The sequence below is a fragment of the Luteibacter sp. genome, assembly GCF_009912395.1.
Taxonomy (GTDB): Bacteria; Pseudomonadota; Gammaproteobacteria; order Xanthomonadales; family Rhodanobacteraceae; genus Luteibacter.
Genome location: NZ_WNDO01000022.1, coordinates 1 through 55,187, shown reverse-complemented (window position 1 = coordinate 55,187; position 55,187 = coordinate 1). Strand labels below are relative to the sequence as shown.

59 protein-coding genes (1 of these 59 running past the window's edge) are annotated in these 55,187 nt (G+C 65.4%); 30 read left to right on the top strand and 29 right to left on the bottom strand.

Annotated elements, in window-relative coordinates; translation table 11 throughout:
- The 5 genes in view from GAK28_RS18050 to GAK28_RS18030 are tightly spaced (at most 58 nt apart) and all read right to left on the bottom strand, a layout consistent with a single transcriptional unit that may run on beyond the window.
- Positions 1-134 carry the beginning of a tyrosine recombinase XerC gene (locus tag GAK28_RS18050; RefSeq protein ID WP_291782409.1) on the bottom strand. The gene continues 757 nt to the left of window position 1, outside the view, so only the first 134 of its 891 coding nucleotides appear in the window; its start codon is at positions 132-134; its stop codon lies off the left edge, out of view.
- A complete protein-coding gene (locus GAK28_RS18045; RefSeq protein WP_291782406.1) occupies positions 131-817 on the bottom strand; it encodes a DUF484 family protein in 687 nt (228 codons plus the stop codon). Before GAK28_RS18045 ends, GAK28_RS18050 begins: the two co-directional genes overlap by 4 nt.
- A gap of 58 nt (positions 818-875) precedes the next feature.
- Positions 876-1,703: a diaminopimelate epimerase gene (gene dapF / locus GAK28_RS18040; RefSeq protein ID WP_291782403.1), complete on the bottom strand. Its 828-nt coding sequence runs from the start codon at positions 1,701-1,703 to the stop codon at positions 876-878.
- Between the two features lie 6 nt (positions 1,704-1,709).
- A complete protein-coding gene (locus tag GAK28_RS18035) occupies positions 1,710-1,925 on the bottom strand; it encodes a lipoprotein (RefSeq protein WP_291782399.1) in 216 nt (71 codons plus the stop codon).
- Positions 1,926-1,969: 44 nt separating this feature from the next.
- A complete protein-coding gene (locus tag GAK28_RS18030) occupies positions 1,970-2,440 on the bottom strand; it encodes a GNAT family N-acetyltransferase (protein ID WP_291782396.1) in 471 nt (156 codons plus the stop codon).
- Positions 2,441-2,683: 243 nt separating this feature from the next.
- On the opposite strand from GAK28_RS18030, the gene GAK28_RS18025 reads away from it, so the two are divergent.
- A complete protein-coding gene (locus GAK28_RS18025; RefSeq protein WP_291782393.1) occupies positions 2,684-4,168 on the top strand; it encodes a RimK family protein in 1,485 nt (494 codons plus the stop codon).
- A gap of 56 nt (positions 4,169-4,224) precedes the next feature.
- Here GAK28_RS18025 and GAK28_RS18020 read toward each other — a convergent pair whose 3' ends face one another.
- Together GAK28_RS18020 and GAK28_RS18015 are read right to left on the bottom strand one after the other, a co-directional pair.
- Positions 4,225-5,355: an aldose epimerase family protein gene (locus GAK28_RS18020; protein ID WP_291782390.1), complete on the bottom strand. Its 1,131-nt coding sequence runs from the start codon at positions 5,353-5,355 to the stop codon at positions 4,225-4,227.
- 112 nt (positions 5,356-5,467) lie between these two features.
- On the bottom strand, positions 5,468-5,683 hold the full coding sequence (locus tag GAK28_RS18015) for a hypothetical protein (protein ID WP_291782387.1): 216 nt from the start codon (positions 5,681-5,683) through the stop codon (positions 5,468-5,470).
- Positions 5,684-5,817: 134 nt separating this feature from the next.
- On the opposite strand from GAK28_RS18015, the gene aroE reads away from it, so the two are divergent.
- The 4 genes from aroE (at position 5,818) to GAK28_RS17995 (ending at position 7,973) form a co-directional block, all read left to right on the top strand.
- Entirely contained in the window at positions 5,818-6,657 is an 840-nt protein-coding gene (gene aroE, locus GAK28_RS18010) for a shikimate dehydrogenase (RefSeq protein ID WP_291782383.1), read from the top strand.
- Positions 6,654-6,920 (top strand): YkgJ family cysteine cluster protein, encoded by a 267-nt coding sequence (locus GAK28_RS18005; RefSeq protein ID WP_291782581.1) that lies wholly within the window; start codon positions 6,654-6,656, stop codon positions 6,918-6,920. Before aroE ends, GAK28_RS18005 begins: the two co-directional genes overlap by 4 nt.
- An 83-nt stretch (positions 6,921-7,003) precedes the next feature.
- Positions 7,004-7,366, top strand: coding sequence for an energy transducer TonB (locus GAK28_RS18000; protein ID WP_291782380.1), 363 nt, complete (start codon positions 7,004-7,006; stop codon positions 7,364-7,366).
- 118 nt (positions 7,367-7,484) lie between these two features.
- On the top strand, positions 7,485-7,973 hold the full coding sequence (locus GAK28_RS17995; RefSeq protein WP_291782377.1) for a glutathione peroxidase: 489 nt from the start codon (positions 7,485-7,487) through the stop codon (positions 7,971-7,973).
- Positions 7,974-7,980: 7 nt separating this feature from the next.
- On the opposite strand, the gene GAK28_RS17990 is transcribed toward GAK28_RS17995, so the two are convergent.
- Positions 7,981-8,304 carry a hypothetical protein gene (locus GAK28_RS17990; protein WP_291782373.1) on the bottom strand — a complete coding sequence of 108 codons (324 nt, stop codon included), beginning with the start codon at positions 8,302-8,304 and terminating at the stop codon, positions 7,981-7,983.
- An 84-nt stretch (positions 8,305-8,388) separates the two neighbouring features.
- The gene (locus GAK28_RS17985; RefSeq protein ID WP_291782370.1) at positions 8,389-8,718 is read right to left on the bottom strand and encodes a multidrug efflux SMR transporter; all 330 of its coding nucleotides are present in this window, start codon (positions 8,716-8,718) and stop codon (positions 8,389-8,391) included.
- 145 nt (positions 8,719-8,863) lie between these two features.
- Here GAK28_RS17985 and GAK28_RS17980 point away from each other — a divergent pair, with 145 nt between their 5' ends.
- The 12 genes from GAK28_RS17980 (at position 8,864) to GAK28_RS17925 (ending at position 19,565) form a co-directional block, all read left to right on the top strand.
- Positions 8,864-11,182 (top strand): TonB-dependent receptor, encoded by a 2,319-nt coding sequence (locus GAK28_RS17980; protein WP_291782366.1) that lies wholly within the window; start codon positions 8,864-8,866, stop codon positions 11,180-11,182.
- Positions 11,183-11,321: 139 nt separating this feature from the next.
- A complete protein-coding gene (locus tag GAK28_RS17975; protein ID WP_291782363.1) occupies positions 11,322-11,852 on the top strand; it encodes a hypothetical protein in 531 nt (176 codons plus the stop codon).
- A 103-nt stretch (positions 11,853-11,955) separates the two neighbouring features.
- Positions 11,956-12,273: a hypothetical protein gene (locus tag GAK28_RS17970; RefSeq protein ID WP_291782360.1), complete on the top strand. Its 318-nt coding sequence runs from the start codon at positions 11,956-11,958 to the stop codon at positions 12,271-12,273.
- A 36-nt stretch (positions 12,274-12,309) separates the two neighbouring features.
- The gene (locus GAK28_RS17965; RefSeq protein ID WP_291782357.1) at positions 12,310-12,696 is read left to right on the top strand and encodes a hypothetical protein; all 387 of its coding nucleotides are present in this window, start codon (positions 12,310-12,312) and stop codon (positions 12,694-12,696) included.
- Positions 12,697-12,808: 112 nt separating this feature from the next.
- On the top strand, positions 12,809-13,108 hold the full coding sequence (locus GAK28_RS17960) for a hypothetical protein (RefSeq protein ID WP_291782355.1): 300 nt from the start codon (positions 12,809-12,811) through the stop codon (positions 13,106-13,108).
- Between the two features lie 61 nt (positions 13,109-13,169).
- On the top strand, positions 13,170-13,712 hold the full coding sequence (locus GAK28_RS17955) for a gamma carbonic anhydrase family protein (RefSeq protein WP_291782353.1): 543 nt from the start codon (positions 13,170-13,172) through the stop codon (positions 13,710-13,712).
- A gap of 87 nt (positions 13,713-13,799) precedes the next feature.
- A complete protein-coding gene (locus GAK28_RS17950) occupies positions 13,800-15,848 on the top strand; it encodes a M3 family metallopeptidase (protein WP_291782350.1) in 2,049 nt (682 codons plus the stop codon).
- 55 nt (positions 15,849-15,903) lie between these two features.
- A complete protein-coding gene (xth, locus tag GAK28_RS17945; RefSeq protein WP_291782347.1) occupies positions 15,904-16,671 on the top strand; it encodes an exodeoxyribonuclease III in 768 nt (255 codons plus the stop codon).
- Positions 16,668-17,339 carry a YecA family protein gene (locus tag GAK28_RS17940; protein WP_291782344.1) on the top strand — a complete coding sequence of 224 codons (672 nt, stop codon included), beginning with the start codon at positions 16,668-16,670 and terminating at the stop codon, positions 17,337-17,339. Before xth ends, GAK28_RS17940 begins: the two co-directional genes overlap by 4 nt.
- A 174-nt stretch (positions 17,340-17,513) precedes the next feature.
- Positions 17,514-18,350 (top strand): pirin family protein, encoded by an 837-nt coding sequence (locus tag GAK28_RS17935; protein WP_291782341.1) that lies wholly within the window; start codon positions 17,514-17,516, stop codon positions 18,348-18,350.
- Positions 18,351-18,418: 68 nt separating this feature from the next.
- Positions 18,419-19,102: an HAD family hydrolase gene (locus GAK28_RS17930; RefSeq protein ID WP_166945761.1), complete on the top strand. Its 684-nt coding sequence runs from the start codon at positions 18,419-18,421 to the stop codon at positions 19,100-19,102.
- A gap of 94 nt (positions 19,103-19,196) precedes the next feature.
- Positions 19,197-19,565, top strand: a complete 369-nt coding sequence (locus tag GAK28_RS17925) for a hypothetical protein (protein WP_291782337.1) — start codon at positions 19,197-19,199, stop codon at positions 19,563-19,565.
- Positions 19,566-19,618: 53 nt separating this feature from the next.
- Here GAK28_RS17925 and GAK28_RS17920 read toward each other — a convergent pair whose 3' ends face one another.
- The 9 genes from GAK28_RS17920 to GAK28_RS17880 all read right to left on the bottom strand — a co-directional run bounded on the left by GAK28_RS17920 (position 19,619) and on the right by GAK28_RS17880 (position 35,503).
- The gene (locus tag GAK28_RS17920) at positions 19,619-22,366 is read right to left on the bottom strand and encodes a discoidin domain-containing protein (protein WP_291782334.1); all 2,748 of its coding nucleotides are present in this window, start codon (positions 22,364-22,366) and stop codon (positions 19,619-19,621) included.
- 4 nt (positions 22,367-22,370) lie between these two features.
- The gene (locus GAK28_RS17915) at positions 22,371-23,192 is read right to left on the bottom strand and encodes a carbohydrate ABC transporter permease (RefSeq protein ID WP_291782331.1); all 822 of its coding nucleotides are present in this window, start codon (positions 23,190-23,192) and stop codon (positions 22,371-22,373) included.
- A complete protein-coding gene (locus GAK28_RS17910; protein WP_291782328.1) occupies positions 23,189-24,067 on the bottom strand; it encodes a sugar ABC transporter permease in 879 nt (292 codons plus the stop codon). Before GAK28_RS17910 ends, GAK28_RS17915 begins: the two co-directional genes overlap by 4 nt.
- The gene (locus GAK28_RS17905; RefSeq protein ID WP_291782578.1) at positions 24,064-25,293 is read right to left on the bottom strand and encodes a sugar ABC transporter substrate-binding protein; all 1,230 of its coding nucleotides are present in this window, start codon (positions 25,291-25,293) and stop codon (positions 24,064-24,066) included. Before GAK28_RS17905 ends, GAK28_RS17910 begins: the two co-directional genes overlap by 4 nt.
- A gap of 41 nt (positions 25,294-25,334) precedes the next feature.
- Positions 25,335-26,813, bottom strand: a complete 1,479-nt coding sequence (locus GAK28_RS17900) for a glucoamylase family protein (protein ID WP_291782325.1) — start codon at positions 26,811-26,813, stop codon at positions 25,335-25,337.
- A 175-nt stretch (positions 26,814-26,988) separates the two neighbouring features.
- Positions 26,989-29,826 carry a carboxypeptidase regulatory-like domain-containing protein gene (locus tag GAK28_RS17895; protein WP_291782322.1) on the bottom strand — a complete coding sequence of 946 codons (2,838 nt, stop codon included), beginning with the start codon at positions 29,824-29,826 and terminating at the stop codon, positions 26,989-26,991.
- Between the two features lie 117 nt (positions 29,827-29,943).
- Entirely contained in the window at positions 29,944-33,003 is a 3,060-nt protein-coding gene (locus GAK28_RS17890; RefSeq protein ID WP_291782319.1) for a TonB-dependent receptor, read from the bottom strand.
- A 244-nt stretch (positions 33,004-33,247) separates the two neighbouring features.
- Positions 33,248-34,270 carry a LacI family DNA-binding transcriptional regulator gene (locus GAK28_RS17885; RefSeq protein WP_291782316.1) on the bottom strand — a complete coding sequence of 341 codons (1,023 nt, stop codon included), beginning with the start codon at positions 34,268-34,270 and terminating at the stop codon, positions 33,248-33,250.
- Between the two features lie 315 nt (positions 34,271-34,585).
- Positions 34,586-35,503 carry an NADP-dependent oxidoreductase gene (locus tag GAK28_RS17880; RefSeq protein ID WP_291782312.1) on the bottom strand — a complete coding sequence of 306 codons (918 nt, stop codon included), beginning with the start codon at positions 35,501-35,503 and terminating at the stop codon, positions 34,586-34,588.
- A 100-nt stretch (positions 35,504-35,603) separates the two neighbouring features.
- On the opposite strand from GAK28_RS17880, the gene GAK28_RS17875 reads away from it, so the two are divergent.
- Positions 35,604-36,056, top strand: a complete 453-nt coding sequence (locus GAK28_RS17875) for an AraC family ligand binding domain-containing protein (protein ID WP_291782309.1) — start codon at positions 35,604-35,606, stop codon at positions 36,054-36,056.
- Between the two features lie 3 nt (positions 36,057-36,059).
- A complete protein-coding gene (locus GAK28_RS17870; RefSeq protein ID WP_291782306.1) occupies positions 36,060-36,371 on the top strand; it encodes a helix-turn-helix transcriptional regulator in 312 nt (103 codons plus the stop codon).
- A gap of 38 nt (positions 36,372-36,409) precedes the next feature.
- On the opposite strand, the gene GAK28_RS17865 is transcribed toward GAK28_RS17870, so the two are convergent.
- The 3 genes from GAK28_RS17865 to GAK28_RS17855 are packed head-to-tail and all read right to left on the bottom strand — an operon-like array spanning position 36,410 to position 38,542.
- Complete coding sequence (locus GAK28_RS17865; protein WP_291782303.1) at positions 36,410-38,005, bottom strand: PepSY-associated TM helix domain-containing protein; 1,596 nt, start codon at positions 38,003-38,005, stop codon at positions 36,410-36,412.
- A 4-nt stretch (positions 38,006-38,009) separates the two neighbouring features.
- Complete coding sequence (locus GAK28_RS17860) at positions 38,010-38,273, bottom strand: hypothetical protein (RefSeq protein ID WP_291782300.1); 264 nt, start codon at positions 38,271-38,273, stop codon at positions 38,010-38,012.
- Positions 38,273-38,542: a hypothetical protein gene (locus tag GAK28_RS17855; RefSeq protein WP_291782297.1), complete on the bottom strand. Its 270-nt coding sequence runs from the start codon at positions 38,540-38,542 to the stop codon at positions 38,273-38,275. The genes GAK28_RS17860 and GAK28_RS17855 overlap by 1 nt, the downstream gene beginning before the upstream one ends.
- A gap of 282 nt (positions 38,543-38,824) precedes the next feature.
- Here GAK28_RS17855 and GAK28_RS17850 point away from each other — a divergent pair, with 282 nt between their 5' ends.
- Entirely contained in the window at positions 38,825-39,262 is a 438-nt protein-coding gene (locus tag GAK28_RS17850; RefSeq protein WP_291782294.1) for a hypothetical protein, read from the top strand.
- Positions 39,263-39,279: 17 nt separating this feature from the next.
- On the opposite strand, the gene GAK28_RS17845 is transcribed toward GAK28_RS17850, so the two are convergent.
- On the bottom strand, positions 39,280-40,389 hold the full coding sequence (locus GAK28_RS17845; protein WP_291782289.1) for a restriction endonuclease: 1,110 nt from the start codon (positions 40,387-40,389) through the stop codon (positions 39,280-39,282).
- Between the two features lie 96 nt (positions 40,390-40,485).
- Here GAK28_RS17845 and rsmG point away from each other — a divergent pair, with 96 nt between their 5' ends.
- The 6 genes from rsmG (at position 40,486) to GAK28_RS17815 (ending at position 45,025) form a co-directional block, all read left to right on the top strand.
- Positions 40,486-41,115: a 16S rRNA (guanine(527)-N(7))-methyltransferase RsmG gene (rsmG, locus tag GAK28_RS17840; RefSeq protein ID WP_291782287.1), complete on the top strand. Its 630-nt coding sequence runs from the start codon at positions 40,486-40,488 to the stop codon at positions 41,113-41,115.
- Between the two features lie 90 nt (positions 41,116-41,205).
- Entirely contained in the window at positions 41,206-42,054 is an 849-nt protein-coding gene (locus GAK28_RS17835) for a ParA family protein (protein WP_291782284.1), read from the top strand.
- A gap of 9 nt (positions 42,055-42,063) precedes the next feature.
- Entirely contained in the window at positions 42,064-42,936 is an 873-nt protein-coding gene (locus GAK28_RS17830; protein WP_291782281.1) for a ParB/RepB/Spo0J family partition protein, read from the top strand.
- A 25-nt stretch (positions 42,937-42,961) separates the two neighbouring features.
- On the top strand, positions 42,962-43,495 hold the full coding sequence (locus GAK28_RS17825) for a sigma-70 family RNA polymerase sigma factor (protein ID WP_291782278.1): 534 nt from the start codon (positions 42,962-42,964) through the stop codon (positions 43,493-43,495).
- Positions 43,492-44,226, top strand: coding sequence for a DUF3379 family protein (locus tag GAK28_RS17820; RefSeq protein WP_291782276.1), 735 nt, complete (start codon positions 43,492-43,494; stop codon positions 44,224-44,226). The genes GAK28_RS17825 and GAK28_RS17820 overlap by 4 nt, the downstream gene beginning before the upstream one ends.
- An 82-nt stretch (positions 44,227-44,308) precedes the next feature.
- Complete coding sequence (locus tag GAK28_RS17815) at positions 44,309-45,025, top strand: glycosyltransferase family 2 protein (protein WP_291782272.1); 717 nt, start codon at positions 44,309-44,311, stop codon at positions 45,023-45,025.
- A 99-nt stretch (positions 45,026-45,124) separates the two neighbouring features.
- Here GAK28_RS17815 and GAK28_RS17810 read toward each other — a convergent pair whose 3' ends face one another.
- On the bottom strand, positions 45,125-46,069 hold the full coding sequence (locus GAK28_RS17810; RefSeq protein ID WP_291782268.1) for a patatin-like phospholipase family protein: 945 nt from the start codon (positions 46,067-46,069) through the stop codon (positions 45,125-45,127).
- 13 nt (positions 46,070-46,082) lie between these two features.
- Positions 46,083-47,075 (bottom strand): YafY family protein, encoded by a 993-nt coding sequence (locus tag GAK28_RS17805; RefSeq protein WP_291782265.1) that lies wholly within the window; start codon positions 47,073-47,075, stop codon positions 46,083-46,085.
- Between the two features lie 183 nt (positions 47,076-47,258).
- On the opposite strand from GAK28_RS17805, the gene GAK28_RS17800 reads away from it, so the two are divergent.
- Entirely contained in the window at positions 47,259-48,194 is a 936-nt protein-coding gene (locus GAK28_RS17800; protein ID WP_291782261.1) for a hypothetical protein, read from the top strand.
- Positions 48,195-48,278: 84 nt separating this feature from the next.
- Positions 48,279-49,145, top strand: coding sequence for a DUF481 domain-containing protein (locus GAK28_RS17795; RefSeq protein ID WP_291782258.1), 867 nt, complete (start codon positions 48,279-48,281; stop codon positions 49,143-49,145).
- A gap of 98 nt (positions 49,146-49,243) precedes the next feature.
- Here GAK28_RS17795 and hemC read toward each other — a convergent pair whose 3' ends face one another.
- The 4 genes from hemC to GAK28_RS17775 form a co-directional block, all read right to left on the bottom strand.
- A complete protein-coding gene (gene hemC / locus GAK28_RS17790) occupies positions 49,244-50,161 on the bottom strand; it encodes a hydroxymethylbilane synthase (RefSeq protein WP_291782575.1) in 918 nt (305 codons plus the stop codon).
- 77 nt (positions 50,162-50,238) lie between these two features.
- Complete coding sequence (locus GAK28_RS17785; RefSeq protein ID WP_291782256.1) at positions 50,239-50,943, bottom strand: LytTR family DNA-binding domain-containing protein; 705 nt, start codon at positions 50,941-50,943, stop codon at positions 50,239-50,241.
- The gene (locus tag GAK28_RS17780; protein ID WP_291782253.1) at positions 50,921-52,039 is read right to left on the bottom strand and encodes a histidine kinase; all 1,119 of its coding nucleotides are present in this window, start codon (positions 52,037-52,039) and stop codon (positions 50,921-50,923) included. The genes GAK28_RS17785 and GAK28_RS17780 overlap by 23 nt, the downstream gene beginning before the upstream one ends.
- A complete protein-coding gene (locus GAK28_RS17775) occupies positions 52,009-52,677 on the bottom strand; it encodes a carboxylesterase (protein ID WP_291782250.1) in 669 nt (222 codons plus the stop codon). The genes GAK28_RS17780 and GAK28_RS17775 overlap by 31 nt, the downstream gene beginning before the upstream one ends.
- Before the next feature lie 589 nt (positions 52,678-53,266).
- On the opposite strand from GAK28_RS17775, the gene GAK28_RS17770 reads away from it, so the two are divergent.
- On the top strand, positions 53,267-54,400 hold the full coding sequence (locus GAK28_RS17770) for an RHS repeat-associated core domain-containing protein (RefSeq protein ID WP_291782247.1): 1,134 nt from the start codon (positions 53,267-53,269) through the stop codon (positions 54,398-54,400).
- Positions 54,376-54,816 (top strand): hypothetical protein, encoded by a 441-nt coding sequence (locus tag GAK28_RS17765; RefSeq protein ID WP_291782244.1) that lies wholly within the window; start codon positions 54,376-54,378, stop codon positions 54,814-54,816. Before GAK28_RS17770 ends, GAK28_RS17765 begins: the two co-directional genes overlap by 25 nt.
- Positions 54,817-54,999: 183 nt before the next feature.
- Here the strand turns inward: GAK28_RS17765 and GAK28_RS17760 are convergent.
- The coding region (locus GAK28_RS17760; protein ID WP_291782240.1) for a hypothetical protein at positions 55,000-55,187 on the bottom strand (188 nt) is incomplete at its 5' end.

The following is a 55,187-nucleotide window of genomic DNA, read 5'->3' as shown; positions in this document are numbered from 1 at the left end:
GTCAGGCCCTCGTGCTCCATGAAGTCGAGCAGCTTGCCGAGGTCGCGACGGTAGGCGGCCATCGTGTGGGCGGAAGGCACCCGCTCCGCCGAGAAGTGGCGGAGGAAGGCCTCGACGGTCTCCCGCGGTGTCACGCGACCTTCCGGGCCCGCTCGATCGCCGAACCCACCGTGGTGGAGATCATGTCGAGGAACAGCGTGCCCATGCCGGGGTGGAAGCGATCGGCATCGGCGCTGCCGATGGCGAGCATGGCGTCGCGCCCGACGCGCATGAGCGCCGCCGAACGTACATCGGTCGCCTCATCGCCGAACAGGCGATGCAATTTTTCCTGGGCGAGACGGCCCGCGACGGGATCGCCGTGCTCCAGGAACGAAGCGAACTCCGGCAATCCGGCGCTGCCGCGCGATTCACGCAGCAACCAGGGCTCGTCGGGCAATCCGGCGAGGTCGCCGAAGAACACCAGGCGGACACGTTCGGAGTTGAAATCCTCGGTAAGGCGGCGGACCACGCTACGTACCGTTTCCTCGATGTCGCCGGCGCCGAGGAGGGCGAGCATCAGGCCGTGGACGCGACGCATCAGGGCCTCGTTTTCGCCGGCGATGGTGGAGAGTTCGCGCAGGCGCGTCTCCAGCTCGACGTTCTTCTCGCGCAACCCGCGCATCTGGTGCACGGCAAGCGAGGTGGCCGGCCCGTTGCGCGCGGGTAGCACGAGCAGGTCGGCGAGCTCGGGATGGTCGGCCAGGAAGTCCGGATGCCGGCTCAGGTAGGACGCCACGGCAGCTGGTTCGATGTTGCCTTCGATCGCGGTCTCGCTCATGGGGGTGTCCTTCATTCGCTACATGCTGACCGCAGTGTGCCGCGTTCGGACGCCGCCGTCACACTTCGCCTTCAAAGACGAAGGCGGCCGGGCCGGTCATCCACAGGGTGTGCCCTGGGCCGTGCCAGGCGATGGTGAGCGTGCCGCCGGGAAGATCGACGTGTACCTCGTCACCCGCCAGGCCAAGCGCGCGGGCCACGGCGGCGGCGGCACAGGCGCCCGTGCCGCAGGCCTGGGTCCAGCCGCTGCCACGTTCGTGTACACGCAGGCGCAGATGGCCGGGACCGAGCCGCTGGGCGAAACCGACATTGGCACCTTCGCGGAACACGGCATGCGTCGTAAGCAGGGGGCCGAGACGATCCACGCGCGGGTCGGTCACGTCGTCCACGAACAGCACGGCATGGGGGTTGCCCATGGACACCGCGCCAAAGCTGGCCTCGTCGCCCTCCACGTCGAGCGTGTAGGTGGCGTGGGCTGGCCGGTCGAGGGGGATGCTGGTCGGTGAGAAGTCGGGTTCGCCCATGTCCACCGTGACCAGGTCGGCGCCGAGTACGCGCACGGTGACCGGACCTGACGGGCTTTCCAGCCGCACCGGCACGTCACGCTCGATGGCGCCGTCGCGATACAGCCACGCCGCTACGCAGCGCACGCCGTTGCCGCACTGCCCGGCCGGTGAGCCATCGGCGTTCCACAGGCCGTAATAGAAGGCACAGGACGGATCGCGCGCCGGCTCGATGCTGATCAGCTGGTCGAAGCCAATGCCCGTGTGGCGATGGGCCAGGGCCGCGATGCGGGCGGCGTCGGGTACGCGGCCGGCGTCCTCGCGCCAGTCCACGATGACGAAATCGTTGCCGATCCCATGCATCTTGGTGAAGCGGGAAGGCATGGCGGCTTACTGGTGGATGACGGAGTTGAACGGCGACATCGTGGTGCTCGTCGGTGCAGGTCCGGGCACGGTCGATGCGGCGGCCGGATGCGGCACGGCCTTGGGCGCGGTCGTGGTGCCCGGTGCGGGCGGCGGCGGCATGAACAGCGGGCCCTTGTTGCCGCAGCCCGCGAGGGCGAGCGTGGCGAGGACGAGGGCGCATGGGAGGATCGATCGGCGCATGGTCGGTTCCCTGGAAACGACGGCCAGTATAGCCCTGCGGCCGCTCAGAGCTGCTTCTCGAAACGGAGCGCGTCCGTGCCGTCGGCGTAGTACCCCGGGTATTCGCCGATTTTCCCGTAGCCGAGCCGTTCGTACAGGCGGATGGCCACGGCGTTGTCCTTGCGCACTTCCAGGCGCAGGGACCGACAGCCCTTCTGGCGGGCGGCGGTCTCGGAGGCCTCGATCAGCGCCGAGCCCACGCCCTTGCCCTGTGCGGCGGGCTTGGTGGCGATGGAATACAGCCGGGCCACGGTCGTGCCCTTCCTGAAGAAGACCACGGCGGTGCCGAGGAAACGGCGATGATTGGCGCTGGCCACGAGGACCAGGGCGGTTTCGCTGTCGAGATGCTTGCGGTACTGGGCGCGGCTCAGGCGGTCCTGGGCGAAACTCGATTCCTCGAGCGCGACCAGGTCGTCGAGATCGCTGACTTCGGCGCGACGAACGCGTACCGCGGCGGTGACCGGGGGTGGACGCATGCGGGATGGAACTCCGGCGCGGGTGGGACAGGACGGCTGCGGAGCCGACGGGGGTATTCGGCAAGCGCGGCACTGTAGACCCCTCGTCCCCAGCGATCAATGACTTTTTCATGAACCCGTTCAATCGGGCTTCAGCGCCCCGGCTTGTGCGTCGTGGCAGTGGAGAACACACTGCCCGCACCGGCGAAACGCGGTGGCCCGATGTCGGGCCCTGGACACGGAATCGTCGTCTGCTGAGGTCTCATGAGCCGGCTCGTCATCGTCGTGGAGAAAGCCTCGGACTGGGGCTCGTACTACCCGTCCGCCGACGTCGTCAGCGCCATGGATTACCTCCGCGAGCCGATCGGCGGCGACGACGAACGCACCCACGTCATCAACCTCTGCCGCAGCTACAAGTACCTGGGCACCGGTTACTACGTCTCGCTGCTGGCCGAGGCGCGCGGCCACAAGGTGATCCCCTCGGTGCGCACGGTGAACGATCTGCGCCGCCGTTCGCTCTACGGCCTGAACATCGACGACCTCAACCAGAAGCTGTCGAAGTTCCTCCCTGCCGGCGGGCGCGACACCACCGATTTCGGCGTGCTGGTCTACTTCGGCGAGACCTCCGTCCCCGATCTCCAGGACCTCGCCCGCCAGGTCTTCGACATGTTCCCCTGCCCGCTCATGCGCATCGAGTTCGAGCGCGACCGGATCTGGCAGGTGTCTGCCGTGAAGCCGGTGGGCTTGCACACTCTCGACGACGCCCAGGAAGACGCCTTCGCGGCGGCCCTGGAAAAGTTCTCCCGCAAGATCTGGCGAAAGCCGCGCACCCGTCGCCGCTATCGCTACGACATCGCGATGCTGGTCGACCCCAACGAGGCGATGCCGCCCTCGAACCGCAAGGCGCTCAAGCACTTCGTCGAAGCGGGCAAGCACCTGGGCATCGAGGTCGATCCGATCGGCAAGAACGACTACCAGCGCCTGGCCGAGTACGACGGCCTGTTCATCCGCGAGACCACGGCCAGCGACAACCACACCTATCGCTTCGCGCACCGCGCGGAGAAGGAAGGCATGGTAGTGATGGATGACCCCACGTCGATCCTGCGCTGCACGAACAAGATCTTCCTGAACGACCTGATGGTGTCGCGCAAGCTGGCGGTGCCCAACACCGAGATCCTCTATCGCGACGATCCGAAACAGCTGCGCGACCTGCCGGAGCGACTCGGCCTGCCGATCGTGCTGAAGATTCCCGACGGGTCGTTCTCGCGCGGCGTGGTGAAGGTGGAAACCCGCGAAGCGTTGGAGAAGGCAGCCAGCGAGCTGTTCTCGCACAGCGCGCTGCTGCTCGCCCAGGAATACCTCTACACGGAATTTGACTGGCGCATCGGCGTGCTCAACCATGAGCCGCTCTACGCATGCCAGTACTTCATGTCGCGCGGCCACTGGCAGATCTACAACCACGGTGCGAAGGGTACGGCGAAATCCGGCGGCTTCCGCACGGTGCCGGTTCGCGACGCGCCCAGTGAAGTGGTGAAGCTGGCGCTCAAGGCCACACAGACCATCGGCGACGGCATCTATGGTGTCGACCTCAAGCAGGTGGGCGACCGTCCGGTGGTGATCGAGGTCAACGACAATCCGTCGATCGACGCGGGCGTGGAAGATGCCTACCTCGGCGAAGATCTCTATCTGCGGATCATGCAGGAATTCCTGCGCCGCCTCGAACTGAAGCGCCTGGGTATCCAGACCTGATCGTTGTTGTAGGAGCGCGCTTGCGCGCGATCGCGCGCAAGCGCGCTCCTACACCGTTATTTGGTACCGAACTCGAACACGATCGTATGCCGATACGTTTCGCCGGGCGCCAAACGCGCCGATCCGAACGACGGCTGGTTCGGTGTATCCGGATGGAACTGCGGTTCCAGCACGAACGCATCGTCTTCGCGATACATGTGGCCACCGGTGCCGACGCTTGTCGCATCGAGGAAATTGCCCGAATAGAACTGCACGCCCGGCATCGTCGATTTCAGCGTCATCGTACGACCGGACGCCGGATCTTCCACCTTGGCCACCACGCGTGGCGTCTTCGCGATATCGCGTGCGACGACGAAGTCGTGATCGAAACCGCGGCCGTTCACCAACTGCGGATCGGACAGGCGCACATCGCGACCGATAGGCTTGCCCTTGCGAAAATCGAATGGCGTGCCCGCGACCGGCGCGATCTTTCCCAGGGGAATGGCGGTCGCATCGACCGGCACATAGGAATCCGCCGGAATGGTCAGCACCTGGTCCATCACCGAACCCGAGCCTTCGCCCGAGAGGTTCCAATAAGCGTGATTGGTGAGGTTGACGACGGTCGGCTTGTCCGTGGTGGCGTCGTACTGGATGGTGAGGTGGTTCTGCGCGTCGAGCGTGTACGTGGCCGTCGCAGTGAGCTTGCCCGGATAACCCATGTCACCATCGGGACTCACATAGGTGAGCGTGACGCTCGCGCTGTCCGCACCGCTTTTCACGTCACCGATGGTCCACAGCACCTTGTCGAAACCCTTGGTACCGCCGTGCAGCGAATTGGGACCGTCGTTGGTCGGCACCTGGTAGGCATGGCCGTCGAGCGTGAAGCGACCCTTGGCGATGCGGTTGGCGTAACGCCCCACCGTCGCGCCGAAGTACTGCGGTTTCTTCAGGTAATCGTCGAACTTCGCATAGCCGAGCAGGATGTTGGCGGGCTTGCCGTGGCGATCGGGTGTGATCACCTCCTGCAATCCCGCGCCGTAGGCCATCACGCGTACCTGCACGCCGTGACCGCTATCGAGCAGCACCGCATCGACCTTCGTGCCATCGGCGAGCGCGCCGAAGGTTTCGCGTTTCGCATCCGCCGCATATACCGTCATGCCTGCCGTCATTGCGATCAGCAGCGAAGCCATGAACACCGTACGTCGCATTTCGTATCCCCGTTGCGACCCGTCGTGGGCTTCGGCATGCAAGCATATTGTAGGATTAATGCGCAAGCCGCCCTGCGGCAAAGCGCGAGCCGCTCGACGTAAACGGCATCGCTCAGCGATGGAACAGCGCGGCCAGCAGGTCCAGTGGCAAGCGGGGGCGCATCGCCAGCAGCACGCTCGCCGGCGCGGCGAGCAGCCAGAAGGCCGGCGTCCAACCCAGTGACTCGCTGTGACCCGACAGTGGGGTAAGCAGGAGCAACAGGGCCCCGGCGACCAGCCAGGCCATGGCGATGAGGGCGCGAAGGCGGTTCGGCGAGAGCGTGTTCATGGCGGCACTCCGTGGGTAGGTGTCGGGGCGCACGTTAGGAGGCCTCCGTCTCACGGGTCGCGACCGCCCTTCATGACGGCATTGCTAGAATCGGCCCGCTGGGCGCGGTGCCCGGCCAAGAGCCAGGAGAGTTCATGAGCGTCGAAGCTCGCCGTTTCGCCATTTTCGGTCATCCGATCGCGCACTCGCTGTCCCCCGAGATCCACTCGGCGTTCGCCAAACAGGTCGGTATCGCCGTCGATTACCGCACCATCGACGCCAAACCGGAGGTCTTTGAGGCCGAGGTCCGCCGCTTCTTCGCCGAGGGCGGCCATGGCGCCAACGTGACCATGCCGCACAAGCTGGCGGCCCTGGCGATGGCCGACGTGAAGACCGAGGCCGCCGAGCGAGCGGGTGCCGCCAACACCCTGACCCGCTTGCCCGACGGCCGCATCGAGGCCCACAACACCGACGGCAGCGGCTTCGTCCGCGACATCACCGAACGCCACGGCTTCGACCTGCGCGGCCACGATGCCCTCCTCCTGGGTGCCGGCGGCGCCGCCAAGGCCGTGGCCTGGGCGCTCATGGACGCGGGCGTGAAGACGCTCACCATCGTCAATCGCACGCCCGAGAAGGCCGACGAGATCGCCGACGCCATCGGCGAACCCGCCCGTTGCCACACGCGCTACTGGGACGGCCTGGACGGCGAGTGCTTCGACCTGGTGGTGAATGCCACCTCCATCGGCTTCCATGGCGGCCAGTTCCACCTGCCGATGTCGATCGTGCAGGAGGACCGCTCCACCGCCTACGACATCTGCTACGGCACCGCCGCCGCCGACTTCAAGGGCTGGGTCATCGGCGCCGGTCTGCGTCCGGACTGGTTCCGCGACGGCCTGGGCATGCTGATCGAACAGGCCGCCGACGGCTTCGAGCGCTGGCACGGCCAGCGCCCGGACACCGACCCGGTCTACCGCGAACTGCGTCAGCGTTTCTGAGCGTGCCCCTCGCCTGCCGTCCGGGTTGTGGCGCGCGCTGCATCGCTCCGTCGATCAGCTCGCCTATCCCGGGCATGCCGCAGGGCAAGCCGGCAGGCGTCCGCTGCGTCCAGCTCACCGACGACAACCGCTGCGCCATCTTCGGCCGCCCCGAGCGACCGAAGGTGTGTGGTGGGCTGAAACCCGATGCATCGATGTGCGGTCCCGACGATCTCTACGCGCTCAGATGGCTTCGCGAACTGGAGCAGGCGACGGCGCCGTAGTGGTGCCAGACGTGCTTGCCTCTTTCGCACGACGCGCTCACGCTACGCCATCGACCATGAAGGTCTTCCGGGAGCGCCTCACGATGTCGGCAAGATATTACGCGTTGGCCTGTGCGTCGTTGCTATGCATGCAAGGTGCCCAGGCGGCGCCACAGGTCGGCACGCCCACACCGGCTCCGGCAGCGGTCCCGTCGTCCCATCCACCGGCCGCCATCGCGGCAAAGCGCGACGCCATGGTGATCGTGAAAACGTTCGTGGGCACCGACGGAACCGCATCGCAGGCACGGGTCGAGACATCGTCCGGCTATCCGGATCTGGACGAGAAGGCGGTCAAGGCGGTGTCGCAATATCACTTCAATCCCCACATCGGGAAAAATGGCAAACCCGATTCGGGTTACGCGATCATCCCCGTGAAGTTCGTGCTACCGACCTCGAAGTCGTCCTGATGGGAACGTGATCGCGGCTTCCATATAGTCGTTATCTATGGCCGGTGTTGAATCAATCGATTGGTCTTGTTTGCGGATGAGATGGAGACTTCCCCGATCACGAACAGGGAGCTCCACCATGTCATCCATCTACGAACACCAGCTACGCACCATCGACGGCGACACGATCTCGATGGAGGCGTATCGCGGGAAGACGTTGCTTATCGTCAACGTGGCATCGCGCTGCCAGTTCACGCCGCAGTACCAGGGCCTGGAGGCCATGTACCAGCGGATGCGCGGCCAGGGGGTCGAGATCCTCGGGTTTCCCTGCGACCAGTTCGGGCAGCAGGAGCCGGGCGCGGACGCCGACATCAAGTCGTTCTGTGACCTTACTTATGGCGTGACCTTCCCGATGTTCTCCAAGGTGGAGGTCAACGGCGACGGCACGCATCCGCTGTACGCGGCGCTGAAGCATGCCGCGCCGGGCCTGCTCGGCGCGGAGGACATCAAGTGGAACTTCACCAAGTTCCTCGTCGATCGCTCCGGCAAGGTGGTCAAGCGCTATGGGCCTGCGTTCACGCCGGACTTCATCGAACGCGAACTGGCCGGCGCCTCGCTGGCGCACTGAGCCAAGGTCACTTCGGGGCGAGCGCCGTCACGTTGTGCGGGCAGGTGTAGGTGGCCCGATACTGGTAGCTCGCCTTCGTGTGCTGCTCGACGCCGAGCGTGACCGGCGTCGCCAGCACCAGGTGGATCGTGTCCACGGCAGGCGACGCGCACGACTCGCGGGCCTGCGCGATGCACGGCTCCTCAGTCATGGCGTCGGTGGTGCAGGAGACGGCGATGGGCGCCACGGTGGGCCGGGTTACGGCCACCTCGGGCGGAGACGTCGCCGCGCATGCCGCCAGCAAGGTCGGCGCGACAACGATACCCAGGAAACGCAACGCGGAACGACGCATCCGATCCTCCTGACAGGCCCTGTTCGGGGCTAGGCTGACCGGTTTGGCTACCGGTTTCAGCGAACGGGTTGGCGATTTATATCGTCAATGCGACACCGATTTCGAGAAGACGTTCACGACCACCACCCCGGCGACGATCAGGCCCAACCCGATCAGGGCGGCCAGGTCCAGCGCCTGCCGATACCAGACCCAGCTCACCGCCGAGATCAGCACGATGCCCACCCCCGACCAGATCGCGTAGGCGATGCCGGTAGGGATGCTGCGCAGGCACAGGGAGAGGAACCAGAAAGCCACGCCGTAGCCGACCACCACCAGCACGGTGGGTAACGGGCGGCTGAACGAATCCGAGGCTTTGAGGGCCGATGTGGCGATCACCTCGGCCACGATGGCGATCGCCAAGTACAGGTAAGGCATGGGGTTCTGCTCAGTTTTGGACGAATCACGCATGACGATAGCAGCCCGTGCGGACAGTGGGCCGTAAAACGTCCGTCATATGGAAGTAAGCGCCGTTACATGGACGACCGCGACGCTTTCGCGAATGCCCAGGAAGGATCTCCCGATGACGTTCGCCCGTACTGCTCTTCGTCGTACCGCCCTCGCCACCGCTCTTGCCCTCAGCCTTCATGCGGGCCTCGTCCACGCGGACGACGACAAGCCGGCGCCGACCGCCGCCGCCACGGATGCGGACACCACAAATAACCGCAACAGCGCCCGTCAGCTCGACGCGGTGTCCGTGATCGCGCCGGGCGAGACCCGCCAGGTCCAGAGCATCGGCACCGACGAGATCGTGCGCCAGCAGGTGCCCGGCACCAGCGCGCTCAAGGCGCTGGAAAAGCTGCCTGGCGTGCAGTTCCAGGCGGCCGATCCGTTCGGCGCCTATGAATGGTCCACCCAGATCAACCTGCACGGCTTCGACCAGTCGCGCCTGGGCTTCACCCTCGACGGCATCCCGCTCGGCACGATGGGCTACGGCGTCACCGACGGCCTGCAGGTGACCCGCGCGATCACCACCGAGAACCTCGCCACGGTCGAACTGGCCCAGGGCGCCGGCGCACTCGGCACCGCCTCGAACACCAACCTCGGTGGCACGGTGCAGTTCTATTCCGCCGATCCGGACATGAAGCCGGGCGTGCGCTTCAGCCAGGTGATCGGCTCGGATTCCACCAAGCGCACCTTCGCGCGCGTGGATACCGGCGACCACGGTGGCTTCTCGGCCTATGTGTCCTTCGTGCACGCCGACACCGACAAGTGGAAGGGCTTCGGCGACCAGAAGACCAACCAGGCCAACCTCAAGGCCGTGTACCAGTGGGGCGACGGCAACCGCATCAGCTTGTTCGCCGACAGCAGCAAGCGCAAGGAATACGACTACATGGATCTGTCCCTGACCAGCCAGCGCGTGCTGGGCTGGAACTGGGACTACCTGCAGCCGGACTGGAACAGCGCCGTGCAGATGGCGAACGCGCTCAACGGCAAGGGCGCCTACCCCGCCGCGCTCAACGGCCTGCCGGCCGATTACGACAAGGGCGACGCCACGTACTATGCCGGTGGCGGCATCCGCCAGGACGGCCTTGCTGGCCTGTCCGGTTCGTTCAACCTCGGCGGCGGCGTCACGCTCGACAGCACCGGCTACTACCACACCGATCGCGGTGAAGGTCAGTGGGCCACGCCGTACCAGGCCTCGTCGCCGACGGTGCCGATCTCCATGCGCACCACCGACTACGGCCTGGATCGTTACGGTCTCACCTCGGCGTTGAAGGCCAGCATCGGCAACAACGACATCGAAGTGGGCGTGTGGGGCGAAGAGTCCAACACCAACCAGGAACGCAACTTCTTCCCGCTGAGCGGCCAGTACACCGCGTTGTATCGCGTGTACAACGACCAGACGCCGTTCATGCGCGCCTTCCTGCAGCACTACGAAACCAAGACGCGCATGGCCTACGCGGAGGACACGATCCACCTCCTCGACGACCAGCTCACCATCAACTTCGGCGCCAAGTCGCTGCACGTGACCACCGACGCGACCTCGCGCGTGCCTACCACGTCCTTCGCCCAGGGCAGCATGAAGGCCAGCAAGGGCTTCCTGCCGCAGGCCGGTATCGACTACAAGCTGGACGCGAACCAGGACATCTACGCCTCGTACGCGAAGAACATCTCGGCCTACGGCATCACGCCGTTCAGCACCTCGCAGGCGGCGTTCGACACGGCCAAGACCCACCTGAAGCCCGAAGAGTCGCAGACTTGGCAGGCCGGCTACCGCGCGCACGGGGACACCTTCGAAGCGTCGGTCGGCGTGTTCTACACCCGCTTCGAAAACCGTCTGCTGGTGGTCACGCCCTGTCCGGCGGTGGTCACCTGCGCGTCCTCGCTCAACAACGTCGGCGACGTGAAGAGCACCGGCGCCGACCTGGCCTTCCTGTGGAAGCCGGTGCAGGGCCTGAGCTGGCTCAACTCGTTCTCGTACAACAAGTCGCAATACCAGGACAACTACGTGACCGGCGGCAACACGGTCGCCACCGCCGACAAGTACGTGGTGGGCGTGCCCAAGACCATGTTCTCCAGCTCCATCAGCTATGAGATCGCCGGCTGGCGCGCCAACCTCGAAGGCAAGTACACGAGCAAGCGCTACATCACGTACACCAACGATTCGGCGGTGCCGTCGTACTGGATCTTCAACGCGGGCGTCTCCTATGACTTCGGCGACCTCGATGTGCTCAAGGGCCTGAGCGTCGGCCTGAACGTCACCAACCTGCTCGACAAGCGCTACTTCGCGTCCACCGGTACCAACGGCTATGTGGCCTCCGATCCGCAGGGCTACAACCAGACGCTGATGGCCGGCGCACCGCGCCAGTACTTCGTCAACGTCAGCGCGAAGTTCTGATGCGTCGGTGGGCGGGACGTGATCCACGTCCCGCCCACCGCCACGGGACTGCAACATCCCGGCGATACCGTGTCGCGTCCGCCGGGGCCGTCCGACAGGGGGACGGCCTGGTCGCGGATGCCCCACGCGAGTCGTCCCCATGCTCCACCCCTCATCAGCCGCGGTGCCCCGCCGCGCGATCCTCGTCATCGCCGCCGGCCTCGTGGTGGTCGCGGCCATCGCCGCCACGGTATTCCTGCGCGGCCATTGCGCCGATCCCGGCATCGCGACCGGCAGCACCCTGAGCGAGAGCGCGCCGTCCGTCGGTAACTCGAACGAGATCGACATCCTCCTGGGCCTTGCCCGCCAGGCCACCAAGGAAGGCCGGCTCGTGGCGCCGCAGGGCAACAACGCGTACGAGTACTACCTCAGCGTGATCCAGCTCGATTCGGCCAATGCCAGTGCGCTCGATGCCTTGCGCGAGACGTTGCCTTTCGCCTCCCAGGAGATCGAGCAGCTGATCAACCGCCGTCAGCTGGACGAGGCGCGTCGCGAGATCGCGCTGCTGCGCGATTTCGATCCCACCAACTACACGCTGATCATCCTCGGCGCCAAGCTCGACGCGCAGCAGCAGGTAGTGACGGCCGAAGACGAGGCGAAGGCTGACGCGATGCGTCGGCGTGGCGGTTAGGCGAATTCAGGGGGCGGTCGGGCCCGGATGCCCATAGTGCGCGTCCGTTCTCCGCCACGTCGGGGGACGGGCGATCACTTCCACAGGAAAAGGACCCTCCTTCATGAACAACGTCATGCGCAAGGCGCTCGTCGCCCTTTTCGTCGCCGTTCCGGCCATCGCCAGCGTCGAGGCCTCTCCGGTCGCCGTCGATGTTCCCGCCGTCCAGCCGGTGCCGGCACGTTGCGGCGTCACCGATCTCAACGAGTTTGCCGCGTTCATCGCCGGCAAGCCTACGCCGGCCGAATTCCGCGCGTTCTATTCGTGCGTCAGCCTCGTGCTGCCGGGTGACATCACCACCCTGGAAATGCGCTACGACAACAGCCGCTACCACGCGAAGCTCGACCAGCACGGCCGCATCGTCGGCGGCAGCTTCCGCTGATCCATCGATCCTACGCATCCAGGCAAGGAGCCACCCATGCACCGTTTCCTTCTTTCCGCCCTGCTCGTCGCCGCCCCGCTGGCAGCCTCCGCGCAGATCCATTTCGATAGCCCGGTGCCGCCGGCCGGCCCGAAGGACACCAGCGGTCCGGTCGTGCCGTCGGCCGGTCCCAAGCAGACCGGCGGTCCTATCGCGGGCTTCAGCGGCAGCAATGACGTGCGCCGTTGCGGCATCACCGATCTGGCGCCCTTCAATGCCTACATTGCCACCCGGCCGACCCCGGTCGAGTTTCGCGCCCGTTATTCGTGCCTGACCCTGGTCCTGCCGGGCGACATGTCGACCCGCGAACTGCGCATGGACAACAGCCGTTACTTCGCCGATCTGGACGCGCATGGCCGCATCCAGGGGGGCGCGTTCCGCTAAGGAACGGGGCAGGAAGGGGAAATCTTTCTCTTTCCTGCCGAATTCGTTCATGGTTGGCATCCCCCATTCGGGGGATAATCGCCCTTCCCCCAAGGCAAGGAGCCTGCCCCCCATGCACCGTCTCGCTACGCTTTTCTTCATGGCCGTCCTCGGCGTCGCCATCCTCAGCGCCTGCCGCACGGCCCCGGCCGCCGACCAGCCCAAGCCCGTTGCCGGCTTCGTCACTGACACGAAGGCCTTCGATACCTTCATCGCCACCCATCCCACGGCGGCGCAGTTCCACGCGGCCTACCCCGATGTCCTCCTGGTGATGCCCAACACGCCCACCACGATGGAAATCCGCATGAACAACAGCCGGTACTTCCCGCAGTTCGACGCGGAAGGGCGCATCACGGGCGGCAAGTTCCAGTAATCGGAGCCAGGGCGTCGAATGAGGCGTTATCCTGCGCGTTCACGTTTTCGGTAAGCGCCCCATGCCCACCTCCATCCGTCCCTTCCGTGGCATCCACCCGCGCCTCGGCACCCGTGTCTACGTCGATCCGGCCGCCACGGTCATCGGTGATGTGGAGCTGGGCGACGACGTGTCGATCTGGCCCGGTGCCGTGGCCCGCGGTGATGTTCATCACATCCGTATCGGCGCCCGCAGCAATCTCCAGGACGGGGCGGTGATCCATGTCACCCACGACGGTCCGTACACGCCGGGCGGTTTCCCCACCCTGATCGGCGCCGACGTCACCATCGGCCACGGCGCCGTCATCCACGCCTGCACCATCGAGGATGGCTGTCTGATCGGCATGCACGCCACCGTCCTGGACGGCGCCGTGGTGAAGAAGAACGCCTTCGTCGCGGCGGGCGCGCTGATACCGCCGGGTAAGGTGGTGGGCGAACGCGAGCTCTGGGTCGGCAACCCGGCCAAGATGGTCCGGGTGCTGAGCGACACCCAGGTCGAGCAGTTGTTCTACTCCGCCGCCAACTACGTGCGCCTGAAGGACGATTACCTCGCCGAAGCCGTGTAGGAGCGCGCTTGCGCGCGACAGGCCGCTTATACCCGGCTTGATTTGGCGCCCCGCTAGCTCCACGCTGGGAATCCGAGAGGAGATCCCATGGACAGCACCACCAACCCCCTTCTTGATCCCAGCGGCGACCTGCCTGCGTTCTCGTCGATCCGTCCCGAGCACGTAGAGCCGGCGGTCGACCGCTTGATCGCCGAGCAGCGCGCAGGCATCGACGCCATCACGGCCGCTGGCGCGGCCCGTGATTTCGAGCACGTGATCCTGGCCCAGGAACGCCTCGACCAGAAGCTCTCGCGGGCCTGGTCGCCGGTGAGCCACCTGCATTCGGTGGCCGACTCCGAGGCGTTGCGCAAGGCGCACGGCACGGCGGAGGAAAAGCTCACCGACCACGGCATCGAAATCGGCCAGAATCGCGACCTCTACGCCGCGACCCAGGCCGTGGCGGATCGTGGCGACTTTGCCTCGCTGCCGCACGCCGCACGCGCCGCCGTGGATCACGCGCTGCGTGATTTCCGTCTTTCCGGCGTGGCGCTGGAAGAACCGGCGCGCACGCGTTTTCGCGAGATCGGCGTGGAGCTGTCCAAGCTGAGCACCGAGTTCTCCAACGCGGTGCTCGACGCCACCGAGGCCTGGCACAAGCACATCACCGACGAGCGCGACCTGGCCGGCATCCCGGAGTCGGGCCGCGCCGTGCTGCGCGAGTACGCCCGCGAGGCCAAGCTCGACGGCTACCTCGTCACCCTGAAGCAGCCCAGCGTCCAGGCCGTGCTGACCTACGCCGAGAATCGCGACCTGCGTTTCGACACGTACTACGCTTACCAGACCCGCGCGTCGGACCAGGGCCCCAACAAGGGCAAGTTCGACAATTCCGAACGTATCGAGAAGATCGTCGCCCTGCGCCATGAAGCCGCCCAACTGCTCGGCTTCGCCAACGCCGCCGAGGAGTCCCTGGCGACCAAGATGGCGACGTCTCCGGCCGTGGTGCTCGAATTCCTGCGTGACCTCGTCGCCAAGGCCAAGCCTCGCGCGAAGGAAGAATTGGCCGAGCTACGCAAGTTCGCCACCGAGCAATTGAAGATCGACAACCTGGAACCCTGGGACGTCGCCTTCGCCGCGGAGAAACTACGCGTGGAGCGCTATGCGCTCGACGAGGAGCAGCTGAAGCCCTACTTCCCCGCCCAGCAGGTGGTGGACGGCCTCTTCGCCGTGGTCCACAAGCTTTACGGCGTGACCTTCACCCCGCGCGCCGATGTCAACACCTGGCACAAGGACGTCCGCTACTACGACCTGGCGAACGCCGATGGCAGCGTCTTCGCCGGTGCCTACGTCGATCTGTACGCGCGCTCGGGGAAGCGGGGCGGCGCCTGGATGGACGTATGCGAAGACCGCTTCCGCGATGGCGACCACCTCCAGCTTCCGGTGGCGTTCCTCACCTGCAATTTCCCGCCGCCCACCGACGGTGCGCCCGCCCTGCTGACGCACGACGATGTGCTCACGCTGTTCCACGAATTCGGCCACGGCCTGCACCACATGTTGACCGAGGTGGATATTCCGTCCGTCGGCGGCATCGATGGCGTGGAATGGGACGCCGTGGAGCTGCCCAGCCAGTTCATGGAGAACTTCGCCTGGGACCGCGAGGCCCTGCGCCTGTTCGCGCGCCACTACCGTACGGGCGAGGAACTGCCGGACGAACTCTACGAGCGCATGCTCAAGGCCCGGCATTTCCATACGGGCATGTTCCTGGTGCGCCAGCTGGAATTCGGCCTGTTCGATTTCCGCCTGCATCTGGAATACGACCCGGCCAAGGGTGCGCGCCCGATGGACGTGCTGGAGGCGGTGCGCCACGAGGTGTCGGTGCTGCATCCGCCGGCCTGGCAGCGTTTTCCGCACGGCTTCACCCACATCTTCGCGGGCGGTTATTCGGCGGGTTATTACAGCTACCTGTGGGCCGAGGTGCTCTCGGCCGACGCCTTCGAGCCTTTCGAGAAGGGGAATGTCCTCGACTGGTCCGCGGGTGAGCGTTTCCGCAAGGAAATCCTGGCGGTGGGCGCCACGCGTCCCGCGCTGGAATCGTTCAAGGCCTTCCGCGGTCGCGAGCCCCAGCCGGGCGCCCTGCTCCGCAGCTACGGGCTGGACTGACGGTGCAACCCGTGTGACGCCGGGTCGTCACACGGGTTTCCTTTACAATGGGGCGATGAAGATCGCTTCGTGGAACGTCAATTCGCTCAAGGTCCGCCTGCCCCATCTCCAGCAGTGGCTGGCCGAGGCGCAGCCGGACATCGTCGCGCTGCAGGAAACCAAGCTCACCGATGACAAGTTTCCCGTCGACGAGATCGCCGCCATGGGCTATCGCTCGGTCTGGTCCGGGCAGAAGACCTACAACGGCGTGGCGATCCTGGCGAAGGACGAACTCACGGATGTCGTCACCGATATCCCGGGCCTCGACGACCCGCAGCGGCGCATCCTCGCCGCCACCGTCGGCGACGTCCGCGTCATCGACCTGTACGTGGTGAACGGCAAGGCGCTCGGCGACGAGAAGTACGCCTACAAGCTGCACTGGCTGGAAAAGGTGCGCGACTTCGTCGAACAGGAGATCGCGAAGCACCCGAAGCTCGTGGTGCTGGGGGATTTCAACATCTGCCGCGACGACCGCGACGTGTACGATCCAGCGGCCTGGGGCGAGGACATCTTCTGCTCGCCGCCCGAGCGCGCCGCCCTCCAGGCGATCCTCGACACCGGCCTGCACGACAGTTTCCGTCTCTTCACCGAGGATGCTGGCCTCTTCAGCTGGTGGGACTACCGCCAGGCGGCGTTCCGCCGCAACATGGGGCTGCGGATCGACCTCATCCTCATCAGCGATGCGCTCAAATCCCTGGCGACCTCGTCGATCATCGACAAGGCGCCCCGGAAGTGGGAGCAACCGTCCGACCATGCGCCCGTGGCGCTGGAGCTGAAGCTTTGAACGTACCCAAGTCCGAATGGCCGAGTTCCCTCGACGACAAGGAACTCGAAGAACTCGACATCTACCTGCGCAGGCACGGTGGCGAGGGTGACCTCATGCTCGACGGCGTGCACGGCCTGCTCTCGGCCGTGGCGGTCGGACCGCTCGAGATCAAGCCCGAGGAATGGCTGCACGAAGTGCTGCACGACGCCTTCGACGACGAGAACGAAGGCAATCGCGTGCTCGAGCTGCTCGCCAAGCTCAACGACTCGATCACCGCCGAGCTCGACGTCGACGCCTACGAGCCAATCCTGGGCGAGATCGACACCGAAGAAGGCCCGATGCTCTCGGCCGCCGGCTGGTGCGAGGGCTTCAGCCGTGGCATCGACATGCGCGCGACACTGTGGGAAGCACGCCTCGCGGAAGATCCCGACCTGATGCAGCTGCTGGGTCCGGTCATGGCCCTGGCGGTCGACGAGGGCGTGCTCCAGGCCGACGCGGAATTCGAGAAGCTCAGCGACGAGGAATACGACGAGTGCCTGGGCCAACTGCCCGAGGTACTCAACGCGGTGAGGGAATACTGGCAAGGCAAACAGCCCACCGAGGACGAGATCAAGGCCATGGTCGCGCCCCGTCCCGAGGACGACGGCCATCCGCCGCGCCAGCGCTCCGGCCACTGGGTGCACTGACGGATCGCCTGATCCGGTCGCGCGCAGGGCGCGCTCCTACAGGGCGACTTGTGTAGGAGCGCGCCCTGCGCGCGACCGGTCAGGCGGAAACAGATCGTTCGCCGCACACACCTAGGCATCCCCTGTCTCCGGGCGCATCTTGTGCGCATCAGAAAGCACACCCCGGAGCACGACATGACCCATCGCAGCATCATCCGCCGCGTCCGCGGCATGGATACCGCCGACGGCGCCGGCGTGAAGCTCAAACGCGTCATCGGCCAACCGGCCCTCGACATGCTGGATCCGTTCCTGCTGCTGGACGAATTCCGTTCGGACCAGGCCGGTGACTACATCGAAGGCTTCCCCGAGCATCCCCATCGCGGTTTCGAAACCGTGACCTACATGCTCGCCGGCCGCATGCAGCACGGCGACAACCACGGTAACCGCGGCGACCTGGGGCCGGGCAGCGTCCAGTGGATGACGGCCGGTCGCGGCATCCTCCATTCGGAGATGCCCCAGCAGGAAGCCGGCCTCATGTGGGGCTTCCAGCTGTGGGTGAACCTGCCCGCGTCGGACAAGATGACGGCCCCGCGTTACCAGGACATCCCGCCGGGTGATATCCCGACCGTGCACCCGGCACCGGGTGTCACCGCCAAGGTCATCGCGGGCGAACTGGCCGGCGCCACGGGGCCGGTGTCCGGCATCGTCACCGCGCCGGTCTACCTCGACATCGCGCTGGACGCCGGTGCCGCGTTCGACCTCGCCTTGCCGGAGGGGCATAGCGCGTTCGCCTATGTGTTCGACGGCGGGTCCGCCCGTGTCGCCGGGCAGGTGCTGGAACGCAGCGAGCTGGGCGTGCTGTCGCGCATCGGCGAAACGGTGCCGCTGGCCGCCGGCGAGACCGCGACGCGGGTCCTGGTGGTGGCGGGTCGTCCGCTGGCCGAGCCGGTGGCACGCTACGGCCCGTTCGTGATGAACACGCCGGACCAGATCCACGAGGCCATCGCGGATTTTAGGGCCGGCAAGTTCTGATCCCTGTAGGAGCGCGCTTGCGCGCGATCGCGCGCAAGCGCGCTCCTACAAGGTGTAACCTCCTGCTTATGTCCAGACAAAAACACGCCTTCCTCTTCGATCTCGACGGCACGCTTGTCGATAGCGTCTACCAGCATGTCCTTGCCTGGAAGGAATCGCTCGACATGGAGGGCATCGACCTTTCCGTGTGGCGAATCCATCGGAAGATCGGCATGAGCGGTGGCTTGTTCACCGATATCCTGCTGCGTGAGACGGGCACCGAGATCACGCCGGAGCGCATCGACCGGCTGCGCCGCAACCATGCCGCCGCCTACGGCCGGCTGGCCGAGGCGGGTGCGGTGAAGCCCCTGCCGGGCGCCGTGGAGCTGCTGCGCTGGCTGACCGACGCCAAGATTCCCTGGGCCATCGCCACCAGCGGCCGCATGGAGACGGCGGCGCACAATATCGCCGCGTTGGGCGTCGATCCCCACACGATCCCGGTCGTTACCCGCGACCAGGTGCGCCATGCGAAGCCCGATCCAGATCTCTTCGTCACTGCCGCCGAGCGGCTCGGCACCGATATCCGTGATGCCATGGTCATCGGCGACGCCATCTGGGACATGCTGGCCGCCCAGCGTGCCCGCGCCCTCGGCATCGGCTTGCTCTCCGGCGGCTACGGCGAAAATGAACTGGAACGCGCCGGTGCCTACCGGGTGTTCGAGGATCCTGCGGATTTGCTGCGCCATATCGACGAAGTGGCCGCGCGAAGCTGAACGAACGCAAGAAGTTCCCTGCGGCGTTCAACTGGCGGACGGGAAGCGCCACTTAGCATCGGTGGTCTGACGCTTTTGTGAGGTCGCCGTACCCATGCGCTTTATCCTCAACCGCCTGTTCTTCACGGCCGTGCCGCTCGCGGCCGCGCTGATCATTGCCGCCTGTTCCCCGCCGGGCCCCAGTGCACCGACGGACGCCGCCCCGGTGCCGGCCACCACCGCCGCGGCCGCTCCTCGCAGCGCACCCGCCAACCCAGCACTGGGTTCGCCCGAATGGCTGGCCTGGGTCGACAAGAGCCTGGCCGTCAGCGACGACGGCCACGGTCCCACCCCCGGTTCGGCCGAATGGGACCAGGCGGTAAATCGCAAGCTGGGCCAGGAAGCGCCGCAGGCCACACCGGGCTCGGCCCAGTGGCAGCAGGCGGTGGATGCGCTGCTGCGGACGCGAGTGGTCACCCACTGATGCACACCACCCTGTAGGAGCGCGCTTGCGCGCGATCGCGCGCAAGCGCGCTCCTACAGGGTGGTTTCCAGCACGGTGGTGTTCGCTGGCATTTTCACGTTGCCATGGGGTAGCGACAGCACAAGGCCACCCGGCGGTGCGATCGGTTGCGTCAGCGTGAGCGTGACCCGCCTGCCCTTGGCCTTGAGCGTGTACCCCAGTCGTCCATAAGGCGTGCGCAGGTCGCGGATCGCCACACCCTCGCCTTCCAGCCAGCTCGCCGACAGCCCCGCGCCCAGCACCATCGCGCCGTCCGACGCGCGGTCGTACGCGAACAGGTCCAGCGCCGAACGAACGTAGTCGGAAGCGATCCACGCGTGCGGCATGTCGCCGACCAAACGCGGTTTGCGGGGTTCGTGCCCCACGACCTCCGCCCACTGATTCCACGCCGTAGGGCGACGATCGGCGAAGAAGAAGTCCAGCAGCGCGCCCACGCGGTCGCGCCAGCCCAGCCGCACGAAGGTTGCGACGGTGCGCAGTTCATAGGGTGTGTAGTCGTCCCAGTCGCGCTTGCCGTTGCGGCGTGCCTCGAAGTCGCGCCAGTAGCGCTCGAAGGTCGCGTCCAGCAGGGCCTTGGGTAGCCGGTCCTGTTCGCCACCGGGTGATAGGGCGATGGTGGTCGAGGTGGCGTCGAAGTCACCCAGTTCCGCCGAGCCGGGAATGAAATCGATACCTTTTGCTTTTACCGCGGCGTCGATGGACGCATGCAGGTCATGACGGAACGTGTCGCGCGATGTGGCGAACCGTATCGCATCGTCCTTCTCGCCCAATGCGTCGGCCAGCACGACGATATCGTCGTAGCCCTTCATCGCCCAGAAATCGTCCCAGTACGAATGCATCGGCTTGGCCGAATAGCCTTCGTGGCTGATCGATGCCGGCATCAGGCCGTAGAGCGCACGCTCGGAACCGTCCAGACGTGCTGGCTGGCGCTCCGAGATACGCAGGACATCCATGTACTCGGCGGCCTTGCGTGCATGGGGATACAGGGATGCCAGTACCGCGCGGTCGTGCGTATAGCGCCATAGCTCGGCGATGGCGAAAACGAGTTCGCCGTGACTGTCGTTCTCCGGTACCGGATCGGAGCCGCGCGCATCGACGCAGCACGGCACCTTGCCGTTGCTGAACTGATGCGGGGCATACCAGCGCACGAAGTCGCCGGCCACCTCCTCGTGTCCTGTGCGGAGCAGACCTTCCATCATCATCGCGCCGTCGCGCACCCAGGTACGCGAGTAGGAGCGGGTACCTGGCTGCAAGGCGGGGCCATCGCGCGAGATCAGGACGTGCGCGATGCCACTGCGCAGGGTGTCGACGATGGGCTGGGCCTTGGCCGGTACGCGTATATCCACGCGATCCAGCACGGCGTGCCAGTGCGTGGCCACGAGGTCGCCCTGCTGCTTGAGCCACGCCGACGCGTCACTCGGCAGCGTCACGTCGGTATCGCGTCGTGCAGGTATCACGACACCGAGATCGACATGGCCGTGTGCCGGGACATGGACCGTGCGCAACAACGCGCCCTGCGCGAAACCCGAGGTGTCCGTGATGCGAGCCACGCCGTCGTGGATCGGCACAGCGGTCACGTCCTCGCCGGCCGCCCAGCGATCGACCAGCGTCGTCTTGCCGTCGGCCTGGGCGACGAAGCGGTCGGTTGCCTGCAAGGGGATGATTCGACGCGTGCCGTTGACCGTCAAGGCGTGACCGTCCCACGTCATGTCGCGAAGGCTCGCGGTGCCGCCGGGTGCGTTGAGGAACTGCGTCGAGGGATTCACCTGGAACGGGCGTGCGGCGAGCGCCAGTGTGATATCGCGATCATGGTCGCCTTCGTTCCCCACGCGGTACGACAGCACCAGCGACGAGACACCGGCCGTGCCCGTCGCGAACACCGAGGTGACCAGGCTTACGTCGTCCTTCTTCCAGGTGACCGATGGCATGGGCAGGTAGCGCTCGCGAAGCGACTGCGTGGGCGTCACGTCGGCCCAGGTCACCAGCTTGCCGTCGGCGATCAGGAAGGGTTCGATCGAGAATTCGCCCCGTGCCACTTCGACAGCGCCGTCCTCGGAGATCAGCGCCGAATCGCGCGAGCCGCCATCGACGCCGACGATGGTCCAGTACGACTGTTCACCGGAAAAACCGCGGGGATAGACGCCACGTCGCGTCGCCCTGGCACGTGCCTCGAACATCGCGTTGGGCGTCATGGCCGGCGGCGGTACGGCCTCGGGTGCCCGCGGCGTCAGGCGGAGACGGTCGAAACAGACCTCGCCCTTGTCGGACGAACCCGGAGGCTGCGCCTCCTTGTAGATCATGAACTCGACATCACGCGTATGCCGTAGCGTGCGATCCTTCGTCGGGCCCCAGGCGAACTCCACCTGCCGGCTCGTCGCCTCGATCGTTTGCCACGTGGTCGCCGGAACGAAACCGGGACGCTGGAACCACCATACGTTGTCGCCGCTGTCGTCGATCAGCTTCAGCTGCAAGGTGTTCGCGGGCATGTCGCCGCGCACGTCGAACGACAGTGCAAACCCGTCGGGAAAATCGACAGGCAAGGTGCGTCGCATCGAGGCCGAGCCCGATACGCCGTGGAAGTCGAAGGCCACGCACATGGCCTTGCCGTTCTTGCCATCGACGCTACGCAAGGACGCGGAGACATCGTCGGTGTGTTCCGCCTTCCACCCCGAGGCCACGTCGAACGCGTCGAGTGGGCGAGGCGTCTCCGCCGCCTGTGCGGTGAAGGTGGCAAGTAGCAGGAGCGGCAGCAGGCGACGCACGCGATCAGCCCTTCACGCTGCCGAGCAGCAGGCCTTCCAGGTAGTAGCGCTGCAAGGCCAGGAACAACACCAGCACGGGAAGGATGGTCACCACCGAACCAGCCATCATCAGTTCGCTGTCCTGCACGTGCTCGCGCGACAGCGACGCGAGGGCGATCGGTAGCGTGTAGTGCTCCTGGCCAGTCAGCGCGATCAGCGGCCACATGAAATCGTTCCACGCGGCGAGGAAGGTGAAGATCGCGAGCGTGACCATGATCGGCTTGAGCAACGGCATCACGATGGTCGCGAAGATGCGGAACTCCCCTGCCCCGTCGATGCGCGCGGCTTCCAACAGGTCGTTGGGAATGCCGCTGGCGTACTGTCGCACGAGGAAGATGCCGAAGATCGTCGCCAGTGCAGGCACGATCACCGCGCCGTAGGTGTTCACCAGGCCCATGTACTTCAGCAGAAGGAACAGCGGCAGCATCGCCACCTGCGCCGGAATCACCAGGGCGCCGAGCAATACCTGGAAGATCCGCTGGCGGCCGGCAAACTCGAGCTTGGCAAAGGCATAGCCGGCCATGAGGTTGAAGGCCAGCGACACCAGCGTGATGGAGGTGGAGATCACCAGGCTGTTGAACAGGTAGCGTCCCATGCCCGCGTTCATGAACAGCTGGCGGTAGTTGGCCAACGTCGGGTGGTCGGGCAGCACCGGCGGCGGCAGTGCGCTGGCCTCGCCGGGTGTCATGAACGACACGGACACCATGTACAGCAGCGGTGCGAGCGCGATGGCAGCCCAGGCGATGAGTAGACCGTTGATGATGGCCTTGGCGGTGCGCGGATTCATGCCGGTTCTCCCCGCTTCGACAGGCGAAGCATCGTGGCGGTGACCGCGAACATGATCGCGAACAGGATGAAGGCCACGGCCGAGGCGGAACCGAGGTTCCACCACTTGAAGCCTTCCTCGTACATCAGGTACAGCACCGATGTCGTGCTTTGCAGCGGACCGCCCTCGGTCATCACGTACGGTTCGGCGAAAAGTTGGAAGTAACCCGACACGGTGAGGATGCTCACCATGGTCATCGTCGGCTTCAGCATGGGTAGCGTGATGTGGCGGAACTGCGCCCAGGGCGAGGCACCGTCGATGCGCGCGGCCTCGTAGAGGTCGGCGGGAATCGCCTGGAGCCCGGCCATGAAGATGATCATGTTGTAGCCGAAGTTCTTCCACACAGCGAACAGGATGATCGTCGGCATCGCCCAATGCGGGTCGCCGAGCCAGTCCACCGTGGGCGCGCCGATGGCATCCAGTGCGTAGTTGATGAGGCCGTACTTCGTGTTGAACAGGTAACGCCAGATCACCGCCACCGCCACCACCGTGGTGACGACCGGCGCGAACAGTGCCGTACGGAAGAACGGTTTGAACCGGGCCAGCGGCGAATTGAGCAGCATCGCTGCGCCGAGCGACGCTATAATCGATAGCGGTACACCGACCACCACGAAGTACACCGTGTGGCCCAGCGCCGACCAGAACAACGGCCGGTGAAGCAGCGTCCAGTAGTTCTCCAGCGCGATGAACCGAAGGTTGCGGATATCCGCCAGCGCGTAGAGATCGTAGTCGGTCAGCGAGAGCGCCAGCGCGGCGATCACCGGCAACAGGAAGAACAGCCCGAGGACGATCAGCGCGGGAGTGATGAAAAGCCAGGCGGCGCGGGAGGTCGTCATGGCGTTGCCTTGTGGCCGTGGTCGAGCATCCAGCGGCGTTTTTCCAAAAGTCGGTCGGCGCGCCGATCAATTTCCGCGGCGGCCTCGTCGACGCTGAGATCGCCATGCGCAGCCTGGGCGGCGACCAGCTGCATCTCGGTGACGATGCGCTCCCACTCCGCCACCGGTGGCGTGGGCTTCACGCGTTCGAGCTGTTCGCGGAAGGCGGTGGCCTTGTCGTCACTGCGCAACGCAGGTGCGTTCCACGAAGAGCGGCGCGGCGGCATGTCGCCGAGGATGGTGTAGAAACGCTCCTGGATATCCGGACGCGATAGGAAATCGACGAGCGCCCAGGCGTCGTCCTTGTGCTTCGATGCGCGAAAAATCACCAGGCTAGAGCCGCCGGCGTTTGATGCGCCGGGACCATCGGGCCCGGGCAACGGCGTCGTGCCCCAGTCACCCTGTTGCTCGGGAGGCAGGCGCTTGCGGAATTCGCCGATGTTCCAGGGACCCGACAGATAGAAGGCGTAGAAGCCCTGCCCGAACGCGGCCCAGGGATTGCCGATGCCGACGTTGGTCATCATCGGTGCCTGCTGTTCCTTGAACAACGACACGTAGTACGCCAGCGCCTTGCGGAAGCCCGCGCTGCGGAAATTGCCGTAGCGCCCGTCGTCGCGCAACAAGGGTTCGTCCTGCTGCAAGGCCAGCGCAAGCAGCTGCTCGAATTCGTTGGTGGGCAGCAGCACGCCGTAGACCTTGCCCTTGGGCTGGGCGATCTTCGCCATCATCGCCTGCCATTCGGACCAATCGCGTGGCGGATGGTCGTAGCCGGCCTTGGCGAGCAGGTCCTTGCGGTAGAACAGCAGGCGCGTGTCCACGTACCAGGGTACGCCGTAGAGCATGCCGTCGATGACGTTGGTGGACCAGATGGCCGGGAAGTAGTCGGCCTTATCGATCGTCTTCGAGGCAGCGACGCGCGCGTCTAACGGCTCCAGTGCCCCGAGCGCCACCATTTCCGGAATCCAGGTGTTACCCAGCTGGGTGATATCCGGCGTGGAATCGCCCGCGTACGCGGTCAGCAGCTTCTGGTGAGCAGCGGTCAGAGGCAGTTGCTGCACGACGACGTGCAGGCCCGGGTGTTCGCGCTCGAATTCGGGCAGGAGCTGGGCCACCGCCTCGCCTTCGCGGCCGATGGTCCAGAACTGAAGTTCGCGCGTACCGGTGTCGGCCTTGCCGCAACCGGTCAACGCCGTGGCGAGCGCCAGGCACAGCGCTCCGAGGAACGGCTTCACCACAGTTCGGCCGCCGCGTCAGCGTCGAGCCAGCCGCCCGAGAAGCCCGCGCGCTGCAATCCCTTGCGGATGTACGGGTTCTTCTTCATCACGTTCCAGATGAAGTCGCTGCGGTAGTTCTCGATCATCAGCACGATCGGTCCCTGGTCGATGCCCAGGTGCACCGTGTCGGTCCAGCCAAAACCCGGTATCACACGACCGGTACGCAGGTCGGTGCGCGTGTCGAAGCTGAGGTTGAAGGCGTCCACGAAGCCGTACTTCGTGTAGATGTACTGGCCGTACTTTTTCTTCATTTCCTCCAGCGCGGGGATCACGATTTCAGGCGCGAAGGCGATAGAGCCACCGGCGGCGGTCGGCACGATGGTGCCGTCGTCGGAGATGTAGTCGCGACCGGCGCCGCGTGCCGTATAGCCCTGGAAGGTGCGCTCCTTGTCGCCCTGCTTCACGATCAGGCCGCCGGGGCCGTTGCTCGCGGTCAGGCCCCACACGTTCTTGCCGTAGCCCTTCCATTCACCGGGATTGGCGATGGCATAGGCCTGCTGCGAATACGTGGCGCGGCGGCTGTTCTCGAAGTAGTCGATGTTGTGCTCGCGGTTCCAAGCGTCGCGGATGCCGCGGAAGTCCACCCAGGTGTGGCTGTACTGGTGGCCGAACATCGGAGCGAAGTTGAGGAAGGTCTGGCCGTGGAACTCGCCCCAGGTCTTGTCGTAGGTCTTGGTCCAGGCGCTCCAGGTGTCGTCGCCCACCGGATGGGTGGGGGAGCCCAGGGCGAGGATGTAGACGAGCATGCCTTCGTTATAGCCTTCCCAGTCGTGCGGGATGGTCTTGCCGCCCGGCGTCCAGCCCATGCTGATCAGCGGCGAGCGCTTCTGCAGCCAGGTCCAGTCGATGCGCCGGTAGATCGCGTCGGCGAGGTCGCGGATTTCCTTTTCCTTCGCCGTATCGCGGTCGTAGTAGCTCTGCGCGAACAGCACGCCGCCCAGTAGCAGGGTCGTATCCACCGACGACACCTCGACCCAGTTCGCGTAGCGCTTGCCGGTCTTCATGTCGAGGAAGTGATAGAAGAAGCCGTGATAGCCCGTCTCGCCCTCTTCCGCATCGCCCTGTGGGGCATTGTTGAAGAAACGCAGCGTGGCCAGCGTGCGATCGATGGCCTGGTCGCGGGTGATCCAGCCACGCTCGACGCCGACACCATACGTGGTGAGGCCAAAACCCACCGCTGCAATGGACGCGAACGAGTCGCCGGGGTAATGGTCGGGAATCAGGCCGTTCTCGGGGTTGCCACTATCCCAGAACCACTGGAAGCTGCGCTTCTGAAGCTCGGTGATGGAGGCCGGAACGGCATGCAGTTCCGCGGCGTTCACCGCGCGCTTCGGCGTGGAGGCCTCGCTCTTCTGCGCGGACGCGAGCGGCGCGATGGTGGTCAACAGCGCGCCCAGGGCGACACAGAGGAATGTCTTCGAGATGGCTTGCATAGCGATCCTTGGAGATAGCAGTCGCGTGCGCCGTGGGGAACGGCGATGAGGCGATGGTAGCGTCGGTCTGGGACGTTACCATGAGGTGTAAACGTTTACATCGCACGGCGGAAAAAATCCCTCGCGGGATGTTCCGCCGCCTCCCCTGGCGGAAAGGCGGCGGTCGAACAAGACATCAGAAACTGTAGCGCGCACCCACCTGGTAGCTGCGCGTGACGCCCACGATGCAGGCGGGCTGGCCGAAGTTCGGTTCGGTCACGAGCGTGGTGTAGCAGCCGTAGTTCTTGAAGTTGAAGACGTTGAACGCATCGGCGCGCAACTCCAGTGCCTGCGTGCCGGCGAACTTGAAGGTCTTCGACAGCGCGAGGTCGACGTTGCGGTAGCCCCACGCGTTCGGAAGGATGAAGTTGCCCTTCTTCGGTGCGGCGGCGCCGATGTGCGGACCGCGATTGGGATCGTTGTACGCCGTGCCGTAGACGACATCGTATGGATCGCCGGAGCCCAGCGTGATCAGCGTGCTCAGCTTGATGTCCCAGGGCAGCTTCACCGTGCCGTTCATCACCAGGCGATTGCGTTCCGCGGTACGACCGGCGGGATAGGCGCCGGGTGTCGTGTAATCGAGCGAATAGGCATCGCCACCCTGCTTCTTCGCATCGGTGTAGATATAGGCGATGCCCACGCCCCAACCCGATTCGTCGGTATAGGGCTTGTCGATACCGATCAGCACGGAGCTGGAGGTGTACTTCTTCGTCGTGTTGATCAGCACGGTGTTGTACGGGCCCACCGGCACGGAAGTGTAATTCGGCGCCGGACGATTGCCGAAGATCCAGGTGAACTGGCAATAGCCGAGCATGCGGCTCAGCGTGACCGAACCCACCCAGTCGCCCATCGCCTGGCGCACGCCAAAGCTGAACTGGTCGGTGTAGGGCGGCTTGGTCTTGTTGTTGATCAGGTCCATTTCACCGCCACCCGGATTGCCGCCGCTGATCAGGCCGTCGAGTCCGGCTCGCGTTAGGTACTGCGGTTGCCAGATGGTGGTCGGGTTGCCTTCCTGGTTCGGCGCGCCGTTGGCCGAGAAGAAGAAGTTGTAGTACGGGAACTGCGCGTGGAACGACTCCTGGATGATGTTGTCGTACGGCGTGCGGTCGTAATAGCGGCCGGCGCCGCCGAAGATCGTCGTGCTCTGGTCGCCACTGGGGCTGACATCGAGCGAGAAGCCAAGGCGTGGCTGGATCTCGCCCTTGTACGCGCTGCGATTGCGACCGTTGCTGATGTAGTCGTTCGACAGGCCGAGCGCACGCACCACGGCGGCCTGCTCATCCGGTGTGACGTAGAAGCGGTTGGTGGCGTTGGTCTCGTAGTCCCAGCGCACACCGAGGTTCAGCTGAAGCCGATCGGTGACGTCCCAGTCGTCCTGCACGTAGATGCCGTACTGCTTGTTCTTGAGGCTGGCGCTCTTGCCCGCCGGCGAATACACGGCCGAATAGGGAATGGCCAGGCCGTTCACCGAATCAGGGCGATAGGTGTACTGCGGCGTGAAGCTGTTGTTCTCCAGCAGGTGTTGGTTGACCGTGGCGATCTTCACGCCGGTCTTGATCACGTGCTGGCCGTGCCAGTTGATGTCGTCGAAGGTGACATCGTCGCGGAGCGTGAAGTTGGATTGTTCCTTGCGCTGAAGACCGGACGCGCCACCGATCTGCGCGATGCCGACGAAGTTCTGCGAAGGGATGTCTGGATTCACCGGGCGCGGGTTGTACTTGTAGAAGCCACGATCCAACAGTAGTTCGTTGACGAAGGCGTCGCCGCGATACTGCCATTTCAACAGGAGGTCGGTGACCTTGTTGTCGCGGACCTGGCGCGCATCGTAGGCGGTGGTGCCGCCGAAGTTGATCGTCTCCGAATCCTTGCGGTTCGAGTAGCTGAGGTCGACATCGTTCTTGTCGTCCGGATGCCAGCTCAGCTTGCCGAAGTAGACTTTTTCGTCGAACGGCGCGGAAAAGGTGCCATTGTATTGCTGAAGACGGTCGCCGTAGCGCGGATTGTTGATGAAGACGGTCTTGTTGGCATCTTCCTTGTTGCCTTCGAAGTTGATGAAGAACTGCAGCTTGTCCTTGATGATCGGGCCGCCCAGCGAGGCGCCATACTGCTGCCGGCGATAGGCGGGCTTCTGGTTGCTGACCTTCCGCGAGAATTCGTCTTGCGTGACCATGCCGCGCGACTGGATGAAGTCGTATACTGAGCCGTGGAACTCGTTGGTACCCGACTTGGTCACCGCCGAGACGATGGCCGTGCCGGCCTGCTCGTACTCGGCCTTGTAGTTCTGGGTGAGGACGCGGAATTCCTGGATGGCCTCCTGCGAGAACGGATTGCCGCGCGAGGAATCCTGGCCGACGAGGCCGCCCTGGAGGATGTTGTTCTTCAGGCTCGCGCCGTCGATGAAGACGTTGGTCTGGTTGTTCGGCTGGCCACCCGCGCTGAAGGACTTCGAATTCTTGTCCTTGGGCGTGCTGACGCCCGGCGTGAGGCCGGCGAAGTTTAGGAAGTTGCGCGAGTTCTGCGGCAGGTCGCGAATCTGCTGCGTGGTGATATTGCCGGCGACCTCGGAGGTGCGCGTTTCCACCAGCGAATTCGCCGTGACGGTCAATCCCTGCAGGTTGGCCGCGTTTTCGGCAGTGGCGGATGCACCGGCCACGTCCAGATCCAGCACGAGCGACTGGCCGATCTGCACCGTCACCGTCTGGCTGGCGGTGGCGCCGTTCGCCGTGGCGTCGATGCGATAGGTGCCGGGAGACAGGCCAGCCAGGGTATAGGTGCCATTCTCACGCACCGGCACGCGGGCGGCGAAACCCGTCCTGACGTTGGTGGCCACCACCTCGCCCGAGGCCTTGGCCGGGGCGTTATTGAGATGGCCACGGATCGTCGCCGTACTGGACTGGGCGAACACGGGGACCGGTGCCAGCGCGACCACGGTCGCAAGACCGAGGGCCATGGCGATAGGTTTCGCAAGCTTCACGTTAATGCTTCCCATGATCTGTGCCTCTCGGTGGATGCGCGTGGATTTGGCTTGGCGGGGGTCTTCCGTGTCCGTTGAGAAAGGAAGAGGGCCGCGCGCGGCCCTCTTCCGAGGTGCTTAGAACTTCAGGCCGACGGTGAAGCGGGCCGTACGCGGCACGAACGTGATGTTGCCGTGGCGGTTGTACGTCACGCCGTTCGAGTTGAAGACGCCGTTGCTACCCCAGTTGGCGGTGTAGTCGGCGTAGTTCTTCCAGTTGAACAGGTTGAGCACGTCGAAACGGGCGTAGATCTTGGTGTCCTTGTCGATCACGAAGTCCTTGGTCAGCTGGACGTCGATATCGCGGTAACCCCAGATGTCGCCACCGATGAGGAACTTCGAGCCGCGCGGCGTACCGACGGACGGCGTACAGCTGGAGCCGTTCTCGGCGAAGGCGCCGTAGCACGCGTTGGCCGTGTACGGGATCGGCGTAGCGAGCGTGAGCTTGATCGATGCGTTCATGCCCCACGGCAGGTCCACGGCGGCGGTGCCGACGAAGCGATGCTTGGACACCGCGTTCGAGGTCAGCACCGGGAAGTCCTGGATGGTCGGCTCTTCGAACGCGTAGTGCTCGTTGATGTCGCGGTTCTGCTTCGCATGGGAGAAGGTGTAGGCGAAGCTGGTGCTCCAGCCGGACTCCGGCGTATAGGGCTTCTGCGCAGACAGCAGCACCTGCGTCGTGCGCGTCGAGATGCCGTTGTTGCCGAGGATCAGGCCACCCAGGCCCGGAATACCGCGCGTCCACGCCGCATCGCCGCGATGGTCTTTGCCATCGGTGAAGTACTGGTTGTCCGACTCGGTGGCGAAGTAGTTGCCAGCGGGATAGCGGTTACCGAGCGTGAAGGCGAAACCGTCACGGCTGATGACACGGCTCACCGTGGCGTCCGTGATCCACTCGCCGATCGTGTTGGACATGCCCAGGCTGAACTGGTCCGAATACGGCGCCTTCAGCTTGTTGTTCATCATGTCCACTTCCTGGCCAGAGTTCGGACCGATGTTCAGCGCCTCCAGCGCCGCCTGTCCCTGGAGAAGGGCCGGATTCCAGGCGATGCAATCCGTACGACGGACATCGCAACCGTGGTCCGGGACGTTGAACAACAGGTTGGTCTGCGGCAGGTTGAGCTTGGTCTGTTCGAGCTGGAGGTAGTCGTACAGGTTGCGGTCGTATGCGCGACCCGCGCCACCATGGATCACATGGGCTTCGTCGGCGAAGAGGTCGTACGAGAAGCCCAGGCGCGGCTGCCACTCGCCACGGAACGAATGGCGGTTACGGCCGTTGCTGATGTAGTCGTTGATGTTGATGCCGCCATTGGCGAGCGTCTGGCGGAACGTCTGGCCGGTGGGCGCGCCCGGGTCCTGTGTGTCGAGCGCGTCGAGCACGCGCTGCGGCGTCACGTAGTTCACGTATGACGGCGTGACCTCGTAGTCCCAGCGCACGCCGAGGTTCAGTGTGAGGTGGTCGTTCACCGTCCAGTCGTCCTGGGCGAAGATGCCGTACTGGCGGGCGGTGGTCTGCGCGATGCCATCCTCACCCGGGATGTGCTGCGCGTAGAAGGCCTTCCAGGGTACCGGGGAGGTGCCACCATCGGCGCGCACGTCGTAGTAGAACTGAGGATTGTTCGCGGCAGCGTCCTGCGCGCGCAGCTCGACCGACTTGAACTTGTAGCCGAATTTGACGACGTGGTCGCCCTTCCACTCCAGGTCGTTGAAGGTGAAGGTATCGGAGATGCTCGGACCTTCCTGGCTCTTGTTCTGCGTGGCGCGCGGGTCGGCCGAGCCCGTGTTGAGCAGGATGTTGTCCTGGTCCAGCGGCGAGGTATAGATGTAGCCCGGTGCGTCGTTGAACGGCGAGGCCTTCACGAACGCGTTCTCGTACGTGAACATCAGCTCGTTGAACCAGCTCTCGCCACTATGCTGCCACTTGAAGGTGCCGCGGGTGTCGTGGTTGCTGTTGTTCAGGCCGGTGGATGCCGCCAGGCCCGTGCCGATGCCGCCGACCTGGGTCTCGCGGCGCACCTGCGTGCTGATCTCGATGCGGTCGCGATCGGTCAGTTCCCAGTCGATCTTGCCGAAGTATAGCTTCTCGTTGAACGGGACGTTCGACGGACCCAACTGCGCACGCGCGCTTTCCGGCAGGAAGATGCTCGGGTCCTGGCCGTTGAAATGGCTGATGTTGGCGCTGTTGGGAATGACGGTGACCGGCGTCTGGAATTTCTTCTGCTCATAGGCGATGAAGAAATGCATCTTGTCCTTGATGATCGGACCGCCGAGCGCGAAGCCGTATTCCTTGGATTCCGAATCCGCCTTGGAGCCGGAGTACTTCTCGGCCGGCGTGCGGTTGCGGAACGCGTCATTGGTGTAGGTGCCGAAGACTTCGCCGTGGAACTGGTTCGTGCCCGACTTGGTCTCCGCCGTGATCGCGGCGCTGGAGACCTGATCGTACTCGGCCTTGTAGTTCGACGTGATGACCTTGTACTGGCCGATGGCCAGCTGCGGGAACGGATTGCCCTGGCTACCGCTCTGGCCGGAGATGCCGCCCTGCTTCACGTAGCTCTTCTGGCTCACGCCGTCGATGTAGACGTTCGCGGAGCTGTCGTTCATGGCACCGCCGCGCAGCGACGTGTTGCCCTTGTAGTCCACGCTGAAGACCATGCCCGGCACGGTGTCGGCGAACTCGAGGAAGTTGCGCGAGACCTGCGGGATGGTGGCGATCTGGTGCAGCGAGATCGTCTGGCCGACTTCCGGTGTCTTCACTTCCTGGATCGTGGTGGCGGCCACGGAAACGCCCTGCAGCGCCGTGGCGTCGGACGCGCTTGCCGACGTGGCGGCAGCGGCCGGGGCCGTGATGTTTACAGTGGCCGTGGAGGCCACCTGCAAGGTCACGTCCTGCTCGGTGCCGGGACCGGCATCGATGCGATAGGTGGCGGGGGGAAGACCGCTGATGACATACGAACCGTCGTCGCCGGCCTTGGCCTTGCGGGTGAGGCCCGTCTGCGGATTGAACACTGTGACGTTGGCGCCCGGCGCGGCTTTGCCGCGCAGCGTGGCGTTGGCCGACTGCGCGTGGACGGGCGACAGGCTCGCCGACACGACCGCGGTGGCGATGACACTGACCAACAGCTTTTTCTTCAATTGCATCGAAGCCTTCATGCTTCCCCTCTCCCAAAAGATGTGTAGGACCGATCCGTCCTGCACCGAACACTTTTGGCGGCCCAAAAGGACCCCGCCGCGCGTGGTTGATCCACGTTCGTCAAGGGCGATTGCCCGTGTTCGGTGCGCTACCGCGTTCGCGGATCGGCGTTGGCGTTTGAATACTGCGGGTGCTGCTTGTCTTGCCGGGGGCATCGCGGCACGACGCCCCCAAGGGCTGGCGAAACGGCGGTCAGCCCTTTCGCGTGCTCGTGTCGTGGCCACCGGTGGAGGCGCGCACGACCAATTCGGTTCCGACCACCACACGTGGTTCGGGCGGGGTGTCGTCGCCGGCGTCGATCATCCGCACCAGGCGCTCGAGCGCCGCTTCGCCGAGTTCGGCGATGCGCACACGGACCGTGGTCAGGGGCGGCGACACATAGCGCGCCATCGGGATGTCGTCGAAGCCCGCGACGGCGATCTCGTCCGGCACGCGAACGCCGGCGTTTGCCAGCGCGGAAAGGCAGCCGATCGCCATCATGTCGTTCGCGGCGAAGATCGCGTCCGGGCGCATGGCGCCTTCCAGCGCACGCTTGCCCGCGAGGTAACCGGACTCTTCCGAGAAGTCACCCTGGAGCACGGTGATGTACTCGCCGAGGCCAGCTTCGGCCATGCCTTCGCGGTAACCGCGGGCGCGCTCCTGCACGTCGTGGTTCACTTCCGGACCGGCGATGAAGACGATGCGGCGGCGACCCTGGGCGACCAGGTGCTCCACCATCGCCCGTGCGCCGCCGTAGTCGTCCACGTCGATGGCGGCGTGGCGCTCGGAGCGCACATGGCTGTTGATCAGTACGGTGGGCAGCACGATCGGCAGGCTCTCATCGAGGAACACGCGATCGGCATGCGGTGACATCACCAGCAGGCCGTCCACGCGACCCTGCATGGCGCGCAGTGCGATGGCCGCCTCGGTGGCGTCGCCATGCGAGCTGGACACCAGCAGGTAGAGGCCACGGGCACGCGCGGCGAGATCGATGCCGCGGATCAGCTCGGAGAAGAAGGCGCCATGGAGGTCTGGCAGCAGCGCGCCGATGGTCTGGGTGCGCCGGGTGATCAGGCTGCGCGCCGCGTTGTGCGGCACATAACGCAGGCGCGTGGCCACTTCACGGATGCGTTTCTGGGTCTCGGCGGTCACGCCGCCATGGCCGTTGAGCGCACGCGAGACCGAGGCCACGGATACGTTGGCCATCCTCGCGACGTCTTTGATCGTCACACTCACGTGTCTTCAGCCCTTTCCCCTGCCCTTCATAGGCATGTGGGGGCGCAACGTAAACGTTTTCACGAAGAGTGTAAAGCCTGATAAATCAATCGTTTGTTGCGTCGCACGAGTAACGGGTATTACATGATGGACCCTCTTTGGGAGCTACCCGAAAAATCTTTCGGGGTCAGTTGCTTGGATCGCCCGGAAGGGCATGTTGCGGTGCAATAAGGCGCGTTGGCGGTTTTTTCATCTGCCTGAATAGCTGTCGTGGCTATCGGATTCTCGGGATGAGCCCGTCGAGGATCACCGGTGCAAGATGATCGCCTTGCGGGTTCACTCCCCTATGGTCAGCACGATTTTTCCGCGAGCGCGGCCTGTTTCCGACAACGCCAGGGCTTGCTTGATGTCTTTAAGTGGCAGCACCGTCCCTACGCGAGGGATGACCGCGCCGTCTTCGACAAGATCGGTGATCGACGCAAGTTGACCGGCATCGGGTTTGCAGACCACGCGTGCTGTCCGCACGCCATGACGCTCTCCTTCGTCGGTTGGAAAAGCAACGGCCGTCACCAGGAATCCTCCGGATTTTACGCACGCGAAGGCGCGCCCGAACGTCTCGCCACCGACCGTGTCGAATACGACATCCATGTCATTCGCGACCTGCGTGAAGTCATGTCGCGTGTAATCGATGAACACATCGGCGCCCAGTCCACGCACGTAGTCTTCGTTGCGGGTCGAAGCCATGGCCGTGACGTGTACGCCCTTTGCCTTGGCCATCTGCACGGCAAGCGAGCCTACCCCTCCGGCGCCGCTGGTGACGAGCAAGCGTTGGCCAGGCGACAGTTGAGCGAGGCCGAATAGGGCCTGCCACGCGGTAAGTGCTCCCAATGGCACCGCAGCGGCCTCGGTGAAAGAAAGGCGCCCAGGCATGGGAGCCATGTCCGTTGCGCTGGCGATGGCGTACTCCGCGAATCCTCCTGACGGGATGATGCCGTAGACGGCATCGCCTTCGGCGAAGCGGGTGACACCTTCACCAAGTGCATCCACGGTACCGGCGACTTCGCCCCCGAGATGGATAGGTAGCGTCATGCCCATGCGCTCGCCGGCGCCGTTGCGAATCTTCCAGTCCACCGGATTGACACCGGCAGCGAGCACCTTGATGCGTATTTGTCCGTCACGCGGTTCAGGGCGATCGATGTCGAGGTATTGCACGACATCGTTGTCGCCATATGCGTTGATGACCACGGCTTTCATGACGGTATGTTCCTTTCGGTGAATGCTCGACCTGTGTTGGATGCCATGGTATGAGTGTATCTCATCGATGAGGCGCCAATCGGCATCGCGAAGAAGCCAGATGACATCTGCACCGCCGTTTAGCTTTCATCGCGCGCTTAAGGGGCCTGGCGAGGCGTTGCCCGAGCACGCGCACGCGGAGGCGCAGCTGACCTTCGCCGCTTCGGGCATGGTCCAGATGCATACGGAAGCCGGTCGCTGGCTGGTGCCGCCGCAACTGGCGGTCTGGGTACCCTCAGGGGTGCCCCATCGGCTCGAGATCCTTACCGACGCCGAGCTATGGCTAGTGCATTGGGAACCCCATGGCGTGCCGTCCTGGACATTCCCGGTCGGGCTCGACCGCGCGTTTGCCCTGCGGACCATGCCGCTGCTGCATGCGCTTCTGGTCGAGGCCATGGCGGGTCTTCACGATGCGAGCAAGGCGGAATTGCTCGTGCGACTCATGCTCCACGAACTCATCGCCATGCCGGATGCACCGACCTTCCTGCCGCTGCCTAGCAGTGCCATAGGGTAACGCGTGGCGACGATCGCATTGAACGACCATCGCAACCGACTCGATGTGGGCGAAGTGGCGTCTCGGGCAGCGACCTCCGTTCGCACCATGAGCCGCCTGTTTCCCGTGGAGACAGGGCTGACCTTCAAGGCGTGGCGTCAGCGGGCACGTATCGTGCGTGCCATGGATCACCTGGGCCGGGGACGCGCCATTGCACAGGTAGCGACGGAGCTGGGCTTCGCCAGCACCGCCGCGTTTTCAAGCGCCTTCAGGCAGGTCACCGCGATGACGCCCAGTTCGTTCCTGGGCCAGCCAAGACAGGCCCCCGCGGCCTGAAGCGATAGCTCGCATGGGAACGACATGCTTCGGAAGTGTCAGGCCACCTGCTCGGCCTTGACGGCACCTCGATCCGCCTTGCCGCCAAACCACACGCTGCACGGATCGCCGTGGTGTGTGCGCTGCCGAGTGGCGAGGCCAAGCCAGCCAAACCCCAGGCCCATGGCGATGGCACCGAGATCGACACCGATCACGGCATAACGGCCTTCGGCCAGCGTAAGCAGCAGGCGGTCGCCGTGCAGCGCCATGTCGAGCACGCCCACGGCGATGCTCAACAATGCCGTGGCGAACAGAAGGTCCACCGCCGCACGCGCCGGACGGCGTACGACGGTCCAGATGACCGCCATGGCCAGCGCGATGAAGAACACGGGCTGCACGAACGACGTGGGTGCGTAGCCCGCATAGGAGCCGAGCAGATTGGCAAGGAACGTTATGGACACGCCGAAGCAGGTGCCAAGGCACACGCCAACGGTCGCCGTTGCCATCGCACGTACCTTCAGGGGTTGGTGGGTCTGGCGACGCTTGCGGCGCGATTCGATGTAAAGCAGGTTGCCCGAGTAGAACAGGAAGGCGCCAGCCAGGCCGAGCAGGAAGTACAGCCAGCGCAGCGACACGCTGCCGAAGCTACCGAAGTGCAGGCCGAAGATCGCGGAATACGTGGCGTGGTTCGCGTCGCGCGCGCCGCTGACCTGCACCTTCAGCACGCGGCCGTCGGTGGCGTCGAGCGCGACCATGCCGTACTCGCCCAGCGTCTTGCCTGAGGTGCCGCGCACTTCGGCGGCGGCGCCCTGCTGGCCGTAATGCACGTAGCGCATGTAGTCCGGCTCGAAGTCCGCCGCGCCCGCGGCGATGGCCGCGCGACGCGCATGCTGCGCCAACTGGGCAGGCGACAGCATCGCGGCGTTGCCGCCCTTGGCCTCGACCGTGGGCATGGCGCTGGTCATGCGTTCGAAGGCCGGCATCAGCTTGCCGTCGAAGGCCAGCGTGTTGAACGCGAGCAGCGCGACGGACGTAAGGCAAAGCAACGCGCCCGTGATCGCGAAGATGATGTGGAACGGCAGGCTGAGGATGCCGATCACGTTGTGCGCGTCCTGCCACAGGCGCTTGAGGTTATGGCCGGGGCGCAGCGCGAACAGTTCGCGCACCAGGTTCGGCAGGTGGATCAGCAGGCCGGTGAGCAGCGCCAGGCCGTAGATCACGCTGACGACGCCCATGAGGTACAGGCCAGCCGTGGGAATGCCCAGGTCGTAGTGCAGTTCGTAGACGAAGTCCGCGAGGCCGTGTTCGTGGTCTTCGGAATCGCGCGGATGGGCCTCGTCCAGCGTTTGCGTCTTCCAGCCGTCCTTGTCCATCCAGTAGGCGGCGACCTCATGGGACGGGTGATCGGCTGGGAAGGTCACGCCGATCTGCTCGCTTGCGGCGGGGTGCTTCGCCACGATATCCGCGAGCATGGCGCCGGCACGGTCCATGGTGTCCGCGCGATGGGCCTCCACCTTCGGCATCGCCCAGGTGTCGATCTCGTCGTGGAACATCGTCAGCGCGCCGGCATAGAACGCGACGAAGAGCGCGAACCCTGCCAACAGGCCCGCCCAGGTGTGCACGGTGGTAAAGGTGCGCAGGGTGGTGGCTTTCATGGCTTCAGAGTCCGGGCAGCGTGTGCTTGGCGAGGAACAGCGCCGCGAAGGCGAGCAGGTTGGCGGCCACGAGCCAGCCCCAGGCGCGAAGGCCGCTACGGAACAGAAATGTGCCGGCCATCACGCCGATCCACAGCGGGAAGAACAGCATCATCAGCGGGATGACCACGCCCTCGCTGGATCCCGGCCAGAGCCAGATCGCCAGCGCGACCAGCGCGATGGACAGGGGGAAGCCCAGGACGGCGCCAGCGAAGGTACGGGCCAGCATCAGCGCGACTTCCGTTCGCCGGCGGGGCGCAGCCACCAGCACAGGTAAGGCAGCGCCACGGCGCCGAGCATCAGCGCGGTCAGCGTTGAGAAAATTCCCGGTAAGGTCGTTTCCCCTGCGATCCAGGCTCCCAGCGCCAGCACGGCGAAGTCGGCAGCGACGATCCGGGCGACACGGCCTGCCGGGCGCGATAGCAGGCGCTGGTTGGGCGAGGCGATGTAGACGAGAAGCATGGCGACGAACGCCGCCGCGCAGCCGAGGACGTTCATGGGAGCGGCCGGGTCGAGGAATGATTGATAATTGTTATCATTCGTGTCCGGCCGGTCAAACCTTGACCATCGACGGCCCGTTTTCGGCCAGCTCCTGGTCGCCAAATGACCACTGCTTAAGTTTTGACCAACCCTTCCGCTAACTGAACATGGGGGTTTGGTAAAACTGGCGTTAACGCGTGGCGTTAAATTAGAATTAACACCCCAGTCCGGTCATCGCAGTGCACCCGATTCTTCCCGCACTGCAACAGGAATCATCCATAAGTTCTTGATGTCGCCGCCATGTCGATCAGCATCCTTCTCGCCAGTGCTTTCGTCCTCCTCGCCCTTGCGGCGATGTCCGTACGACGTGTGCCCGAAGGACAGGTCTACAGCGTGCGTCGCCTCGGCCGCGCCCCGGTGCTGCTCACGGCTGGCACCCATGTCGTGCTGCCGCTGCTGGACAAGGTGACCCACAAGATCGATCTCGGCGGCCAGGTGCTCCACTTCGAGGGCGGCACGGTCTATTGGCAGGTCTTGGAGCCCGAAGTGGCCGACGAAGTCATCGACGAGGCCCCGGAACTGATCCGTCGCAACGTCGTGGCCGCCCTGCGCGACAGCGCTAATGGCCACCATCCGGCCGACCGCCGCGCCGTCGGCACCCAGCTCAAGCACGCCGTCAACGGCTCGCTGCGTTCGCGCGGCATGTTGGTCACCCGCGTGGAGCTCGACGCGGCTTGAGTTGACGGCAACCGGCCTCAGCGTCGGTTGGTTCGAAGGATGGTCCGCATCGTTTCCGGTGACGTGGCAACGTCATTCGAGGTGGACGTCGGTCCATAAGCGGTATCTTCCGGGGCACGGGGGGCCGTCCCGTTAGCGATATCGCCCGTCCTTCCATTCTCACGATCGGCCTTGCGTGCCTTCCAGGCCGCGAATTCGGCATCGCTCATATCACCCGATTTATAGATGACGGCGGGTTCCTGAGCCGGCGTCTCGCGGACGTCGGCGGGTGGAGCCGTCTTTGCCGGCGTCCTGCCCGAGGCATGTTTCGCAGTCGACACGACCGGACGCGCGGGTGGTTCCTGTTTGCGTACGGGCTTCGGAGGGGGCGTGGGCGAACTCGCGACGACGGGAGCCGGCGGCCCGGTATCGGCGACGTCCGTCGATGACGTCCCGTGGGTAGCCCACAGGACCGCCAGGCAAGGTAGGGCACATGCGGCCGCGGCCCAGCGCAAGGCATGGCGACGGGGTGCCCATGGACGAGAGACCACAGACACCTTTGCGGTCGGCAGGACCGGCCGGACGGTGTCGATCGCCCTTGAGGGCAGCGGCATGGGAATCGTCGTTTCAGCCCTCTGCGGCATGCTGATCGGCGCGGCGATAGCCACGGGTCGGGGCTTCAGGGGAATGGGTTGCCCGTCATCCAGCAGCCAGGAAAGGTGAGGCTCGATCATGTCGCGCAGTTGCCTGCCGTCGATCAGCCGGACGTTGCCGGATTTACCCAGTTTGGTCGCTTTGTCGGTGAACTCGCTCGTGATGACGACGATGCCCGAATCGGCCTTTTCGTGCACAAGGAGCCCTTCGATCTGCACGATCGGATTGAAGGGTACCTGCCGCGTCTTCCAATGCTTGCAGTCGACGATGATCCGCTGGTTGCCCCGTTCGAGGACGAGATCCACGCCGCCGTCCGTGATTCTCTTGCCCTTGCCGGTGCCTCGATGGGTCACCGTGAAGCCTTCGTATTGATACCAGCGCGCCATCACGTGCTCGAACTGTTGCCACTTCAGCTGTGAAAGCGCGTCGTCGAAGCGATAGCCAACACTGACCGGTGTGCCGTCGAACCCCTTCCCGCGCTTTTTACCTTCCATGGCGAACCCCTTCGAGAACGAAACCATGACGGACGGTAGCGGGTTTGGACCCGGCCAACCATACTTCGCAGCCAGCCGTGACACCGGAACCTGCGCATGACGACCCGCGAAGCCCTCCAAGACCAGCTCCAGCGCGGCATCGCCGACCTGGGCCTGACCCTGCCCGAGGGTGCCGTGGAGCGCCTGCTCGATTACCGCGAGCTGCTGGAGCGCTGGAATTCGGCCTACAACCTCACCGCGATCCGCGACGATCGCGAGATGGTCGCGCGCCACCTGCTGGATTCGCTGACGATCCTGCCCTACGTCCAGGGCCGCACGCTGGCCGACCTCGGCACCGGTCCGGGCTTGCCCGGCATCCCGGTCGCCATCGCCGAACCGGCGCGCGAGGTGCTGATGGTGGATTCCAACGGCAAGAAGGTCCGCTTTCTGCGCGAGGCGATCCGCTCCCTGAAGCTCGGCAACGGCAAGGCGCTGCAAAGCCGCGTCGAGGACGTGGAAGGCACCTTCGAATGCGTCACCGCGCGCGCCTTCGCCTCGCTGGCCGACATGCTCGGCTGGGGCGGGCATCTGCTGGCGCCGGGCGGCGTGTGGCTGGCGATGAAGGGCAAGCATCCGGCGGAGGAACTGGACGGCGTACCCGAGGGCTTCCACGTGGAGGCGATCCGCACGCTCTCGGTCCCCGGCGTGGACGGCGAGAGGCACCTGGTGGTGATACGGCGGGGCTGAGGGCGGGGCCGTCGCGCGCAAGCCCGCTCCTACAGCGGCTTGGGATGCTAACCTAACGCCCTTTCCGCGCACGGCAGCTAACCACACTCCATGGCCCGCATCATCGCAGTCGCCAATCAGAAGGGCGGCGTCGGCAAGACCACCACCTCCGTGAACCTCGCCGCGGCCCTCGCCGCCGCGAAGCGCAAGGTGCTGCTCGTCGATCTGGACCCCCAGGGCAACGCCACCATGGCCTCGGGTGTGGACAAGTACGAGACCAAGCCCAACGGCTTGGAAGTGCTGCTCGACGAGGTGCCCATCCGCGATGCGCTGGTGCGTACCGAAGCGGGCTTCGACCTGCTGCCGGGCAACGGCGACCTCACGGCCGCCGAGCTGAAGCTGATGGACGGCATGGCGCGGGAGCACCGCCTGAAAGAACAGCTGGGCAAGCTCGCCGACGATTACGACACGATCATCATCGACTGCCCGCCCACGCTGCACCTGCTCACGCTCAACGCGCTGACGGCGGCCAACGGCGTGCTGATTCCCGTGCAGTGCGAATACTTCGCGCTGGAAGGCCTGTCGAGCCTGCTCGACACCATCAGCGCCGTGCGCCAGCGCCTGAACCCGTCGCTGGAGGTCGAGGGCCTGCTGCGCACCATGTACGACGTGCGCAACAACCTCGGCAACGAGGTCTCGGCACAGCTCACCCAGCATTTCGGCGATCAGGTGCTGCGCTCGATCATCCCGCGCAACGTCCGCCTCGCCGAGGCGCCCAGCCATGGGCAGCCCATCCATCTCTACGACCGCGGCTCGCGCGGCGCCATCGCCTACATCGGCCTGGCCGGGGAAATCATTCGCCGCGATCGCGCCAGGGCGCAGGGCGCGCAGGCGGACGATGCCTCGGCCGACGTCGCCACGGCGGACACCGGCGCCGACGACGCGACCCCGACGCCTTAAGGAACCCCCATGGCAGCAGCGAAGAAACGTGGACTCGGCCGTGGCCTCGACGCCCTGCTCGGCGGTGGCGCCGGTCCCGACGCCCCGCCGTCGGTGATCGAACAGGAAGGCGAGCTGCGTACGCTGCCGATCCACCAGATCCAGGCCGGCAAGTACCAGCCGCGCCGCCACTGGAACGACGAAGCCCTCGACGAACTCGCCGCCTCGATCAAGGCCCAGGGCCTGATCCAGCCGGTGGTGGTTCGTGCCATCGGCAAGAACAGCTACGAGCTGATCGCCGGCGAACGCCGCTGGCGCGCCGCCCAGCGCGCCTCGCTGAGCGAGATCCCGGCGCTGGTGAAGGACGTCCCCGAGCAGTCCGTGCTCGCGATGGCGCTCATCGAGAACATCCAGCGCCAGGAACTGACCCCGCTGGAAGAAGCCCAGGCCCTGCATCGCCTGATCGACGAATTCGACCTCACCCACCAGCAGGCCGCCGACGCCGTCGGCCGCTCGCGCGCCGCCGTGTCCAACCTGCTGCGCCTGATGGAGCTGCCGGCCTCGATCAAGCAACTGCTCGACGAGGGCAAGCTGGAGATGGGCCACGCTCGTGCCCTGCTCACCCTGCCCTCCACCGTGGCCGAGCCGCTGGCGCTGGAAGCCGCGCGCAACGGCTGGACGGTGCGTGAGCTGGAAGACGCCGCCCGCAAGGCGCAGATGGCCCCCAAGGGCAAGGCCAAGTCCGCGCCGGTCGACCCGAACGTCGCCGACCTCGAGCGCGAGCTGGCCGAGCGTTTCGCCACCCGCGTCGAAGTGGCCGTGGGCCGCGGCGGCAAGGGCAAGCTGGTCATCCACTACCACAGCAACGACGAGCTGGACGGCATCCTCAGCAAGATGCGCTGAGGCCCCGTGATGTAAGGAAATGGCGATGGCTCCGGTCCATGGGAACGTGAACCCGAAACAGCGCCAGTACGAAGCCATGGTGCGCGCCCTCTCGGCCGACCTTTACCGGTTCGCCTTCTGGCTGTCGCGCTCCGAGACCGTTGCCCAGGACCTCGTCCAGGAGACCTTCCTGCGTGCCTGGAAGAACCTCGACGCCCTGCGCGACGCGGAAGCCGCCAAGCCTTGGCTGTTCACCATCCTGCGTCGGGAACACGCCCGTCTCTACGAACGCAAGCACTTCGACACGGTGGAGATCGACGACTCCGTGCCCGAAGACGCCGCGTTCGCCAGCCCCGAGCGCAGCGGCGATGCCGCGCAGGTCCGTGACGCCATGCTGAAACTGCCCGACAAGTACCGCGAGCCGCTGGCCATGCAGGTGCTCGGCGGCATGAGCTGCGACGAGATCGCCGCCGCCACCGACCAGCAGCCCGGCGCCATCATGACCCAGTTGTTTCGCGCCCGCCAGCGGCTGAAACGCCTGCTCGGCGGCAAGGCCGCCCTGGAAGGAGGCCGCCCATGAACTGCCTCGATTTCCGTCGCCGCATCGGCGCCGAACCCCGTTCCACCGATCCTGACCTGCTGGCGCACCGCGACAGCTGCCGCGAGGGCTGCGCGGGATTCTGGCAGCGCGCCCAGCGCTTCGAGGACGATCTCGAGGCGGCGATGGCGGTGCCGGTGCCCGATGGCCTGGCCGACCGCATCCTGCTCGCCCAGGCGACGGGCGAGCGCCGTCACCAGGTGCGCCGTCGTCGCAGTTGGATGGCGATCGCGGCATCGCTGCTCATCGTGCTGGCCGGCGCCGGCATGTTCTGGCGCCAGGCCGATCTGAATTCGCTGCCTGCCCTCGCCGTGGCGCACATGCCCGAGGAAATGGACTCGCTGACGATGACCCGGCCGATGACGGACGCCCAGGTCGAGGCGGGTTTCGCGGGCCGTTCCGCGACCCTGAAGGGCCCGGCGCCCAATGGCGTGACCTACGTCCGCGACTGCATGGTGGGGCCGTACCCGGCCGTCCACGCGGTCACCCGCATGGACGACGAGCCGGTGGTGGCCCTGTACGTCCCCGGCAAGATGGGCGAGCGCGACGCCTCCTTCCGCCGTGATGGCTGGGATGGCCGCGAGTTGGCTCTGCGCGAAGGCACCCTCGTGGTGATGGCGCAGGGGGCCAGCCGGCACACGATGGACGCTGTCGCCCGCGCGTGGCGGGCCGCCATCGAGGGCCCCGCGCCACAGGCGGTCGGACGGATCTGAACGGAGTTGCGGGGCGATGGCGCCCAAGGGGCGCCGCTTGGGCGATAATGCCGCCCCGAATCCTCTTGCCACCGGAACCGCGATGACCGACCTCGCCGTGGTCGTGCCCGTCTTCAACGAGCGCGACAACATCCCGCCCCTCCTCGCCGAGATCGCCTCGGCCCTGCGTGGACGGATCGACTTCGAGATCATCTACGTGGACGACCTCAGCACCGACGACAGCGTCGCCGTGCTCACCGCCGCCCGCGCGCAGTATCCGGAGCTGCGCATCGTTCGCCACATCACCCGCAGCGGCCAGAGCACCGCCGTGTGGAACGGCGTGCGCGCCGCCCGCGCGCCCTGGGTCGCCACGCTCGACGGCGATGGCCAGAACGATCCGGCCGACATCCCCAAGCTGCTGGCCGCCCGCGATGGCGCCGCGCCGGACCTGAAGCTCTTCGCTGGCTGGCGCGTCACCCGCCGCGACAGCTTCAACAAGCGCATCTCCTCGAAGATCGCCAACGCCGTCCGCTCGCGCATGCTGCGCGACGACACGCCGGACACCGGCTGCGGCCTGAAGCTGTTCGAGCGCGAGACCTTCCTGCGCCTGCCCTACTTCGACCACATGCACCGCTACCTGCCGGCGCTGGTCAAGCGTGCGGGCTATGCGAGCCAGAGCGTGCCGGTGGGCCATCGCCCGCGCACGGCAGGCACCTCGAAGTACGGCATGCTCGATCGCCTCTGGGTCGGCCTCGCCGACCTGCGCGGCGTCGCCTGGCTGATGCGCCGCGCCAAGGTCACCAAGACCGAAGAAATCTGACGCATCGCGCGCAAGCGCGCTCCTACAGACGCGGTATCGTTTTCCTGTAGGAGCGCGCTCGCGCGCGATAGCCAACGAAGCGGTAAAGCGGGAAGCCCCCTACCGCCCCGGCAAGATCCTAGGCTCCCACTCCGCCAGCATCTTCTCCGTCCGCTCGCGCCCCAGCTCGATCAACTCCCGCGCGCGATAGAACTCATACACCGCCGACACATTGCGCGGCACCTCGATGAGCAGGTCCGGCTGATAGGCGGCCAGGCGCAGACGCGACAGATTCGCCTGCATCAGGTCCATCGCCTGGGTCATCAGTTCGAAGGCACCCGGGTCCTTCACCTTGGCGCCCGAATGCGGCAACACCTTGCCGATAAGACGCCCCAGCTTCGCCACGTAACCCGGGTCATGCATCACCGTGACATCCTTCTCGGGCGCCTTCTGCAACTCGGCCGCGCCGTCCACGCTTATCGCCACCACGTAGTCGGCTTCCTCGCGCATCAACGGCAACACGGGCAAGGGATTGAGCAGGGCGCCATCGACGAGGCGACGGCCGTCGTGCAGGTAGGGACGAAACAGCGTCGGTATGGCGATGGACGCGCGAATCGCGTCGAACAGCGGGCCCTTGGTGAGCCACACCTCGCGCTCGCGATCGAGGTCGGTGGCCACGGCGGTGTAGCCGATGTCCAGCTCCTCGATGTTCACCTCGCCGATCAGTTCGCGCAGGGCGGCCATGATGCGGTCGCCCTTGATGAACCCACCGCCGGAGAAACTCCAGTCGACCAGTCGCAGCACGTCGAAGCGCGCCAGCGTGGACACCCAGTCGCGATAGATGTCGAGCTTGCCCATCGCGTAGATGCCGCCGACCAGCGCACCCATCGACGTGCCAGCGATGGCGACGATCTCGAAGCCGTGTTCCTCCAGCACTTCGATGGCGCCGATGTGCGCCAGTCCCTTCGCCGCGCCGGCACCGAGCGCCAGGGCGACGCGCGGTTTGCGGGGATGGCCGTGGGTGGCCGGGATCGCTCCCGGGTCGGCAATATCGATGTCGCTCATGGAACGCGAGGCTTCAATGGTTGGGGTCGGATCCGTTTTGGTAACCCGTGAGGGCCAGCTGGAGCAGGATCTTCATTTCCTCGCGCAACGGCAGCGGCGCGACGATCTCGGCATCGGGGCCGTACTTGAGCACGTCCATCAGCAGTTCGCGCGAATTCGAGTACGGCACCTTGAGTTCGTAGCGGCCGTCCGGCAGCCACTCGCCCTTCTGCTGCGAATGCCAGTGCTCGTCGGCGACCCAGCGCGCGGCGTGCGACGAGAAGCGGATGGTGGCCCAGGCCTTCGACTTGCCGGCGAAGATGCCGTAACTGGAAGCGAGCAGGTCGTTGAGTTCGGCTTCTTCCACGTCGCGCGCGCGGCCTTCGAGCGCCTGCGGTTCGGCGATGCGGTCGACAGCGAAGCTGCGCAACGCTTCACGGTCGTGGTCCCATACGTCGAGGTACCAGTTGTCGCGATAGTGCGTGAGGCGCTGCGGCGACACCGTGCGCTTGCTGTCGGCGTTGGTGGTGCGCGCGCGATAGCGGAAGGTGATCTGGCGTCGTTCGAGCACTGCGCCGGCGACGATGCGGAATACCTGCTGGTCCATCTTGCGGGCGCCCCAGGAAATCACCCGGATACGGTCCACCGGCAGCGCCTTGCCGCTGCCGTGATCGGAGAGCAGGCGCTCGATACGCGCCTTGAATGGTGCGAGCGCCCCAGCGAGCACGCCGGGGTCGGATCGACCGATCAGTTCGTTGAGGGCCATCAAGGCGGCCAGCTCGTCGCTGGTCAGCCACAGCCCGGGCAATTCGAAGCTGTCGCCCTCGCCGGCCTCGTAGCGGAACGAAGCCTGTTCGCCGGCTACGCTCTGCACGGGCGCGCCCAGCGCGTCGCGCAGGAAGGCGACGTCGCGATAGAGCGTGGCGCGCGAACACTCCAGTTCGTCCATCAGACGGGACAGGGGCACCGGATAGTGCGCGGACTTCAACAGACGATGAAGGGTAAGAATGCGCTCGTAGCGGTCCATGGGTGTCGCCGGCAGATGAAGCGTGGATAGTTTGTCCGTACGGGCGTGACGCCCGTATCTACGCGGCCCAAGCATGGCGGCGCCCGGGGCGCTCCGCAAGGGCGTCCCACCCGGTCGTAAGTTTGCGCCCGGCGGCTCCAGCGGCCAAAATGCTGCTTTGCGATTCGCCGCAAGGCCTCCCATATGGCGGAACCGAACGACGCGTCGTCCGTCGCCCTGGGTCGGCAAGACCCGCCAGGCGGCGTCCCACGTGCCCAAAGCCTGTTTTCCGTGCCCACGGTGGTCATCCAGACCGCCACGGCGGCGGGTCATGGCCTGTGGATGGTCCTGGGCACCTCGCTGGCCCTGGGCCTGTATCCCGACGGCCGGGGCGAGGTGCTGGTACCGCTGGCGATCGGCCTGATCCTGGTCAGCCTGGGGCTGCTGGCGACCTGCCTGCGCCTGCCCTTCGCGCCGGAATGGCATGGCTGGAACCCGGTGCGCCGGATGATGCCCACGCCGGAAGGCCTGGTGGCCATGGCCAACTACCTGCCGATGCTGGCCCTGGCGGGGCTGGCACGCGGTGGCAACGACTTCTGGGCCACGCGCCTGGCCGGCGCCGCGCTCATGCTGTGCAGCCTGGCCACCATGGTCTTCACGAGCCGAGGGACCTCGCGCCAGCTAGGGTTGCCGGCGGACATCGCCACCATGGCCAACGTGCAGCCCCTGGGTCGCACGGTCGGGGCCTTGTTCGCGGGTGGCCTGTGGTTCTGGCTGTGCCTGGCGGCGCAGGTCGAAACCCGCAGCGAGCCGTTCAATCCCTGGCGGCTGGCGCTGCTGGCGGTGGGCTTGGCCACCGGCGTCGTCGAGGGCATGCGTTGGCGCTCGCTGCGCCAGGTGGCCGAGGACCGGGGCCAGAGCGAGCGATTCACCACGGGGCGCCTGGGCACGTCGTTGATGGCCTGGCGTTTCGGTGTCGCCGCGTTGTCCGTGGGCTTGCCGTGCATCCTGCTGGTGACCCATGGCGAGGCGGGCGCGCAGATCGCGGCGGCCGGTGTGGCAACGTTAAGCTGCCTTGTCGGTCAATGCCTGGAACAACGTCTTTACGGGCACGCGTACGCGCAGTTGCCGGAAGACTGAAGCAGTAAAAACGAATCACGGCGCGGGGGTGCGCCAGGTGCGATTGCACCGGAAACCAATCCATTTCACACATACGGGAAGACGATGAAAAACCTGCTTATCGCCACGCTCGTCCTTGCTGCGCTGCCTTTCGCCGCATCAGCCCAGGACGCCAACGCCAACAATGCCAACGGAACCAACAACTCCGCGCAGAACGGCGGCTGGACCGGCTCGGGCGAATTCGGTTTCGCCTCGTCGCGCGGCAACTCCCGGTCGGAGAATGCCAACGCCAAGCTCGGCCTGAGCCAGGAAAACGAAGTCTGGAAGAACAGCTTCTTCCTCAACGGCCTGCGCTCCAAGGGCGAAGTGTCCGTGCAGGATGGCAACGGCAACACGGTCAACAAGTTCAGCACCACGGCCAACCGCTACGACACCGGCGCCTCGGTGGGCTACAAGTTCGATCCGCGCAGCTACGTCGTGACCGCGGCGCGTTACGAACATGACGACTTCGGCGCGAACACCTGGCAGGGCGTGCTCTCGGTCGGCTACGGCTACATCGCGCTGAAGAACGAGCGTGCCGAGCTGTCCTTCGAAATCGGTCCCGGTTTCAAGCGCTACCAGCCGGCCAAGTCGAACCGCGCGGTCACCAATGCCGATGGCACGCCGGTGCTGGACGCCAACGGCGCCGCCGTCACCGAGCGCTATACGCCGAACGCGGAGAGCGAAGTCGTGGGTCGTGGCCTGGTCAACGGCAAGTACCGCCTCACCGACAACACCGCGCTGGAAGACACGCTGCTGATCGAAGCGGGCTCGAAGAACCAGTACTACCAGAACGACATCGGCGTGTCGGTCAGCATGACCAAGAAGATGGCGCTGAAGGTGGGCTACCAGATCCGCTACAACAGCGACACGCAGCCCGGCACGGTTAGCACCGACAAGCTGATGACGACGAACCTCGTCTACAACTTCTGACGGCACCGCTGCATCCGTCTGTAGGAGCGCGCTTGCGCGCGATGGGGGGCTACGCAACCTCGCATCGCGCGCAAGCGCGCTCCTACAACAGCATGGGTTTACCGCTGGGGCTTCAGGAAATCTTCCGCACCCTGCCCGATCAACATCGCAGCCACCTCGTGGCCCAGCTCCACCGGCCGGTCGCCTTCGATCTCGGCGCTGGCGCGAATCAGTTCGCCCGTTGTGGCGTTGCCCACCAGGCCATGCAGCACGAGACCGCGCTCGGTTGGAATGCACCACGCACCGATCGCCACCGCGCAGCTGCCGCCCAGCTTTTCGTTGAGCGCGCGCTCGGCATCGATGGCGATGCGCGTGTGTTTCTCGTCCAGCTTCGCCAGCAGGTCCAGCACGTAGCTGTCCCCGGCCCTGGCTTCCACCGCGATGGCACCCTGCCCCGGCGCCGGCAGCCAGTGCGGGCTGGCGAGGCGGGCGCGGATGCGATGACCCAGGCCGAGCCGTTCGACACCCGCACAGGCGAGGATGATGGCGTCGTACTCGCCTTCGTCGAGCTTGCGCAGGCGGGTGTTCACGTTGCCGCGCAGGTCGAGCAATTGTAGGTCGGGGCGCAGCGCTCGCGTTTGTGCCTGGCGGCGTAGCGACGAGGTGCCTACCTTCGCGCCCTTCGGCAGTTCGTCGAACGTGGCGTAGTCGTTGCTGATGAAGGCGTCCGCGGCGTCCGCCCGCTCCACGATGGCGCCCAGGGTGAAGCCCGGCTCTAGTTCGGCCGGTACGTCCTTCAGGGAGTGCACCGCGATATCGGCGCGGCCTTCGAGCATGGCGACTTCCAGTTCCTTGAGGAACAGGCCCTTGCCGCCGATGGTGGCGAGCGAGCGGTCGAGGATCTCGTCGCCGCGGGTCGAGAGGGGCACCAGTTCCACGGCCAGGCCGGGATGCGCCTGGCGCAGCAGGTCGGCGACGTGGTTGGCCTGCCAGAGGGCCAGGGCGCTCTGACGGGTGGCGATGCGAAGCGGGGCTATCATGGAAAGGTTCCGGTGGATGGCGCGCTCATAGCCCACCATTGTCCCGCAATCCCCGCCCGCGCGCAGCGCGACGATCAGCCGCGCAGCAGCTGCCGCACGGCGGGCAGGTTGCGCCGGCTCACTTCCAGGCTGGCGTCGCTGCCGTCCAGGCGAGCCATGGCCCGGCCGTCGGTCAGGGTCTTCAGGCCCAGCAGGCGCGACTGCGGCACCAGGCAGTTGCGGTGCAGCCGGACCAGTCGGTCGCCGTGGGCGGTTTCCAGCTGGCGCAGCGAGTCGTCGATCAGGTGGGTGCCGCCCACGTGGTGCACGGCCACGTACTTGTCCTCGGCGAGCAGGTAGAGCACGTCGGCGAAGGCGATGCGGATCTCGTCGGTGCCCTGGCGGGCGCGCAGCCAGGCGGCGCCCGTCGCCGGCCGCGCGGGCAGCCGGGCGAGCACCCGGTCCAGCGCGTCGGCGAGGCGTTCGGCGCGCACGGGCTTGAGCAGGTAGTCGGTCGCGCCCAGGTCGAAGGCCTGCAAGGCGTGGCCTTCGTAGGCGGTGCAGAACACCACCTGCGGACGCAGGGCCAGTTCGCCGAGCCGCGTTGCGACTTCGGTGCCGCGCAGGCCGGGCATCTCGATGTCGAGCAGCACGAGGTCGGGGTGCAGGGTTTCGCAGGCGGCGATCACGGCCTCGCCGTCGCCGACGTCACCCACCACGTCCACGTCCGCCCGCTGGGCGAGCAGGCTCGCCAGCCGGGCACGGGCCAGCGGTTCGTCATCGGCGATCAGCACGCGCATGGGCGACCTCCGGCAGGAACAGGGCGACGACGAAACGGCCTTCCACGGCGCCGGCGTCCACGCGTGCGCGGTCGCCGTAGTGGTGGCGCACGCGTTCGCGCACGTTGCGCAGGCCATGGCCGGTGCCGGCGGGCGCGGGCGTGTCGGGCAGCGGGTTGTCCACGCGCAGTTCGAGTCCGCCAGGGACGCGTCGCGCCGAGATGCCCACGGTGCCGCCGTCGATGCGTGGCTGGATGCCGTGGCGGATGGCGTTTTCCACAAGCGGTTGCAGCAGCAGGCGTGGCAGCGGCAGCGATTCGGGCAGGTCGAGGGATCGTTCGACGACGAGGCGGTCGCCGAGGCGCAGCGATTCGATATCGAGGTAGTGGTCGATCAGCCGCCATTCGTCGCCGAGCGTGCCAATGGAGTCGCGGTCGTCGCCGAGTGCGGCGCGGAACAGTTCGGCGAGGTTTTCCACGGTGCGTTCGGCGGCACCGGGGTCCACCGCGATCAGCGCGGCCACGGTGTTCATGCTGTTGAACAGGAAGTGCGGGCGGATGCGGGCTTGTAGGGCATCCACCTGGGCCTGTGATTCGGCGGCCATGCGTGCCTGCCACTGCCCCACCACGTAGAAGTAGCGCAGCAGGCAGGCGCCGAGCAGGCCGGTGGCGAGCATGGCCTGGAGGGTGAAACGCTCGGGCGCGGCGGCGCCGATGCCGAGCGAGAGGCCTTTGTCCATCCAGCCCAGCAGGGTGGCGGCGAAGCCGACGAGGCCCACCAGCAGCAGCCAGACGGCGGCGTAGGGCCAGTGGCCGGGCAGGCGCTGCATGGCGGGGCGCAGCTTGCACAGCGCGACGGTCAGCAGCATGGCGAGCCAGCTGGTGAACAGCACGGCGGCGCTGTACTCGCGCCAGCCGCCGGTGGCGCCGGGCGCGAGCCGCATCAGCGTAACCGTGAGCGCGCCGACGACTAGCAGCGCGAACAGCACGGGCAGGCTGCAAAAGTCGGGCAGTGGCGAGGACGGACGGGGCGCGGCGGGCATGCGCGGAGTATGCCGGATGCCCTTGGGCGCCGCCGCGCGCGCCGTCACGCGTCGGTGAAGCGCTCCGTGAGCCATGCGCGGATGTCGGCGATCTCGGGCAGGCTGATCTGGTGGCCCATCGGGTAGGTGTGCCAGTCGATGCGGTGGCCGAGGGTTTCGAGCAGTTGGCGCGAGTGTCCGCCGAGGGCGAGCGGCACGACCGGGTCGGCGCTGCCGTGGCCCCAGAAGATGGGCGTGGCGTGGTTGGCGCCGGCGCGTTCGGCTTCGATGGTGTCGTGCAGCGGCAGGTAGGCGGAGAGCACGAGCAGTCCGGCGAGGGCTTCGCGATGGCGCAGACCGGCGGAGAGCGTCATGGCGCCGCCTTGCGAGAAACCGGCGAGCACGATGCGCGAGGTGGGCACGCCCCGCTCGTTTTCGCGGGCGATCAGCTGTTCCACTTCGTCAATGGAGGCGCGGATGCCGGCGGCGTCTTGCTTGTCGGCGATAGCGAGGCCCTTGATGTCGTACCACGCGCGCATGGGCACGCCGTTGTTGACGGTGACGGGGCGCACGGGCGCATGCGGAAAGATGAAGCGGATACCGGGCCACGAAGGGTCGACGAGTTCCGGCACGATGGGCGCGAAGTCGTTGCCGTCGGCACCGAGGCCGTGCAGCCAGATCACCGACCAGCGGGGCGAGGCCTGGGTTTCGTGTTCGATGGTGGGCAGGGGCATCGTGGTGTTCCGGTTGGGCGGCGGGGTGCCATCCTAGCGGAATGCGTTGGTTGGCTGCTTTGAAGGGGATGCGCTTCGTAGGGGTGGCTCGCCTTCGGCATCGCTCGCGGCGCTCAGGCGTGGCCGCAAGGAGCCATCGGGCCGGGGCCGCGTCGCTCCGGCTTCATCGTCCCTCGGGAAAGGTTGGCCGCTACGCGGCCCGTGTCTTATGGCTTCGCCCCTTCGGGCCCGGGCGGGTGGGCGGGATTCTTCGACTCGGCATCCCTGCCTCGGCGAAGAAGGCCGGTCATCCTGACCGGCCCCGCTGCGCGGTCTTGTCCGTCCACCCACCCTCGATGGCGCAATCCGCGACGCGGCCCCGACCCGACGGCTCCTCGCAACGGTGTCGTGACCTTGCGGGAAAAAGCTAAAACTACGCTATCCACGTAGCGCTGCCACTGCAACCTGGCTCGCGTTGACGGAATCGCTTTATCGATCTCAAATTACCCAGATAGTTATTTCGCGATAGTATCCAGAACGGGGGCGGCCGGATTCTGGCCGCATGATGGTATTCAGAAGGACTGAGCCGCATTGTCACGGAAGGGGCGCTATGAAAAAGGTTTTTGATTACCTGTTTTCCATGACTTGTTGTACGGCTCGGGCTGACGTAAGAAATCAAATATTCAAGATCGGCGAAAAAAGAGCTTGCCGCGCGAAAATAATTTTCCAAGTGCTGTGCTGGATCTTTGTCGGTTGGGTGAGTCCCTTCCCTTCCGATGTGAGGGCGTCTGGTCAGACGGCGATGGTTACGTATTACTACACCGATCCGGAAGGAACGGTTCTAGCTACGGCTAATGAGCAAGGTGAGATATTGACTCGCTCCGACCGCCGGCCTTATGGCGAGCAAGTCATGGGGATCACGCAATCCGGTCCTGGTTTCACGGGGCATGTGGAAGATCCTGATTCCGGCCTGATATACATGCAGGCTCGATATTATGATCCGCTGGCAGGCAGATTTATTTCACCTGATCCGCTAAGGCCTGGACCATCACTTACTTTTAAATTCAATCGCTACGTGTATGCGGCCAATAATCCACTCACGTATCTGGATCCGTCGGGGATGGATGATGAATGCAGTGCCGCTTGCATGGCCATGCGTCGATTGTCCGATCACTACTCGGGCGTATCGTCATCCAATCAAGGTGGCGGCGTTCAAAGCATGCTCGGTGGTACTCGTGCGGGTCTAGCCGCGATGAAGTCCGAGGTTCATCAGGATGTGGCGAGTGTAGCCCAGGAGGCCTCCACGGTTGCTGATGAAATCCCTGGTGCGACTATCGCGGCATGCATGAGTGGTGAAGCGTGCACAGTCAAGGACGTCGTACTGGGTTCTCTGTCTTTGCTGCCGGGGGAGGGCCAAGCCGAAAAAGTTGGCGTAACGACCATCAGTAACGCTTCTCGCGCCGCCTTCAAAGCAGCTAGTCTGGCGGATGGATTTGTGGTGCCATTGAAACACCTTTCGACGGCTGGTGGACGATATGCTCGTTTCTCTGCTAGTGCCGAACCAATTGCATTGATCAAAGAGGCGCTTCAGTCAGATGCAGCTCGCTTTCTTCCAAATAATAGGCCAGGATCATTTAGCGTTATTACCGATCTAGGGCGAGTCATTGGAACCAAAGGTCAGACAAGCATCAAGATTGTCGTTGGTGAGGATGGGAAAATATGGACAGCGTATCCAGTCAATTGAGTTTCCATATCGAGGATCTTCGACATGAAGTCGACGATCCTTCCGAGATATGGCAGCTGCTGCTTAGGATTAACGCCCGGCTATGCCTAGTTGTCGGACGACGGCGCCTTCTCGACGAGCCCGATTTTCCCATTGTTGAGCTGGCGCAGCAAATTGCCGAATGGATTTGTGATCCAGAAAGATCTTTTGAATATCACTCGTTGGAATCAGAAGAATCACCTCTTCTGTCGTTCATTTCGATGTCGGGCGAACGCTACCTACCTAGGTCTGCATTTGCTCTTGACGAGCTTGACGACGAGACCGTAAGTCGGGCCGACCTATTACCGGTGCTGGAGACCTACGTACGTACTGTTCGTGATCGCGTGCGTATGGAGCTAGGGATCGACGTATCGGCTGCGCTGGGGACGTCCGCTTGAGAAGGGAATGCTCGGCATCGCTATCATGGTTAAGCGATGACCACGTGGTGGTATACGATTAGGTATCGCTGATACGATCGGCTCCCAGCCCCTTCGGTAGCGTGGCCTATAAAAAAGGGGTGGGAGCGGATCGCTTCCGCGATGGGTGCTCACGGCAAACGTGCATCGCGCGCAAGCGCGCTCCTACAGTTCGGGTTCCCGCGAGATGAACCACATCCAGATCGCCCCCAGCGTCGAGCCGATGAGCAAGGCGCCGGAGAATTCCAGCCAGTTATCCGGCCATTCGTATTGGTGAGGACGCAGATCATAGCGACCGGCAAAACTGCCTAACGCGAAGGCCGCGACAATGAAGGCGATCAAGGAAATCCCGG

Excerpts from the sequence above, each read along its gene's own strand:
- GAK28_RS18045 (WP_291782406.1), bottom strand. The coding sequence starts at position 817 with ATGAGCGAGACCGCGATCGAAGGCAACATCGAACCAGCTGCCGTGGCG.
- dapF (WP_291782403.1), bottom strand. The coding sequence starts at position 1,703 with ATGCCTTCCCGCTTCACCAAGATGCATGGGATCGGCAACGATTTCGTC.
- GAK28_RS18035 (WP_291782399.1), bottom strand. The coding sequence starts at position 1,925 with ATGCGCCGATCGATCCTCCCATGCGCCCTCGTCCTCGCCACGCTCGCC.
- GAK28_RS18030 (WP_291782396.1), bottom strand. The coding sequence starts at position 2,440 with ATGCGTCCACCCCCGGTCACCGCCGCGGTACGCGTTCGTCGCGCCGAA.
- GAK28_RS18025 (WP_291782393.1), top strand. The coding sequence starts at position 2,684 with ATGAGCCGGCTCGTCATCGTCGTGGAGAAAGCCTCGGACTGGGGCTCG.
- GAK28_RS18020 (WP_291782390.1), bottom strand. The coding sequence starts at position 5,355 with ATGCGACGTACGGTGTTCATGGCTTCGCTGCTGATCGCAATGACGGCA.
- GAK28_RS18015 (WP_291782387.1), bottom strand. The coding sequence starts at position 5,683 with ATGAACACGCTCTCGCCGAACCGCCTTCGCGCCCTCATCGCCATGGCC.
- aroE (WP_291782383.1), top strand. The coding sequence starts at position 5,818 with ATGAGCGTCGAAGCTCGCCGTTTCGCCATTTTCGGTCATCCGATCGCG.
- GAK28_RS18000 (WP_291782380.1), top strand. The coding sequence starts at position 7,004 with ATGTCGGCAAGATATTACGCGTTGGCCTGTGCGTCGTTGCTATGCATG.
- GAK28_RS17995 (WP_291782377.1), top strand. The coding sequence starts at position 7,485 with ATGTCATCCATCTACGAACACCAGCTACGCACCATCGACGGCGACACG.
- GAK28_RS17990 (WP_291782373.1), bottom strand. The coding sequence starts at position 8,304 with ATGCGTCGTTCCGCGTTGCGTTTCCTGGGTATCGTTGTCGCGCCGACC.
- GAK28_RS17985 (WP_291782370.1), bottom strand. The coding sequence starts at position 8,718 with ATGCCTTACCTGTACTTGGCGATCGCCATCGTGGCCGAGGTGATCGCC.
- GAK28_RS17980 (WP_291782366.1), top strand. The coding sequence starts at position 8,864 with ATGACGTTCGCCCGTACTGCTCTTCGTCGTACCGCCCTCGCCACCGCT.
- GAK28_RS17975 (WP_291782363.1), top strand. The coding sequence starts at position 11,322 with ATGCTCCACCCCTCATCAGCCGCGGTGCCCCGCCGCGCGATCCTCGTC.
- GAK28_RS17970 (WP_291782360.1), top strand. The coding sequence starts at position 11,956 with ATGAACAACGTCATGCGCAAGGCGCTCGTCGCCCTTTTCGTCGCCGTT.
- GAK28_RS17965 (WP_291782357.1), top strand. The coding sequence starts at position 12,310 with ATGCACCGTTTCCTTCTTTCCGCCCTGCTCGTCGCCGCCCCGCTGGCA.
- GAK28_RS17960 (WP_291782355.1), top strand. The coding sequence starts at position 12,809 with ATGCACCGTCTCGCTACGCTTTTCTTCATGGCCGTCCTCGGCGTCGCC.
- GAK28_RS17955 (WP_291782353.1), top strand. The coding sequence starts at position 13,170 with ATGCCCACCTCCATCCGTCCCTTCCGTGGCATCCACCCGCGCCTCGGC.
- GAK28_RS17950 (WP_291782350.1), top strand. The coding sequence starts at position 13,800 with ATGGACAGCACCACCAACCCCCTTCTTGATCCCAGCGGCGACCTGCCT.
- xth (WP_291782347.1), top strand. The coding sequence starts at position 15,904 with ATGAAGATCGCTTCGTGGAACGTCAATTCGCTCAAGGTCCGCCTGCCC.
- GAK28_RS17935 (WP_291782341.1), top strand. The coding sequence starts at position 17,514 with ATGACCCATCGCAGCATCATCCGCCGCGTCCGCGGCATGGATACCGCC.
- GAK28_RS17930 (WP_166945761.1), top strand. The coding sequence starts at position 18,419 with ATGTCCAGACAAAAACACGCCTTCCTCTTCGATCTCGACGGCACGCTT.
- GAK28_RS17925 (WP_291782337.1), top strand. The coding sequence starts at position 19,197 with ATGCGCTTTATCCTCAACCGCCTGTTCTTCACGGCCGTGCCGCTCGCG.
- GAK28_RS17915 (WP_291782331.1), bottom strand. The coding sequence starts at position 23,192 with ATGAATCCGCGCACCGCCAAGGCCATCATCAACGGTCTACTCATCGCC.
- GAK28_RS17910 (WP_291782328.1), bottom strand. The coding sequence starts at position 24,067 with ATGACGACCTCCCGCGCCGCCTGGCTTTTCATCACTCCCGCGCTGATC.
- GAK28_RS17900 (WP_291782325.1), bottom strand. The coding sequence starts at position 26,813 with ATGCAAGCCATCTCGAAGACATTCCTCTGTGTCGCCCTGGGCGCGCTG.
- GAK28_RS17890 (WP_291782319.1), bottom strand. The coding sequence starts at position 33,003 with ATGCAATTGAAGAAAAAGCTGTTGGTCAGTGTCATCGCCACCGCGGTC.
- GAK28_RS17880 (WP_291782312.1), bottom strand. The coding sequence starts at position 35,503 with ATGAAAGCCGTGGTCATCAACGCATATGGCGACAACGATGTCGTGCAA.
- GAK28_RS17875 (WP_291782309.1), top strand. The coding sequence starts at position 35,604 with ATGACATCTGCACCGCCGTTTAGCTTTCATCGCGCGCTTAAGGGGCCT.
- GAK28_RS17865 (WP_291782303.1), bottom strand. The coding sequence starts at position 38,005 with ATGAAAGCCACCACCCTGCGCACCTTTACCACCGTGCACACCTGGGCG.
- GAK28_RS17860 (WP_291782300.1), bottom strand. The coding sequence starts at position 38,273 with ATGCTGGCCCGTACCTTCGCTGGCGCCGTCCTGGGCTTCCCCCTGTCC.
- GAK28_RS17855 (WP_291782297.1), bottom strand. The coding sequence starts at position 38,542 with ATGAACGTCCTCGGCTGCGCGGCGGCGTTCGTCGCCATGCTTCTCGTC.
- GAK28_RS17850 (WP_291782294.1), top strand. The coding sequence starts at position 38,825 with ATGTCGATCAGCATCCTTCTCGCCAGTGCTTTCGTCCTCCTCGCCCTT.
- GAK28_RS17845 (WP_291782289.1), bottom strand. The coding sequence starts at position 40,389 with ATGGAAGGTAAAAAGCGCGGGAAGGGGTTCGACGGCACACCGGTCAGT.
- rsmG (WP_291782287.1), top strand. The coding sequence starts at position 40,486 with ATGACGACCCGCGAAGCCCTCCAAGACCAGCTCCAGCGCGGCATCGCC.
- GAK28_RS17835 (WP_291782284.1), top strand. The coding sequence starts at position 41,206 with ATGGCCCGCATCATCGCAGTCGCCAATCAGAAGGGCGGCGTCGGCAAG.
- GAK28_RS17830 (WP_291782281.1), top strand. The coding sequence starts at position 42,064 with ATGGCAGCAGCGAAGAAACGTGGACTCGGCCGTGGCCTCGACGCCCTG.
- GAK28_RS17825 (WP_291782278.1), top strand. The coding sequence starts at position 42,962 with ATGGCTCCGGTCCATGGGAACGTGAACCCGAAACAGCGCCAGTACGAA.
- GAK28_RS17820 (WP_291782276.1), top strand. The coding sequence starts at position 43,492 with ATGAACTGCCTCGATTTCCGTCGCCGCATCGGCGCCGAACCCCGTTCC.
- GAK28_RS17815 (WP_291782272.1), top strand. The coding sequence starts at position 44,309 with ATGACCGACCTCGCCGTGGTCGTGCCCGTCTTCAACGAGCGCGACAAC.
- GAK28_RS17810 (WP_291782268.1), bottom strand. The coding sequence starts at position 46,069 with ATGAGCGACATCGATATTGCCGACCCGGGAGCGATCCCGGCCACCCAC.
- GAK28_RS17805 (WP_291782265.1), bottom strand. The coding sequence starts at position 47,075 with ATGGACCGCTACGAGCGCATTCTTACCCTTCATCGTCTGTTGAAGTCC.
- GAK28_RS17800 (WP_291782261.1), top strand. The coding sequence starts at position 47,259 with ATGGCGGAACCGAACGACGCGTCGTCCGTCGCCCTGGGTCGGCAAGAC.
- GAK28_RS17795 (WP_291782258.1), top strand. The coding sequence starts at position 48,279 with ATGAAAAACCTGCTTATCGCCACGCTCGTCCTTGCTGCGCTGCCTTTC.
- GAK28_RS17785 (WP_291782256.1), bottom strand. The coding sequence starts at position 50,943 with ATGCGCGTGCTGATCGCCGATGACGAACCGCTGGCCCGTGCCCGGCTG.
- GAK28_RS17780 (WP_291782253.1), bottom strand. The coding sequence starts at position 52,039 with ATGGCTCACGGAGCGCTTCACCGACGCGTGACGGCGCGCGCGGCGGCG.
- GAK28_RS17775 (WP_291782250.1), bottom strand. The coding sequence starts at position 52,677 with ATGCCCCTGCCCACCATCGAACACGAAACCCAGGCCTCGCCCCGCTGG.
- GAK28_RS17770 (WP_291782247.1), top strand. The coding sequence starts at position 53,267 with ATGAAAAAGGTTTTTGATTACCTGTTTTCCATGACTTGTTGTACGGCT.
- GAK28_RS17765 (WP_291782244.1), top strand. The coding sequence starts at position 54,376 with ATGGACAGCGTATCCAGTCAATTGAGTTTCCATATCGAGGATCTTCGA.